Raw genomic sequence first — 55,315 nt, forward strand, 5'->3', positions numbered from 1 at the left:
CCATCGTGGGGATGGCGCTGCTGCTGGTCGCCGCGACCGTCGTCGCGGCGGCGGGCGTCACCTTCCTGCTGGTGGGCGGGATCACCGTCGCCGCGGCCGTGGCGCTGGGCAGCGCGGTGGCGCCGCCCGACCCGGTCGCCGCCGAGGCCGTGGCGGGCCCGCTGGGGCTGCCCCGCCGCCTGGTGACCATCCTGCAGACCGAGGGCCTGTGCAACGACGCCACCGCGCTGGTGATCTACGCGGTGGCCGTCTCGGCGATCACCGGCGGCCACTACTCGATGTGGGACGGCGCCCTGCTGTTCGTGTGGGAGGTGGCGGCCGCGCTGGCGATGGGACTCGGTCTCGGCTGGGCCGCGACCTGGGTGCAGCGGCACATGGCCACCACCGACGCCCGCAACGCGCTGACGCTCGTCTTCCCCTTCGCGGTCTACCTGCTCGCCGACCTGGTCCACTCCTCGGGCGTGCTGGCCGTCCTGGTCGGCAGCCTCTACCTCGGCCAGACCACCGACGACGAGTCGGGCGTCAGCGACCGGCTCACCGGGTCGGCGTTCTGGGAGACGATCGAGCTGCTGATCACCGGGCTGGCCTTCGGCCTGATCGGTCTCGAGCTGCGCGACGTGCTGCCGCCGCTCGCCGAGTTCCCGACCTACGCCTGGCACGCGGCCGTGGTCTGCGCCGTGGTGATCGTGCTGCGGCTGGTGTGGATGCTGGTCGTCGGCGTCTGGCTGCGCCGCCGCCACGACGAACTGGACGGGATGCCCGAGAGCTGGAAGGAGGACTTCGTGATCTCCTACTGCGGGATGCGCGGGCTCGCCACCCTGGCCCTGGCCCTCGCGCTGCCGCTGTCCACCCCGGCCCGCGACGAGCTGCTGTTCATCGCCTTCGCCGTCATCCTGGTGACCATGGTCTTCCCCGGCCTGACGCTCCCGTGGGTCGTCCGGGTGCTGGGCGTCAGGGACGAGGACGACGCCGAGGAGCAGGAGATCCGCGACCTGGCCTTCAGGGCGTCCAGGGCCTCCCTGCGCAGGCTGCGCGAGCTGGACGCCGAGGAGGACCTGCCGTCCGAGGTCGTCCAGAAGCTGCGGCTGGCCCAGCGGCTGCTGGTCAGCCAGCTCTGCGACACCGTGCCCGACGACATGGCCGAGGACTACGACCAGCGCAGGAGCCACTCCGAGACCCGCGACAGGGTCGAGGCCGAGATGCTCGCGGCGTCCCGGCGGGAGGTCCTGCTGGCCCGCGCCGAGCCGGGGGTCGACCCGGAGGCGGCCGACAAGGTGCTGCGCCGCCTCGACCTGCGCAGCGCGCACCTCCTCTGACCGCCGCCGGACGGCCGGTGATCAGGTGACGGCCGGAGCGCTCCGCGGCGCCGTCGCGGCGACGTGCTCGGCGACGGCCAGCTCGGCGGCGGCGCGGGAGGCCGCCGCCGCCTCGGCGTAGGCGGCCAGCGCCGGATCGGTTCCGGCCATGGTCAGCTCGGTGTGGATGAACGACAGCTCCGCGTCGAGCCCGATCAGGCCGAGGACGCCGCGCAGGTAGGGCTCCTGAAAGTCGAGGGCGGCCATCGGGGTCCCGGGGGAGTAGCCGCCGCCCCTCGCGGTGAGCACGACGATCGGCCGCGGGGCGATCCGCCGGCCGATCGTGCGCGCCATCAGCAGCCGGTCGATCCAGGCCTTCAGCACCGACGGGACGGTCAGGTTGTGCATCGGGCAGCCGATGACGACGACGTCGGCCGCCTCGACCTCCGCGATCACCGTCTCGGCCGCCCGTAGCGTCGCGAGCCGCACGGGATCCGCCGTCTCCGGGTCGAAGACCGTGTGGACCATGTCGGCGTAGAGGGCGTCGACGGGCGGGATCGGGTCGAGGGAGAGGTTCCGGTAGGCGTAGGTGCCGTCGGGGTGCAGGTCGCGCCACTGCCGGGCGTAGGCGGCGGACATCGTCCGCGAGATGGAGACGCCGTCGGGACGGGGGCTGGCGTCGAGGTGGAGCAGATGCGGCATGCGGTTCTCCTTCGGAAGCCGGAACCGCAAAGCGTAGCCGGGCGTGTACTCAGGGTGCCGTCATGCGTGCGCGACGGCATCGATCACGAACCGGGCGGGCGTCCCGGCTAGGTTGAACGGGTGCTGACACTCGGGGAGATCACGGAAGCGGCGGAGCGGATCGGCGGACGGGTGCGGCGCACCCCCGTCGTGCGCGCGGGGGACGGGCTGTGGCTGAAGCTGGAGCAGCTCCAGCACACCGGATCCTTCAAGCCGCGCGGGGCGTTCAACCGGATCCTCGCCGCGGGGGAGGGCGCCGCCGCGGGCATCGTCACGGCCTCCGGCGGTAACGCGGGGCTCGGGGCGGCCCACGCCGCGCGGGAGCTCGGGGTGCCGGCCGAGGTGTTCGTGCCGGAGACCGCGCCCGAGGTCAAGGTGCGAGGGCTGAAGGCGCTCGGCGCCGAGGTCCGGCAGGTCGGCAGCATCTACCGGGAGGCCTTCGAGGCCGCGAGCGAGCGGGCCGCGGAGACCGGCAGGCTGTTCTGCCACGCCTACGACCAGCCCGAGGTCTGCGCGGGTCAGGGCACCGTCGGCCTGGAGCTGCTGGAGCAGGTGCCCGAGGTGGACACCGTCCTGCTGGCCGTGGGCGGCGGCGGGCTGCTGGCCGGGGTCGCGGCCGCGCTGGAGGGCAGGGCGCGCGTCGTCGGGGTCGAGCCGGCGGGCGTGCCGACCCTGCACCGGGCGCTGGCCGAGGGACGGCCGGTGGACGTCAGTGTCGAGAGTGTCGCCGCCGACGCCCTCGGGGCGTCCCGGATCGGCGCGATCGCCTTCGACGTCGCGGTGCGGACGGGGGCGGGCTCCGTCCTGGTCGGAGACGAGGCGATCATCGCGGCCCGCCGCCACCTGTGGGACCACTGGCGGCTCGCGGTCGAGCACGGCACGGCCGCCGCGCTGGCCGCGCTGCACACGGGCGCCTACGTGCCCGCACCGGGAGAGAAGGTGGCCGTCGTCATCTGCGGCGCCAACACCGACCCGTCGGATCTCCACGGCTGACGCCTCCCCGGCCGGGGGTCCCGCTCAGCGGAGCATCCCGGAGAGTTCCGCGCGGACCTGCGCACGGGCGTCCGCGGGCGTCACCGCCTCGGGGTAGAGGAGCAGGTGCAGGCAGAGGCCGTCGATGAGGGCGTGCATGCGGCCGGGCGCGGTCGGGTCGTCGATCGGGAACTGGGCGAGGATCGAGGAGATGAAGCCGCGCAGCTCGCCGTTGACGGCCCGGGTCAGCGACGCCAGCTTCGGCTCGAGCCTGGCCCGGGTGACGAAGCTGAACCAGACCTCGGCCTCGGTGCGGCGCGCCTCGTCCAGCGGCAGGAGCTGCTCGAAGTACGCTACGGCCTTCTCCTCGAGGGTCCCTTCGGGTTCCAGCGCCTGGATCCGGGCCGCGATGTGGTCGGTGACCAGGCGCATCGCGGCGGCGATCAGCTCCCGCTGGTCGGGGAAGTAGTGGCGCAGCGCGCCCGAGGACCATCCGGCCTCGGCCGCGACGCTGCGGACGGAGACGGCGTCGACGCCGTCCCGGAAGACCACCCGCCACAGGGCCTGGGCGAGTTCCCGGCGGCGCGTTTCGTGATTGACCAGCTTCGGCACCCGATCGTTATAGCACGACCGTGTTATCTTGTAAATGGCACAAGTGTGTGAAAAAGGGGGCTGAGGACGTGCTGGTGACGGTGATCGCGGCCTGTGAGGTCGCCTTCTGGGTGGTGCTGGGGCTCGGCCTGTTCGCCCGGTACGGGCTGCGCAAGGCCAGGCTGGGCGGGGTTTTGCTGCTCCTCGTGCCGGTCGTCGACCTCGTGCTGCTGGGGGTGACGACGGCCGATCTCAAGAACGGCGGGGAGATCGGGATCGCCCACGGTCTCGCGGCCGTCTATCTCGGCGTGTCGGTCGGCTTCGGCCACCAGATCATCAGGCGCATGGACGCCTGGGCGGCCCACCGGTTCGACGGGGCGCCCCGCCCGGCCCGGCCGCCGAAGTACGGCCGCGAGCGCGCGGCGCACGAGGCCCGCCAGTGGTCGCGCCATCTGCTCGCCTGGGCGGTCGGCTGCGGCCTGCTGGGCCTGGCGATCCTCCACGTCGGCGACGCCGCCAGGACCGAGGTGCTCGGGGGCCTGATCCGGCTGTGGACCCTCGTCCTCGGCATCGACGCCGCCGTCTCCTTCAGTTACACGCTCGCACCGAAGCGGGCGAAGGGTGTGGAACGCTAGGCGGCATGCGCACGACCCTCCCCGGTCTCCTCCTGCTGTCCGCACTCGCCGGATGCGGAGGCCTGGGCACCCCGGCCGGCACCGTCGCCCCGTCCCGCGGCCATGTCACGGAGCCGCCGGCCGCCCTCGAGCTCAGCACCCGGATGGCCAGGCTGGGGGCCGCCGAGGACCTGATCTACCTGATCGATCTGGAGGGCGTCACCCGGACGGCCCAGACCTCCCTGCCGGAGGGCGGCTACCAGGCCGTCTACACCGAGGGCGGCATCGCGTTCACCCTCACGGTGGAGCGCCGCGACCTCACCGCCGACGAGTGCCCGTCGCTGCCCATCCCCGACGCCGGCGGCCCGGTCCGCTGCGTTCCGACCACGACCGGCTTCTACCGGCGCGGGGGCGGCCGGCACGAGATCGTCCTGAGCCGCGACGGCTTCATCGTCCGCCTCGGCGGCCCCCGCACCGTCCCCAGGACCCGGCTGCGCTCCCTCGCCTTCGCCGCTCACCACGCCTCCGCCGAGGAGTTCGACGCCCTTCTCCCGCCGCGCTGACCGGCCGTCAGTGCCTGCGGGCGACGACGACGGCGAACGGCAGCGGGATCGGCGGCTCCGGCCGGGACAGCCGGGTGAATCCGGCCCGCTCCAGCTCGTCCATGACGTCGGCGGGCCCGTCGGGGGTGCCGCCCGCCCTGACGATCCGCCATCGGGTCATCGCGTCGGCGTGCTCGCCCTCCCCGTAGCCGGGGACCTGGACCACCAGCCAGCCGTCCGGCCGCAGCGCCCGCAGCAGCCGGGGGAGCGCGGCGAACAGCACCGCGGGCGCGATCCCGGACGACGGCACCCGGACGGCGTCGAAGGCCTCCTCCTCGGCCAGCAGATCGAGGTCGGAGGCCAGGACGCACACCCTGCCGCCGGTCCCGGAGATCCGCAGCGTCTCCGCCGCCAGCGCCCGCCGCCGCTGCGACGGCTCGATCCCGACCACCCTGACCCGCGGAAAGGCCTCGGCCCACGCCGCGGGGCCCTCGCCCGTCCCGGCCCGGGCGTCCAGCACCGCGGCACCGGGCCGGGACAGCCGCTCGGCCAGCCCCGGGAGCATCGGCAGCACATGCTCCCGCAGCAGCGCGACCCCGCGTCGCGCCTCGGCCAGCCGTTCGGCGGCGGGGGAGGGCGTCACCTCCGCGACGGACCGCACCGCCGCCCGCAGGGCGAGGCGTTCCAGCGCGCCGGGCTCGGCGAGCAGGGCGGCGAACCCCGGTGACGGCCCCCAGCCGCTGTCGAGCCGCTCACACAGCCCGACCGTGCCGAGCAGGCGCCCCGCCTCCGGGCTGAGCACCCCGGTGTCCACGAAGTCCGCCACCGCCGCCAGGGTCCACGCGGCGGTGAAGAACTCGCGGATCCTGGCCGCCGCGTCCTCCGGATTCCGTACCGTCTCTCGCGACATAGAGATCCTCTGCCCGTCCCGAGCCGCCACTTCACGGAACCGCCCCCGCGGTGGTCCCGTCACGACGATCCTCGCCCCGGCGGGCGCCGGGCGCCTGAGTAGAGGGCTACTCAGAATCTCCGAAAAGCGCGGAGAGCTCCTCGCGGCCGGTGACGCCGAGCTTGGCGTAGACGGCGTGCAGATGGTTGTCGACGGTCCGCACCGACAGGGTCAGCCGCTCGGAGATGTCCCGGCTGGAGCTGGGTTCGGCCGCCAGATGCGCGATCTGCAGCTCGCGCCGCGTCAGCTCGGGCGCACGGAGCCGCCGCAGCGCGGGGGAGGCGGCGCCCTGGCAGCGTCCGGCGAGCCGCCAGGCCCGCGCCGCGCAGAAGGCGGCCCGGCGCGACTCGCCCGCGAGACGCCACTCCTCCGCGGCCTGGACCTGCACCTCGGCGGCGTGCAGCAGCATGCCGAGCCGCTCGAAGCCGTCCGCGGCGGCGGCGAGTTCCGCACCGTCGCGGGCGGCGGCGTGCGCGCCGAGGACGGCCGCGAGCTCCCCGTCGTGGCCGGCGGCGAGCCCGGCCAGCCGGTCGTCGCGGACGCCGAGGCGCAGCAGGTCGTGGAAGGCCGACAGCGCGGGCCCCGCCAGGCCGCCTCGGGCGAAGGACTCGGCGGCGGACAGGGCCTCGGCGCGGGCGGCGTCCAGGTCGCCCTCGGCGGCGGACACCCACGGCCGGGCGAGGTCGATGCTCAGGTGCAGCACGTCGACCACGGGCAGCCGGTGCGCCTCGGCGCGGGCCAGCGCCTCGCGGGCCAGGCCGGGCTCGCCCGCGAGGGCCGCGCAGTGCGCGAGCTCGGCCAGCGCCACCGGCCCCGCCGACCGGTTGACCGACGGATCCGCGACGGTCGCCCGGCAGACGTCCAGGGCCTCGGTGATCCGGCCGCGCAGCCGCAGCAGCCGGGCCCGGAAGGAGTGGGCGACGATCGCGACCCCCGTCCAGCCGCTCTCGACGCCGATGAGCCCGGTCAGCTCCGCGAGGTCGGCGGCCATGGCGTCCAGGTCGCCGAGGCGGGAACGGGCCGCGATCCGGGTGATCAGGAGCTGGGGGAGCTGGGCCGCGGTCGTGTCGCCCCACAGCCGCACCTCGGCCGCGGCGCGCTCGGCCTCCCCGGCCGCCTCCGCGCAGCGGCCCAGCAGGCCGAGCCCCCAGGCCCGGGCGACCAGGGCCCAGGTGGCGGCGTCGGGGTCGGGCAGCGGGTCGGCCAGCACCCGGCCGGCCAGCGCGAGCGCCTCCTCCGCCGACCCGCCGTAGGCCAGGCACCAGGCCCGCCGCGCCCACACCTGCGGCACGTCGGGGGCGAGGTCCCACAGCTCCGCCGAGCCGCCGCCGCTGCTGAACGTGGCGCTCATCGCCCGGAACAGCGCGACGCCCGGCAGGTCGCCGCAGTCGTCGAGGACGGCCGGCACCTCGTCGTAGCGCTCCGCCCAGAACAGGATCTGGGCGAGCAGGAAGGAGGCGGGGGCGCCCCCGCCCGCGGCGATCGCGGCCCTGGCCAGCCGGTCGGCGAGGGTCACGTCATGGCCGCCGAGCGCCAGCGCGGCCGCGCCGATCAGCGGCTCGGGGTCGGGCCGCCGCCCGCTCTCCAGCCGCCAGGTCGCCAGCCGCATCGCCTCGTCCCCGCGGGCGGCGCCCGACCGCTCGACGGCCTCCGCCAGCCGGGTGAAGTGCCGCTGGCGGCGCAGGGTCGGGCAGCGCTCGACCACCGCCTCCCCGTAGAGGGGATGGCCGAGGTAGATCCGTCCGTCGTCGGCGAGCTTGATCAGCCGCCGCGCCTCCAGCTCCTCGACGACCGGCGCCCCCACCATCGAGATCAGCAGGTCGAGATCGAGCGGGCGGCCCAGGGCGATCAGCTCCAGCGCCTCCTCCTCGGCCCGTTCCAGGGTGCCGATCCTGGCCTCGACCAGCTCGGCCAGCCGCGCGGACAGCGGGGGAGGGCCGGTCAGCCGCCACACCCCGGCTCGGCACTGCAGCCGGTCGGCGGCCAGCGCCCCGAGGACGAGCTCGTGCAGGTAGAGGGCGTTGCCCTGGCTGACGGCGTGCAGCCGGGCCAGCGTCGCGTGCTCGACCGGGCCGCCGAGCGCCGCCCTGACGATCTCCGCGGTGTCGGCCGCGGGCAGCATCCCGAGGTCGAACCGGGGCAGCAGGTCGTTCTTCCACAGCGCGACGATCGGCTCGGGCACGCTCCGCCCCGACCTGACCGTCACGACCGCGGGGACCTCGTGCGTGTCGACCAGCCGGTGGACGAGCACCGCCGAGCCGCCGTCGAGGAGGTGGGCGTCGTCCAGCCAGAGCGCGACCCTCTTGCCCGCGGCCCCGGCGAGGACGGCGCCCGTCGCCCAGCCGAGCGGGTTGACGCAGTCCTCCGGCAGCGCGGGCGGCAGCAGATGCGCGAACGCCCCGAACGGCAGGTCCGTGGCGTTGTCGGTGGCCCAGGCGCGCACGACGTGCCAGCGCCTGCGGTCGAGGGTCCGGACGGCCTCGGCCGCCAGCCTGGACTTGCCCACACCGACCGGGCCCGCGAGGACGGCTCCGCGCTGTGCGAGAGCGTCGAGCAGCGCCGACATCTCGGCGCCTCGCCCGGCGAACGGCCACTGAACACCCACTCTGTCCAGCGTAGGGACGTGCCCCGCTCCTCCCGGACCGCGTGTCCGGAGGTGGTCACGGTCCGACGCCGTCCGTTTCGGACGTGCCGTCCGCTACAGAACGGCACGACCGGACCCGGACAACGGGCGCGGGAACTCCCGGGCGCGCTCCCGCCATCTGAAGATCGTCGAATCATTCGAGGAACGGAGTTGATATGAGCGAAATGGCGGTTCTGGCCAGATCCGGCGTCCGTGACGCCCGCGCGCTCCTGGTGGACCATCTGCTGGAGCGCGTCTCCGGCGACGGAGCCGTCAGGGACCGCTGCCGCAGCCGGGTCCTGGAGTCCGCGCTCGCCCTGGTGGCCGTCACCGAGACGGGACTGTTCCCCGAGCACCGCCAGCGGCTGCTCTCCTACCTGCGCGGCCATCCGGCGCCACCGGACGGCTTCGACGGGATGCTGGCCGCCGCGGCGCTGGGCGCGGCCCCCGATCCGGAGCGGGCACTGGCCTGGCTGGACGGGTTCGACCACTTCACCGCGCCGCGCAAGCGCCTGATGTTCACCGGGGTCCTGGCCGTGCTCGGCGCGGTCCCGTTCCCTGCCGTCCCGCCGATCCCCTTCCGCGGCCAGGCCTCCTGGGTCGAGCTGACCCTCTGCGCGCTGGACCTGCTGCACCACGGCGACCGTCCGGGATCGCTCGCCTTCCTGACCGACCGGCTGGAGCACGGGAGCCTCCAGCCGGTGTGGGAGGGGCACGTGCTGGCCCACCTGCTGGCGGTGATCGCGCTCAACCGGGAGGTCCCCGGCCACCGGCTGGCGGCCGAGGGCCTGGCCGCCGTGCTCGCCACCCAGAACGACGACGGCGGCGTGCCCTTCGTGGCGGGAATGGAGGTGTTCTGCACGGTCACCGCGGGGCTCGCCCTGCACGCCGCGCGGACCGTTCCGCTCGACCGCACCTTCGCCATGGGCGACTACCTCGCCGGACGGCAGCGGCCCGGCGGCGGCTGGTCCTACGCCGAGGGCGTCGCCCAGGCCGACGTCGACGACACCTCCTACTGCCTGCAGTTCCTGCGCGCCCTGTCGCCCGAGCGGTACGCCGCCGAGATCGCCGCCGCCGGGAACTACCTGACCGAGATCGCCGGTCCCGACGGCGGGTTCCCGACCTTCCTGCGCGGCCACGACTCCGAACTCGCGATGACCGCGGGCGCGCTCGGCGCCCTCGACCCGGTGGAGCACTCCGGGACGTTCCGGGCGGCCACCGCCCATCTCCTGGCGGCCCAGCGGCCCGACGGCACCTTCGAGTGCGGCTGGAGCCTGGCCGAGACCAACGCCGTCTTCCGCACCCTCGCGGCCCTGGCGCGGATCCCCTGCCCCGGCCCGGCCGTCACCCGGGCGATCACGACCGCGGCGGGCCGCCTGATGAGCACCCAGAACCTCGACGGCGGCTGGGGCCAGCGCCCCGGCGACCCCAGCGATCCCATCAGCACCGCCTACGCCCTGTCCTGCACCCGCCGCTGGCCCGCCTCGCCGACCCACCGGGCGGGTCTCGGCTACCTCCTGGCCCGCCAGAACCCCGACGGCGGCTACACCTCGCGGCCCGACCAGGCGGGGCCGCGCCCGATCCCCTGGGACGTCCCCGTGCTCGCCTCAATCGGCGTCCTCCAGGCACTGGCGCCCTGAACCGGGACCTCGCGGAGTCAGGGTTCCGGCGCGCCGAGGATCGCCGAGGGAGCCGACGGGGAAGGGCGGCGACCGCACGTCTTCACCGGCACGAGGAGGGCGACGAGCGGGACGGTCCGTTACTGAGAAGATGGGGCCATGGGTGAAGAAGTGACGCGGCGGACCGCGCTCGGAATCGTGGGCCTGGCAGGTACGGCGACGCTGGCGGGATGCGGCGGGGACTCCGGCGAAGGCGCCACCGACCTGGCGGGCAAGGAGCTCGCCAAGACGGCCGACGTGCCGGTCGGCGGGGCCAAGCTGAACCGGGCGCTGAAGGTGATCGTCAGCCAGCCGGCGGCGGGCACCTTCAAGGCCTTCACCGCGATCTGCACCCACCAGGGCTGCACCGTCTCCGCGCCCGCCGACGGCCTCGCCGTCTGCCCCTGCCACGGCAGTGAGTTCAAGACCGCCGACGGGTCGGTCACCAAGGGCCCGGCCACCAAGCCGCTCAAGGAGTACCCGGTCCAGGTGAAGGACGGCGCCGTCATCGGCGCCTGATCTTCCCCGGCCCGATCTTCCCCGCGGGAGATCTGAACCCTCCGGCCCGTTCCGTACGTGCTCCTCTGTGTCAGCGCAGGCAGGCACAGAGGAGTCATGTGATGGAGTCCGTACCGGAAGTCGGCAGCACGCAGGAGAAGGGCTCCCGGCGCGAGCTCCTGCTCGGGCTCGGGCTGATCGGGGTCGCCGCGGCGGCCTGCGGCGGAGCGAGCTCGGACGACCCCGGCGGGTACGGAGCCGCCCCGGAGGGCGACACGGACGACCCCGCCGCGAGCTCCGCGAAGCCGGGCGCGAAGAAGCCCGCCGCCGCGGGCGCGGGCGCGCTGGGCAAGGCCGCCGCGATCCCGGTGGGCGGCGGCAAGATCTTCAAGGACCGCAAGATCGTCGTGACCCAGCCCAAGCAGGGGGTCTTCAGGGCGTTCAGCGCCGTCTGCACGCACGCCGGCTGCACGGTCGGCGACGTTCAGGGCGGGACGATCAACTGCCCCTGCCACGGCAGCAAGTTCGCCGTGGCCGACGGCTCCGTCGTGGACGGCCCCGCGGGCAAGGCGCTCCCGGCCAGGAAGATCAGGGTCCAGGGCGGCGAGATCGAGATCATCTCCTGAGTGTCACCCGCGGCCGTTAGGCTGGGCCGCGTGGCAGATCCGGCGACTTACCGACCGGCCCCCGGTTCCATTCCTGAATCGCCGGGGGTCTACAAGTTCCGCGACGAACACGGCCGGGTCATCTACGTCGGCAAGGCCAAGAGCCTCCGGCAGCGGCTGAACTCCTACTTCGCGGACTACGCGACCCTGCATCCGCGCACCCAGACCATGGTCACGACCGCCTGCTCGGTCGAGTGGACCGTCGTGGGCACGGAGGTGGAGGCGCTCCAGCTCGAGTACTCCTGGATCAAGGAGTTCGACCCGCGCTTCAACGTCCGCTACCGCGACGACAAGTCCTACCCCTACCTGGCCGTCACCCTGAACGAGGACTACCCCAGGGTCACGGTCATGCGCGGGGCCAAGCGCAAGGGCGTGCGGTACTTCGGCCCGTACTCCCACGCCTGGGCCATCCGCGAGACCGTCGACCTGCTGCTGCGGGTCTTCCCGGTGCGCACCTGCAGCGCCGGGGTGTTCAAGCGGCACGGCCAGATCGGCCGGCCCTGCCTGCTCGGCTACATCGGCAAGTGCTCCGCGCCGTGCGTCGGCCGGGTCGACGAGGCCGAGCACTACGCCCTCGCCGAGGACTTCTGCGACTTCATGGCGGGCACCACCACCCGCTTCATGAAGCGCCTCGAAGAGGAGATGTTCGCCGCCGCGGAGGTCGAGGAGTTCGAGACCGCGGCCCGCCGCCGCGACGACATGAAGGCGTTGGAACGCGCCCTGGAGAAGCAGGCCGTCGTGCTGGGCGACTCCACCGACTGCGACGTGATCGCCTTCGCCCGCGACCAGCTCGAGGCCGCCGTCCAGGTGTTCTACGTGCGGGGCGGGCGGATCAGGGGCCAGCGCGGCTGGGTCGTCGATCTGGTCGAGGAGCCCTCCACCGGCGACCTCGTCGAGGACTTCCTGCTCCAGGCCTACGGCGAGTCCGACTCCGTGCCGCGCGAGGTGCTGGTGCCCGAGCTGCCGCCCGAGACCCCGGCCATGCAGGAGCTGCTCGGCGAGAAGCGCGGCGCCCAGGTCAGGATCCGGGTCCCGCAGCGCGGCGACAAGAAGGACCTGATGGCGACCGTGGCCCGCAACGCCCACGAGGCGCTCAAGCAGCACAAGACCCGCAGGGCCAGCGACCTCACCGCCCGCAGCAAGGCCCTCCAGGAGATCCAGGACGCCCTCGAGCTCGACCAGGCGCCGCTGCGGATCGAGTGCTTCGACGTGTCGAACCTCCAGGGGACCAACGTCGTGGCCTCCATGGTCGTCTTCGAGGACGGCCTGGCCCGCAAGTCCGAGTACCGCCGGTTCTCGATCAAGACCGTCGAGGGGCAGGACGACGTCCGGTCCATCCACGAGGTCGTCACGCGCAGGTTCAAGCGGTACCTGGCCGAGTCGCAGAAGGCGGGCGACCTCTCGCCCGAGGCGATCGCCACCGACGACGCGGGCGGGGTCCTGTCGTCCTACGGGTTCGGCGACACCGACGAGGGTGCCGCGGACAGCGCCGCCCACCAGCCGCTCGATCCCGAGACCGGCCGGCCGCGCAAGTTCGCCTACCCGCCGAACCTGCTCGTCATCGACGGCGGCCCGCCGCAGGTCGCCGCCGCCCAGCGGGCCCTGGACGAGCTCGGCATCGACGACATCGCCGTCTGCGGCCTCGCCAAGCGGCTGGAGGAGGTGTGGCTGCCCGAGGACGAGGACCCGGTCATCCTGCCCCGCACCAGCGAGGGCCTGTACCTGCTGCAGCGCGTCCGGGACGAGGCGCACCGGTTCGCCATCAACTTCCACCGGGCGAAGCGCTCCAAGACCATGACCGTCAGCGAGCTCGACGACGTGCCGGGACTGGGGCCGGCCCGCAGGACCGCGCTGCTCAAGCACTTCGGATCGGTGCAGCGGCTCAAGGAGGCCTCACCCGAGCAGATCGCCGAGATCCCCGGCATCGGCCTCCGCACCGCGCAGACCATTTTGGCAAGCCTACGGGGGGAAACGACATGACACCTGGCCAGTACATACCCGACATCGTCATCGTCACCGGCATGTCCGGCGCGGGCCGCTCCACCGCCGCCAAGGCGCTGGAGGATCTGGACTGGTTCGTGGTCGACAACCTGCCGCCCGGCCTGCTGGCGACCATGGCCGACCTCGGCGGACGGGTCCAGGACGCCGTCCCGCGGATCGCCGTCGTCGTCGACGTCCGCAGCCGCGGCTTCACTTCCGACCTGCACACCTCGATCGAGGAGCTGGAGTCGCGCGGAGTCCGGCCGCGCGTGGTCTACCTCGAGGCCAGTGACGACGTCCTGGTCCGCCGGTTCGAGAACGTCCGCCGCCCGCACCCGCTCCAGGGCGACAACCGGGTCGTCGACGGCATCGCCCGCGAGCGCGCCCTGCTGCTGGAGATCCGGGCCGAGGCGGACCTGGTCATCGACACCTCCAGCCTCAACGTGCACGAGCTGCGCGCCAAGGTCGTCGGGTTCTTCGGCGACACCAACGGCGAGTCCAGCCTGCGCGCCACGGTCGTCTCCTTCGGCTACAAGTACGGCCTGCCCGTGGACGCCGACCTGGTCGTCGACTGCCGGTTCCTGCCCAACCCGCACTGGATCCCCGAGCTGCGCCCCCAGAACGGCCGCGACGCCCCCGTCCGCGACTACGTGCTGAGCCAGCGCGGGGCCAAGGAGTTCCTCGACGCCTACACCGAGGTCCTGCGGCTGCTGGCCGCCGGATACGAGCGGGAGGGCAAGCACTACGTGACCCTGGCCGTGGGCTGCACCGGCGGCAAGCACCGCAGCGTGGCCATGGCCGAGCAACTGGGCCAGCGGCTGCGCGACGAGGCCATCGACGTCCAGGTCGCCCACCGCGACCTCGGCAGGGAATAGGACGAGGGTGAACGATCCCCGAGTGGTCGCGCTGGGCGGCGGCCACGGTCTTCACGCATCGCTCTCCGCGCTGCGGAGGGTGACGAACCGGCTGACCGCGGTCGTCACCGTGGCCGACGACGGCGGCTCCAGCGGCCGTCTGCGGCGCGAGCTCGGCGTGATCCCGCCGGGCGATCTGCGGATGGCGCTGGCCGCCCTCTGCCGCGACGACCAGTGGGGCCAGACCTGGGCGGAGGTCGTCCAGCACCGGTTCAGGACCGAGGGCGATCTGCACGAGCACGCCGTCGGCAACCTGCTGATCGTCGCGCTGTGGGAGCTGCTGGGCGACGCCGTCGAGGGCCTCGACTGGGTGGGACGCCTGCTCGGAGCGCAGGGCAGGGTCCTGCCGATGTCGACGGTGCCGCTGGACATCGTCGCCGACGTCCAGGGCGCCGATCCGCTCTACCCGCTGGAGGTCACCCAGGTGAAGGGGCAGGTCGCCTGCGCGATGACCCCCGGCAAGGTGCTGGGCGTCTCCCTCGTGCCGCAGGACGCCCCGGCCTCTCCCGAGGCGCTGTCGGCCATCCGCGACGCCGACTACGTGGTCTTCGGCCCCGGATCGTGGTTCACCAGCGTCCTTCCCCATCTGATGATCCCCGAGCTGCAGCGGGCCCTGATCGAGACCAAGGCGACCCGGGTCGTGGCGCTCAACCTGGCGCCGCAGCCGGGGGAGACCGACGACTTCTCCCAGCAGGCCCATCTCGACGTCCTCCAGGCGCACGCCCCTGACCTGCGGATCGATGTCGTCCTGGCCGACTCGGGCGTGGTCGAGGACGCCGACGCCCTCGACAAGGCCGTCCACTCCATGGGCGGCCGCCTCGAGCTGGCGGCGATCGCGGCGACCGACGGATCACCCCGTCATGATCCGGCGTTGCTCGCCCAAGCTTTCGTACAGATCTTCGCTAGTGGCCTCTGATCCCTCAGGGATCAGAGAAACTGGACCAGTTGGTGGACGCGCGGGGTCAGCCGCGCGCTGGCGGGGGAAGAAGAGGTTGCCCATGGCGATGACCGGCGTGGTGAAGGACGAGCTCAGCCGGCTGCCCATCATGAAGCCGTGCTGCCGCAAGGCCGAGGTGTCGACGATCCTGCGTTTCGCGGGCGGCCTGCACCTCGTCAGCGGCCGGATCGTGATCGAGGCGGAGCTCGACACCGGGGCCGCGGCGCGCCGGCTGCGCAAGGACATCGCCGAGGTGTTCGGCCACACGTCCGACGTGATCGTGCTCGCGCCGAGCGGGCTGCGCAAGGGCAACAGGTACGTGGTGCGGGTGATCCGCGACGGAGAGTCGCTGGCCCGGCAGACCGGTTTGATCGACAACAACGGCCGTCCGGTGCGGGGGCTGCCGAGGCACGTCGTCGCGGGGGCGGCCTGCGACGCGGAGTCGGCCTGGCGGGGTGCGTTCCTCGCGCACGGCTCGCTGACCGAGCCCGGCCGGTCGATGTCGCTCGAGGTGACCTGCCCGGGGCCCGAGGCGGCGCTCGCGCTGGTCGGCGCCGCCCGGCGGCTCAAGATCCACGCCAAGGCGCGCGAGGTCCGCGGCGTGGACCGGGTCGTGGTCCGCGACGGTGACGCGATCTCGGCGCTGCTCACCCGGCTCGGCGCCCATGACAGCGTGCTGGCCTGGGAGGAGCGGCGGATGCGCCGCGAGGTCAGGGCCACCGCCAACCGGCTCGCCAACTTCGACGACGCCAACCTGCGCAGGTCGGCCCGTGCCGCGGTCGCGGCCGGGGCCAGGGTCGCGCGGGCGATGGAGATCCTCGGCGAGGACGCCCCCGAGCACCTGATCGCGGCCGGAAGGCTGCGTCTCGAGCACAAGCAGGCATCCCTGGAGGAGCTCGGCCAGCTCGCCGCGCCGCCGCTCACGAAGGACGCGATCGCCGGGCGCATAAGGCGCCTGCTGGCGATGGCCGACAAGCGCGCGTCCGATCTCGGTCTTCCGGGCACCGAGGCGAATCTCACTCCGGACATGCTCGTTCCCTAGTATTCACCCGCCGGCCCCGCAATGTCCTTTGGATCTTGCGGGGCCGTCGCGTGAAAGGGGTCCAGCTCACACTCATGGTCTAGACCAATCCTCTATACCAATTCTGTCTAGACCACTAGAGTGGTGAGAGAAAACCCCTGGTCCGGGGTAGTGCCATCACCCCTCCTTCACCCGTACCAGTGGAGTTGATCATCAGTGGGGTTCGGTAAGGTCCACTAGTGGGCGGGCGAACCCCCGACGTAGACGCGAAGTACGAGGAGAGTCGTGACCATCCGAGTAGGCATCAACGGCTTCGGCCGGATCGGCCGCAACTTCTACCGCGCCGTGAAGGCCAGCGGTGCTGACATCGAGATCGTGGCGGTCAACGACCTGACCGACACCGCGACCCTCGCGCACCTGCTCAAGTACGACAGCATCCTGGGCCGCTTCCCCGAGGAAGTGAAGGCCGGTGCCGGCGAGATCATCGTGGGCGGCAAGGCGATCAAGGTCTACGCCGACCGCGACCCCGCCAATCTGCCGTGGGGCGACCACAGCATCGACATCGTGATCGAGTCGACCGGTTTCTTCACCGACGCGACCAAGGCCAAGGTCCACGCCGACAACGGCGCCAAGAAGGTCATCATCTCCGCTCCGGCGAAGAACGAGGACATCACCATCGTCATGGGCGCCAATGACGACAAGTACGACCCGGCCGCCCACACGGTGATCTCCAACGCCTCCTGCACCACCAACTGCCTGGCCCCGCTGGCCAAGGTGCTGAACGACACCTTCGGCATCGAGCGCGGTCTCATGACCACGATCCACGCCTACACCCAGGACCAGAACCTCCAGGACGCGCCGCACAGCGACCTGCGCCGTGCCCGCGCCGCCGCGCTGAACATCGTGCCGACCGGCACCGGTGCGGCCAAGGCCATCGGCCTGGTCGTCCCCGAGGTCAACGGCAAGCTCGACGGCTACGCGCTGCGCGTCCCGATCCCCACCGGCTCGGCCACCGACCTGACCGTCACCCTCGCCCGCGAGACCACGGTCGAAGAGGTCAACGCCGCGTTCAAGGCCGCCGCCGAGGGCCCCCTCAAGGGCTACCTGACCTACACCGAGGACCCGATCGTCTCCTCGGACATCGTCACGGACCCGTCCTCCTGCATCTTCGACTCGGGCCTGACCAAGGTCATCGGCGACCAGGTCAAGGTCGTCGGCTGGTACGACAACGAGTGGGGCTACTCCAACCGCCTCGTCGACCTCGTGAAGCTCGTCGGCTCCTCGCTCTAAGGCACGTTCCGGCCCCTTCGCTCGTCGTAGCGGAGGGGCCGTTTCAGCATGATCCCCCCTCCGCCGCTTTGACCCGTAAGGACTGAGGATGAAGACCGTCGACGATCTCGACGTCCGTGGCAAGAAGGTGCTGGTCCGCTCGGACCTCAATGTTCCGCTCAAGGACGGTGCGATCACCGACGACGGTCGGATCCGTGCCGCGCTGCCGACCATCAGGGGCCTGCTGGAGGCCGGTGCGGCGGTCATCGTGTGCTCGCACCTCGGGCGTCCCAAGGGGGAGGTCGTGCCGGGCCTTTCGCTGAAGCCCGTGGCCGCGCGCCTGGGTGAGCTGCTGGAGGGCACCGAGGTCGTCCTCGCGGGCGACGTCGTCGGGGACGATGCGGTGCGCAGGGCCGGAGAGCTCGAGCCCGGACGGGTCCTGGTGCTGGAGAACCTGCGGTTCGAGGCCGCCGAGACCGCCAAGGACGACGCCGAGCGCGGCGCGTTCGCCGGGAAGCTCGCCGGGCTGGCCGACCTCTACGTCGGCGACGGCTTCGGCGCGGTGCACCGCAAGCACGCCTCGGTCTACGACGTGCCGCAGCGCCTCCCGCACGCCGCCGGCGGTCTGATCGCCACCGAGGTCGATGTCCTGAAGAAGCTCACCACCGACGTGGCCAGGCCCTACGCCGTGGTCCTGGGCGGATCGAAGGTCTCCGACAAGCTCGGCGTGATCGACAACCTGCTCGAGACCGCCGACCGGATCCTCATCGGCGGCGGCATGGTCTTCACCTTCCTCAAGGCCCAGGGCCACGAGGTCGGCAAGTCCCTGCTCGAGGAGGACCAGATCCCCGTCGTCCTCGACTACCTGGACAGGGCCGAGAAGCGCGGCGTCGAGTTCGTCCTGCCGACCGACATCGTCGCCGCCGCGGCCTTCGCCGCCGACGCCGACCACGACGTGGTCAAGGCCGACGCGATCCCCGCCGACCGGCTCGGCCTGGACATCGGCCCCGACTCCGGCGCGCTGTTCGCCCATAAGCTCGCCGACGCCAAGACCATCTTCTGGAACGGCCCGATGGGCGTGTTCGAGATGCGGCCCTACGCCGGCGGCACCCGCGCCGTCGCCCAGGGCCTGATCGACTCCGACGCCTTCACGGTCGTCGGCGGCGGGGACTCGGCCGCGGCCGTCCGGACCCTCGGGTTCGACGAGGGCGCGTTCTCCCACATCAGCACCGGCGGCGGTGCCAGCCTTGAGTACCTCGAAGGAAAGACCCTGCCCGGACTCGAAGCGCTGGAGGACTGAACCATGGCCCGCAAACCCCTCATGGCCGGCAACTGGAAGATGAACAACAACCACTTCGAGGCGATCGCGCTCGTCCAGAAGCTGGGATTCGCGCTGAAGGACGCCGACTTCGAAGCGGTCGAGATCGCGGTGCTGCCGCCGTTCACCGACATCCGCTCGGTCCAGACGCTCTGCGACGCCGACAAACTCAAGATCAAGTACGGCTCCCAGGACGTCTCCCGGCACTCCGCCGGCGCCTACACCGGCGAGATCTCCGGAGCGATGCTGGCCAAGCTCGGCTGCACCTACGCCACGGTGGGCCACTCCGAGCGCCGCGAGTACCACAACGAGACCGACGAGCTCGTCAACGCCAAGGCCAAGGCCGCCCTGGCCAGCGAGATCACCCCGATCATCTGCGTCGGCGAGGGACTCGAGGTCCGCAAGAGCGGCGAGCACGTCGCCCACACCCTCGCCCAGGTCGACGGGGCGCTGGCCGGGCTGACGACCGAGCAGGCCAGGACCGTCGTCATCGCCTACGAGCCCGTCTGGGCGATCGGCACCGGCGAGGTCGCGACCCCCGCCGACGCGCAGGAGGTCTGCGGGGCGATCCGCGAACGCCTGGCGAAGCTGTACGACACCGACGTCGCCGATGCGGTCCGCGTGCTGTACGGGGGGTCCATGAAGTCGGGTAACGTGGCCGGGATCATGGCTCAGCCGGACGTGGACGGCGGACTGGTGGGAGGAGCGGCTCTGGACGCGGTGGAATTCGTCAAGATCTGCCGATACCGGGATCATTCGGTGGTGAGTTGATCCAAACCTTGCCCGTTGTCATGTAGGTTCTGCTGAACCACGGGCTGGTTCGTCGTACCCTTGACGGCAGCAGGTAAACCTTTACGCCTGCTCGCCGTCCTACTATTCAGAAGAACCCCGCCGGACCCGGCGGGGACGGCTCTCAGAAGGCGCAGACTGCTGTGATTCTTGCAACCTCCATCGTGCTGATCATTACGAGCCTCCTCATGGTCCTGCTCGTGCTGCTGCACAAGGGCAAGGGCGGAGGCCTGTCGGACATGTTCGGCGGCGGCATCTCCTCCTCCCTCGGCGGTTCCTCGGTGGTCGAGCGCAACCTGGACCGCCTGACGATCGGCACCGGCAGCATCTGGTTCGTCGCGATCGTGGTCCTGGGCATCCTCTTCAAGTCGCAGGCCTGAGCCCCCTAGATCCCCCTTCGTTCCACCGACGCGCCAGGGCATGTTGTTCCTGGTGCGGATGATTCTTCAAGGAGTAGTCCGTGGCTAGTGGCAGTGCCATTCGCGGCAGCAGGGTCGGCGCCGGCCCGATGGGCGAGGCGGAGCGCGGCGAGGCCGCCCCCCGCGTCATCGTCAGCTTCTACTGCGCCAACAAGCACGAGACCCGTCCCAGCTTCGCCAGCGACTGCCAGGTCCCCGAGACCTGGGACTGCCCGCGATGCGGTCTGCCCGCGGGCACCGACTCGCTCAACCCCCCGGCCGCTCCGAAGAACGAGCCGTACAAGACCCACCTCGCGTACGTGAAGGAGCGCCGCTCCGACGCCGACGGCCAGGCCATACTGGACGAGGCGCTCGGCAAGCTCCGCGAGAAGCGCCGCCTGGTGCAGGCCGCCATGGCCTCCGCCGCCCGCGGCTAGCGATCTTTTCCAAGGCCCGGTCCCCTGCCCGAGGGGACCGGGCCTTCGGCGTTCCGCGCGGCCCGCGTTCTGTCAGTGCCCTTGGGTAGCGTTCAGGACATGGCGATCACACCAGTGACAGTGACGATGGACTCGCTCGAACCGCGCGAGCTGGCCCGGTGGTGGGCCGAGGCGACCGGCGGCGAGATCACCGCCGACTACGAATTCTTCCTGCTCGTCTCCGGCGGGCCGATCGCGCTGGGCTTCCAGAAGGTCGAGGATCCGACCCCCGGAAAGAACCGGTGGCACGTGGACTTCAAGGCCGACGACCGGAAGAAGGAGGTCGCCCGGCTCGTCGGCCTCGGTGCCGAGGTCGTGGCGGACCACGAGGTCCCCGGCCTGGTCTGGACCGTCCTCACCGACCCCGAGGGCAACCAGTTCTGCGTCTCGGGAGACGACCACTGACCGGCTGAGATCATCTGGGGGACAATGGGGAGATCCGGATGATCGAGGGTCCGGGCTCGGGGTAGGGGTGATCCATGGCTGAAGTTGAAGAAGTCGACGTCGTCGTCGTAGGAATGGGTCCCGGCGGCGAGGACGTCGCGGGGCGGCTCGCCGAGGCGGGGCTGAAGGTCGTCGGGGTCGAGTCCCGGCTGGTCGGCGGGGAGTGCCCGTACTTCGGGTGTGTGCCGTCCAAGATGATGATCCGCGCCTCCGACCTGCTGGCCGAGGGCCGGCGGATCGGCGATCTGGCGGGGTCGGCGGAGGTGGCCCCCGACTGGTCGAAGGTCGCCGGCCGGATCCGGGACGAGGCCACCGACGACTGGGACGACAAGGTCGCCGCCGACCGGTTCACGGGCAAGGGCGGGATCCTCGTGCGCGGCTACGGCAGCCTCACGGGCGAACGCGAGGTGACGGTCGGCGACAGGGTGTTCCGGGCCCGGCGCGGCGTCGTGCTGAACCCGGGCACGGCACCGGCCGTCCCGCCCATCGAGGGCTTGCGGAACGTTCCTTACTGGACCAATCGCGACATCGTGAAGGCCACCGAGATCCCGGACTCCCTGATCGTCCTGGGCGGCGGTGCCATCGGCCTCGAGCTGGCCCAGGTGTTCCGCCGGTTCGGCGCCGAGGTCACCGTGGTCGAGGCCGCCGACAGGCTGCTGGCGCTGGAGGAGCCCGAGGCGGGCGAGCTGGTGCGCGAGACCTTCGAAGCCGAGGGCATCAAGGTCCGCACCGGGGTCAAGGTCGGCTTCGTCGGCCACGAGAGCGGGGGAGGGCCCGAGGGCACCATCACCGTCCACGCGGGCGACGAGGTGCTGAGGGCGTCGCGGCTGCTGGTCGCGGCGGGGCGTTTCACCGATCTGGAGGCACTGGGCGTCGCCTCGGCCGGGCTCGACCCCTCCGCCAGGACCATCCCGGTGGACGAGCGGATGCGCGCCGCCGAGGGACTCTGGGCCGTCGGCGACGTCACCGGCAAGGGCGCCTTCACCCACATCTCGATGTACCAGGCCGCGATCGTGGTCAAGGACATCCTCGGACAGGACGGACCGCCGGCCGACTACCGGGCCCTGCCCCGGGTGACCTTCACCGACCCCGAGATCGGGGCGGTCGGCCTCACCGAGCGGCAGGCCAGGGAGAAGGGCCTCAAGGTCCGGACGGGCATCACCAGGCTCGGAGACTCCACCCGGGGCTGGATCCACCAGGCCGAGGGGTTCATCAAGGTCGTCGAGGCCGACGGCGTCCTCGTCGGCGCGACCTCCGCCGGGCCCACCGGCGGAGAGGTCCTCAGCGCCCTCGTCGTGGCCGTCCACGCCCAGGTGCCGGTGAAGACCCTGGAGAGCATGATCTACGCCTATCCGACCTTCCACCGGGCGATCTCCGAGGCGCTGCGCGCCCTGGACTGACCGGCGGGCCGATCCGGAGGACGGGCCGGGCTCCATCGCAGGGTGGAGACCGGTTCGTCTCCCCGGCCGAAGTGATCACGGCTCCGCGGAACCTACCGTGGAGGCATGATCAGTCACCCGGCCGCCCCGGACCGCTACCTCCTGGAGCACGAGGGACGGCACTACGAGATCGAGTCGTCGTCCCTCGGCCTCATCGGGGACCGCGCCGTCCTGTTCGCCGACGGCGAGCGGGTCGCCGAGGCCAAGGGCGAGCTGGACGCCGCCAAGCTCGAGCACGACGGCATCAAGATCAAGGTCCGCTGGAACCTCCGGCACGAGATCAAGGAGATCAGGGCCGAGGCGGGCGAGGAACCGCTGAGGTTCGTCCCGCCCCCCGGCACGCTGCTGGCCAGGCGGGACCGCTGGGAGCGCGAGCGGCCGGTGCTGTTCGCCGCCCGCCACGTCGCGGGGGCCGCCGGCCAGATCGCCCTGGGCGTGCTGGGCATCGGGGCGATCATCAAGCTGATCCTCCAGCCGCTGCTGGAGCGCATCCCCCGCCCGGCCATCGACCTCCCCGACTGGCACCTGCCGAGGATCGACCTGCCGGACATCCCCGTCCCGTCCTTCGACCTGCCCGACTGGGCCCTGCCGGGCTGGCTCTCGGCGATCCTGCACACCGCCAAGTTCTGGGGCCCCATCGTGGTGGCGATCTTCGTCGCGCTCAACGAGATCGACAAGAACCAGAAGAAGCACGCCCGGAAGAAGGTCGATCTGGTGAAGCGGGAGAATGATCAGGGTGACCCGCCTGCTGACCCGAAGTGACCTGCTGGCCGTCCTCGACCCGGCGGCCTGCCTGAAGGCGCTGGCGGACGGCTTCCGCGCCGCCCCCGCCGCCGGGAGCCGCCACCGCGCGGACCTGCCGTTCCCCGGCACGGCGATGGTCCTGATGCCCGGTCTGCTCCCCGGGATCGAGGCCTACACGGTGAAGGTCAACGCGAAGTTCCCCGGCGCCGTCCCGGCCCTGAGGGGCGTGATCTGCCTGTACAGCGGCGTCGACGGGGAACTGCTGGCGCTGCTCGACTCCGCGACCCTCACCGCCTGGCGGACCGGGCTGTCCGCGGCCCTGGCCACGCACCGCCTGTCTCGCGAGGGCGGCACGGTCGGGGTGATCGGGGCGGGCGCCCAGGCCGAGCTGGTGATCACGGGTCTGGCCCGGTTGCGGACCTGGCCCGGGCTGGTCGTCCAGGACGCCGATCCGGCCCGTGCGGTGTCCTTCGCCGCCCGCCACGGGGGCAGGACCGCCGCGACCCCGGGGGAGGTCGCCGAGGCCGCCGACCTGGTCATCCTGGCCACGTGGTCCAGGCAGCCGCTGCTGGGCCTCGAGAACGCCCGTCCGGGCCTGCACTTCACGAGCCTGGGCGCGGACGAGCCGGGTAAGGCCGAGCTCGCCGACGACCTGCTGAGAGCCGCGGAGGTGATCGTCGACGATGCCGGGCTGTCCCGGGCCTCGGGCGTCCTGCGCGCGCTCCCCGATTTGCCGGTGCGGGAGTTCCGGGAGGTGATGGACGGACCTGCGCCCGCGGGCCCGCTGTCGGTCTACGCGCCGGTCGGCCTGCCGTGGCAGGACCTGTGCCTGGCCTGGCTCGCCCGCACCGAGGCGCTCAGGACCGGAGCGGGGACCGAGCTCGACCTCCTGGCCTGAGCCCGGCCTCCCGGCCGAGCGCGGCGCGGCGGCTCAGCTGTCGCGGTAGAGGGCCAGGACCTCGGCGACGCACGCCGGTCGGCGCTGCCCCTCGATCTCGATGCTGACCTTCATGGTGCCGAGCTTGCCTGCGGGGGAGTTCTTGAGGTCGAGCAGGACGGCCGTCGCGCGGACCTTCGACCCGACCGTCACCGGGGTGTGGAAGCGGACCTTGTTCAGGCCGAAGTTGACGACCATGGTCAGCTTCTCGATCGTGAAGATCTGGACGACGTGCGCGGTGACCAGGCTGAGCGTCAGGTAGCCGTGGGCGATCGTGCCGCCGAAGGGGCTCTCGGTCGCGGCCCGCTCGGGGTCGACGTGGATCCACTGGTGGTCGCCGGTCGCCTCGGCGAACTGGTTCACCTGCTCCTGGGTGATCTCCTGCCATTCGCTGTGGCCGAGGTTCTCCCCGGTGGCGGCGGCGAACTCGCCCAGGTCGGCGAAGGTGCGCATGAGCTCTCCCAACATCAGCTTCCAAGGTCACGGACATCATTCCGCACCCCGCACCCCGGGGCGAACGGAAGACGCCCGCTTCTGGTAGGCAGAGAGCATGGTGAAGATCGAGAGCAAGGACGCCTTCACGGCCGGCACGGTCCCGCTCGCGGGGCACGGCGGAGACGAGATCGAGGCCTATCTGGCGAGGCCTCTCGCGCCCGAGCCGCACGGCTCGGTCGTGGTGATCCATCACATGCCCGGCTACGACGACGCGACCAAGGAGATGGTCCGCACCTTCGCGGCGCACGGCTATGCCGCGATCATGCCGAACCTGCACTGGCGGGACGCCCCCGGCGCCGCGCCCGACGACGCGGCCGCGGCCTCCCGCGCCGCCGGCGGAGTCCCCGACGCCCGGCTGCTCGGCGACGTCGCGGGGGCCGCGGCCCATCTGCGCGGACTGCCGAACTCCAACGGCAGGGTCGGCTCGATCGGCCACTGCTCCGGCGGGCGCCAGAGCTTCCTGGCCGCCTGCTCCCTCGATCTCGACGCGGCCGTCGACTGCTACGGGGCCTTCGTCGTCGGCGAGCCGCCGGAGAACTTCCCGCTGGCGGTGTCCTCGCTGGTGCACCTGATCCCCGACCTGCGCTGTCCCGTCCTCGGCCTGTTCGGAGCGGAGGACAAGTACCCCTCTCCCGAGGAGGTCGGCGAGCTGGAGCGCGAGCTCGAGCGGCACGGCAAGGCACACGAGTTCCACATCTACCCCGAGGCCGCCCACGCCTTCTTCGCCGTGGACCGGCCCAGCTACCGCCCGGCCGCCGCCATGGACGGCTGGCGGCGCGTCTTCGCCTTCTTCGACGAGCACCTGAGGCCCTGAATGTGCACTTATGTCACAGAGTTCGCGACGATGGACGGCAGCGCCAAGGGCGCGACCGGATGGTTCCCCTGCACCAGGGCGGCCGTCTACGTCGACCACCCCTTCCACGCCCGGCACGAGCACACGGTCAACATCGACTTCACCAACCCCGAGCTGGGGCCGTCCGCGCGGGTCGCGGTCGAGCTGACGGAGGAGTCGGCGCTGGCGCTGATCGAGGCGATCAGGACCGCGCTGGCGGCGGCCCCGCCCGGCCTGGCGAGCGGGGGACCGCTCAGCTGATCCAGACCGGGTTGGCCAGCGCGACGAGCCGGGAGAACGTGGTGGCCGCCGGTTCGGGGAGGCGGGCCTCGGCCCGCACGAACAGCTCCGCCGGATCGGCGGCGCGCCAGGTGACGGCGGCGCGGCCGGAGGAGGGGACGTGCCGGGCCGCGACCGTTCCGCGGGCGGTGTGCAGGGTGAGGATCGTGCCGGGCGCGCCCTCGATCTCGGCGGTCACCTCGGCCGGGGCCGTCAGGGTGTCGCCCGGGAGGACGCTCCGGTAGGTGAGGGAGACGGCCGCGGACTCGGCCAGGTAGCAGCGGCCCCGCTTGAGGGCGGCGATGACGGCCCGGGCGGACAGGGCGTCGGCGTGGTAGGCGGTCTGGGGGAGCCCGACGAGGTCGGAGCGCTTGTGGGAGTCGCTGTTGCCGATGGCCGTCACCCGGCGGCCCGAGCGCAGCAGGCTGTCCCACACCTCGACCGCGAAATGGTCGTCCACGGTCCATGGACCGTTCCATACCTCGATGGCGTCGACCTGGCCGAACCCGAACCGCCAGGCCGCCCCCGGGACGGGCAGCGTCGGATGGGCCGCCACGACCGCCCCGCCGCGCATCCGGACCTCCCCCGCGAGCGCGGCGAACCGGCCGTCGCCCGGCCGGTGCCGCCAGTCGACGCACAGGTCGGGCGGCAGCCCGACGGCCAGCCAGTGGCCGTGCCGGGTCGTCACCTCCTCACCGGGCAGCACGAGGAGCCCGGGCGGAGCCGACGCCCCCCACACCCGGTTGGCCGCGTTGGTGTTGTGCTCGGAGGAGCCGAGGAAGTCCAGCCCCCGGGCGCGGGCGGCGGCGGCCAGCTCGCCCGGCGTGCGCTCGCCGTCGGAGTGCACGGTGTGGACGTGCAGGTCGCCCCGGTACCAGCCGGGACCGCGGCCGGGAACCTCGGCCGGGGCCGGGCAGGACTCGAACGGCCGCCCGGACGGCCCCGTCCCGAGTTCGACCAGGATCTCCCACGCCATGCCCGCCGCGGCGAACACGACGGGGCCGAGCGCGACGGCCCAGGTCCCGGGCGGGATCGGCCCCGCGAGATACCCCGGTGTGGCGTCGGAGGCCGAGACGGTGAAGGTGTCGCGGGCCCCTCCCGACCAGCCGCGGAACTCCCCGCCGGGGCCGATGAGCCCGAGGTCCAGCACGTTCGGGGCCGGTGACTCCGGTGTCGAGAACCGCTCGTAGGCGCGGCTGACGGTGATCCGGGAGACGCCCTCGGGCACCTCGAAGCGGACGAGGTCCCACTGCTCCGTGCCCGCTTCGGCCCGCCCGGTGAACCTGACCACGCCTCAACGATATGCGGCCGGGCGGCGATGCGTCAGGAGGGAACGCGCCGGGTGAAGGTGCCGTGGAATCCGAACGGCAGATGGTGCTCCAGATGGGCGGTGGCGAGGGTGGACAGGTCGCGGGCGTCCAGGATGACCAGGCGGGATCGGTGGGATGCGGCGTCGTAGGTCACGACGAGCAGCCAGCCGTCGTCCTCGGCGGCGTCGGGGGAGCGGGGCACGAAGATCGGCTCTCCGACGAGGTCGGCCAGCCGGGGGGCGAGGGTTCGGCCCGTCCGGTGGTCGATCTTGACGATCTGGTCGTAGAGGCCCGAGTCGCCGGCGCTCAGGTAGCTGTAGCGGTGCTCCAGGGTGGAGCGCCGCCAGTCGTACTGCGGCAGCTCGCACGGGATCGAGGTGATCTCCTCGGCGATGACCTTGGAGCCGGTGATGCGGTAGCGCATCAGCCGGTTGGGCCGGGGCTCGTGGAAGGTGTCCCGGAAGTTCTGGATGTCCCGCATCAGGCGGTCGAAGTCGGGGTACTCGATCAGCTCGACCACGGTGTCGTCGCCGTCGGTGTACGCGTTGGTGATGTGGGTGCAGATCAGCGCGTCGTGTTCGACGATCCGGGCCTTCCCGCCCTCGCGCGGGACGAGCACGAAGCGGGTGGGCAGCTCGGGCCGGTAGTCGAGGGCGTCCACGAAACTGCCCCCGCGCATGATCTTCCCCAGCCGCGGCAGCATCGGCGACAGCACGAAGACCAGGTGCCGGGAGGTCAGCGCGAAGTCGTGGTTCCAGCCGATCTTCTTGAACCGCAGGCTCGCGAGCTGCGTGAGCTCGCCGCCGGGGGAGACCTTGTAGCAGTTGAGGCCCGGCGTCGGGAAGAAGCGGGTGCCGAAGTTGAACAGCTCGCCGGTCTCGGGGCACCAGCGCGGATGCGCCGACCAGGCGCCGAGGCCCTTCAGCCGGCCGTCGAAGTCGTGCTCCCCGAACGTGTCGAGGGAGTCGGGGTCCAGGCGGTAGGGCCGTCCGCCCTCCCACAGGGCGTGCAGGTCGCCCGCGTGGAAGCTCATGTTGGTGTTGGCCGTGTTGGCGGGCGGCAGCGGGTACCGCTGGCCGGGCACGGGGGAGCCGACGCCGGGACGTCTCATCGTCCGGGCCCGGTAGTTGGGGGTGTTCACGTAGCGGTTCCGGAACGTGATCCCGCCGTCGGCGATCGTGAAGCGGGAGACCATGCCGTCGCCGTCGAAGAGGCAGTCGAGGGGGGTGCTCCCGACCTGCCACTTGCCGGGGCCGACCCGGTACAGGGTGCCGCGCAGCTCCTCGGGGACGGTGCCCTCGATCTCGCGGACGGCGTAGTCGTGTTCTTCCAGAAGGGGCTCGAATGCACCGAACATGCCCCCACTCTCAATTCTGAGGACGTCTGTCGTCAAGATGGTGGGGCAGACTGCTTCCGATGGGTACCAGGGCCTACCGGGGCCGTTCCCCGGAAGAACGCACCACCGAACGGCGCGAGCGGCTGCTCGCCGCGGGGCTCGACCTGTGGGGCGAGCTCGGCTGGTCGGGCGTCACGGTGCGCGGGGTGTGCGCACGGGCCGGGCTGACCGACCGCTACTTCTACGAGTCCTACGCCGACAGGGACGCCCTGCTCCTGGCCGTGTTCGACCAGGTCAGGGACGGGCTCGCGGCCGTCATGCTGGCCGTCCCGTGGCGGGGCGAGCCGCGCCAGATCATGCACGCGATGCTCACCGCGCTCCTCACCGCCCTGCGCGACGACCCGCGCAAAGCGACCGTGGCCTTCACCGATCCCGCGGGCAGCCCGGCGCTGGAGTCCCGGCGGCACGACGCCCTGATCGACCTGGCCGACACCCTGGCGGTGCAGGTCGCCGCCGCCACCGCGCAGCAGACCCGGGTCGAGGCCCTCTACTGCGTCGGCGGTGTCGGCGCCCTCATCTCCACCTGGCTGGCCGGCCGCCTCGACTCCACGGCCGAGGCCCTGGCCGACCGCTGCACCGAACTGATCGCCCGAAGCTTCGCCGTTCCTTAGGCCCCGGCGCGCAGGGCGGTGGTGAACCAGGTGTAGACGCCCGACTGCGCCGGAATGGGCTCCTCGCCGTTGAGGATCGCCATGAGCTGCCAGTAGCGCTCGACCCTGGCGTCGTTGAACAGGTCGATCCGGTCGGCGCGCTCGTGCCGTTCCGCGCGGGTCATGTCCGGGCGGAGGGCCCGCAGCAGGATCCGCTGGCCCTCCTCGGAGGCGGGGTCGATCCCCCTGGCGTGGGCGGGCGCGGCGTGCTCGTGGATCAGGCCGAACTCGCGGGTCCACTCCTCGGCCCGCGGGTCCTCGCCGGTCCCGGCGACGGCCATCTCCCGGACCCTGGCACGGAACGCGGCGTCGCTGACCAGCCCGGCCAGCTCCACCCAGGCCTCGACCTGAGCCGAGGTCGGCTCCGCCGGCAGTTCCGACTTCATCTTCCGCATCGCGGCGGCGATGTGCGGGGCCGTCTCGGTCCCGGCGAACGCCTCGTCGACGAAATCGTCGATGATCTGCTGCCGCTCGGCGGCGGACAGCAGGCTGAGGTCGTGCATGAGTCTGGTCTCCTTCTCGTCGCTTCCATGGGCGACGACCCAGCGCAGCACCGCCCGGCGCAGCTCCAGGATGCGGATCTCCGCGTCCAGGGCGCGCACGTGCTCCCCGGCCACCTCGGCCAGGGTGCTGCGCTCGTCCACGATCTTCCGGACCGTCTCCAGGTCGAGGCCGAGGCCCCGCAGGGTGCGGATGAGGTCCAGCCGGGCCGCCGAGGCGGCGTCGAACAGGCGGTAGCCGCCGTCGGTCCGCTCGACCGGCGGGAGCAGGCCGAGATCGGACCAGAACCGGATGGTCTTCACCGGCACCCCGGTGCTCCGGGCCAGCCGGCCGATCGTGAACAGGTCGTCCATGGAAGAAGCCTCGGGTCTCCAGCGGAGGGAGAGTCAAATCAGGTGGGAGACCTCGTTGAACATGACCTGCCTGCCGTCGACCCAGCGGGAGATCGAGCAGTTGGCCACGGGAAGCTTCTCGATCTCCATGATCTCCGCCTCGGACAGGCCCTCGACGATGTAGCGGATCAGGATGATCACCGCGTCGTGGGCGGAGATCAGGATGCGGGAGTCGCGGGGCAGGTCGGACAGGACGGCCCGCAGCCGCAGCGCCATGTCGGCCCACGACTCGCCGCCGGGCGGCCGGTAGTAGAACTTCCCGACCGACTCCTTCAGGTCGTACTCGTGCGGGAAGCGGGCCTTCACGCCCGCCGGGGTCAGCCGGTAGAGGGCGCCCATGTCGCGGTCGCGCAGCCGCTCGTCGATCCTGATGCCCGGGTGCCCGGTGGCGGTCCTGACGGTCTCGAGCGCCCGCAGGTAGGGAGAGGAGAGCACCAGGTCGGGCGGGTGCTGGGCGGCCAGCCAGCGGCCGAGGAGCTGCGCCTGCCGCACCCCGCGCTGGGAGAGGGGGATGTCGGGATCCCGTTCCGGGATGTCCATGATCTCGGCGCCGGAGCGCATCGCGAGCTCCCGGGCCACGTTGCCGGTGCTCTCGCCGTGCCGGATCAGGGTGAGGTCCATAAAGATCGTTCTACCCTTCTCGGCTACACTTCGACCGCAACAGCGACTGGCGCAGTCAAGGTGGAGAACCACCGGGGAGCGAACCAGCCTGGCACCGCGCGCCTGGGTGCCGCGGCGAGGCTCCCGAAAGGCGTGCGCCATGCACCAGCCGACCATTCCCACCCTGACCGCGGCGGATCCCGAGCTGGCCGCTCTGGTCGAGGGCGAGGCGAAGCGGCAGCACGACAAGATCCGGCTGATCGCGTCCGAGAACTACGTGTCGCGGGCGGTCCTCGAGGCCACCGGCACCGTCCTCACCAACAAGTACTCCGAGGGCTATCCCGGCCGCCGCTACTACGAGGGCCAGCAGTTCGTCGATCCGATCGAGACCCTGGCGATCGAGCGGGCCAAGGCGCTGTTCGGCGCCGACCACGCCAACGTCCAGCCGTACTCCGGCTCCCCGGCCAACCTGGCGGCCTACCTGGCCTTCCTGCGGCCCGGCGAGACCGTGATGGGCATGTCCCTGCCGATGGGCGGCCATCTCACGCACGGCTGGCCGGTCTCGGCGACCGGCAAGTGGTTCTCCGCGGTCCGCTACGGCGTCCGCGCCGACACCGGCCGGGTGGACCTGGACGAGGTCCGCGACCTCGCCCGCAAGGAGCGTCCCAAGGTGATCTTCTGCGGTGGCACCGCGGTGCCCCGGACGATCGACTTCCCGGCCTTCGCCGAGATCGCCCGGGAGGTCGACGCCGTCCTGGTCGCCGACATCGCCCACATCGCGGGCCTGATCGCGGGCGGCGCCCACCCGTCCCCGGTGGGCCACGCGGACGTGATGACCACGACGACCCACAAGACCCTCCGCGGCCCCCGCGGCGCCATGATCATGACCACGGCCGAGCACGCCTCCGCGATCGACAAGGCCGTCTTCCCCGGCCTCCAGGGCGGCCCGCACAACCACACGACGGCCGCCATCGCCGTCGCGCTCAAGGAGGCCTCGACCGAGGCCTTCGCCGCCTACGCCCACCAGATCGTCGCGAACGCGAAGGCCCTCGCGGAGGCGCTCACCGCCCGCGGCTTCGACCTGGTCTCCGGCGGCACCGACAACCACCTGATCCTCATCGACCTGACCGGCAAGAAGGTCGCCGGCAAGCCCGCCGCGCAGGCCCTCGACCGGGCGGGCATCGAGCTGAACTACAACACCGTCCCGTTCGACCCGCGCAAGCCGTTCGACCCCTCGGGCCTGCGCCTCGGTACCGCCGCCATCACCACCCGCGGCCTCACCGAGACGCACATGCCGCAGCTCGCCGCCTGGATCGACGAGGCCGTCGCCGCCGCGGACGCCCCCGAGCGGCTGGACCGGATCGCCGCCGACATCGCCGCCCTCCTGGACGGCTTCCCGATGCCGGGCTACACCGCCTGACGCCGGAGGGCCGGGACGCACGAGGCGTCCCGGCCCTTCGCGATCTCTCAGCGGGTGGCGGCCTCGATGTTCTGCTGCGACCGCCGGACGTCGGCGCCGCCCTCCTCGAGGGCGACGGCCATCTTGTCGAACGCGGACTTGGCCTCCGACCACGCCGCCCGGAAGCGGTCGGCGCCCGGCCCCCACCAGATCTCGGTGCTGCCGACGGTCCGCCCGTTCAGGTCCTTGATCAGCGCGTCCAGGTTCTTGGAGTGCTTCTGGAAGAGCCGCGCCAGCTCCTCCATCTGCGCGATGTTCCCGCCACGACGGTCAGCGCCCATTGCCCGTACATCCCTTCGTCCGCGAACTTCTCTCCGACGACGGTAGCCCGCCCCGCACCCTTCGTGACACCCGTTCCGCGACCCCGGCCGATCTGAGTAGGAGTACTCATGCCCGGCGCCGCTCCACAGAGGAACGTGGAAGTAACGCTCCGTTGATCGACGGGGATGGTGACGATGACGGGGGAGACGGGGAGTGACCACAGCGACACCGGAGCAGGCCGAGGCGGCACGCGTCCTGCACCGCATCACCGCGCTGGCCGGCGAGCACGGCACGGCTCTGACGCGGTGTTTCCGCCTCCTGGGCGAGGGCGCCCTCGCGGGCCCCGCCGCGAACGCCCTCCACGCCCGGCTGGCCGACGCCCAGCGCGAGATCCGCTCCGCCTTCTCCCGCGCCTTCGACGAGGCCGACGCCCTGGCCCGCCAGGCCGTCCCCGCCCCGGCCGTCCCCCGCCCGGCCGTCCCGTACCCGCCCCCGGCGTCCCCCGCCCCGCCCGGCGTGGGCTCCGCGATCCCGAGCGCCCTCTCCGCCCTGACCACCGAGCTGTCACGGGCGGGCGGCTCCCTGGAGGCGGCCTCCCGCGCCCTGTCCTCCTGGCTGTCCGCCCTGCGCCTGCCGGTGTCCCCGGCCCGCCGCCTGTCCGAGGCGGCGGCCGGCGTCCGCGCCGAACGCGCCGACCTGACCCGCCGCCTGGAACTCCTCACCCGCCCCGACCCCGACCCGGCCGCCACCCTGGGCCGCCTCCTGTCCGCCGGCCTCATGATGACGGCCCTGCGCACCACGGACCCGGCCCTCTACCGGCGCCTGACCACCGCCGGCGTCGACCCCGCCGACATCCCCCGCACCGGCCCCGCCGACACGGCCCTGTGGTGGAAACACCTCACCCGCACCCAGCGCACCCTCTTCACCACCGCCTTCCCCGCCCTCATCGGCTGGTCCGACGGCCTCCCCGCCGCCGCCCGCGACAAGGCCAACCGCCTCACCCTCACCACCCGCCTCAAAACCCTCGAGCAAACCCCCACCCCCACCCCCTTCGAACCCGCGACCTGGCCCGCCTGACGAGGCTGCGCGACCAGATCAGGTCGGTCGAGAGCGACACAGGAGAGAAGGTCTTCCTCCTGGGCCTCGACTCCACAGGAAGCGGTCCCTGGGACGGCTACGAGAAGAAGCCGCTGTTCGGCGGGCACCTTCCGAAGGTGCTCGTGGACGGCACCGCAGGCCCGGACGGACGGGTGGTGCTCGCCATCGGCGACCCTGACAAGGCTGAGCACACCGGGGTCTACGTCCCCGGGACGACCGCCGAGCTGGACAAGGTCGGCGGCGACATCGAGCGAGTCGTCAACCTCTGGACTCGCGCAGGGAGGCATTCGGCAGGGCCGGTCTCGACCATCGTGTGGATCGGTTACGACGCACCGGACGCGATCGTCGCGGACGCACCCAGGAACTTCTACGCCGAGGAGGGGGCTCCCAGGTTGCGGGGCTTCGTCGACGGCCTGCGGGTGGCGCACGGAGCGGGGCAGGGAAGCCTGGCCGCCTTCGGCCACAGCTACGGGAGCGTCGTCGTGGGAGAGGCCGCCAAGGGCGGTGGCCTCCACGTCGATGACATCGTCGTAGCAGGCAGTCCCGGCATGCACGTGGCGCGTGCGGGCGACCTGGGCATCGGCTCCGATCATGTCTGGGCGCAGGCGGCGAACGGAGACCCCGTACCCGAACTGGGCCGTCCTGGACACGGCCGTTCTCTGGCGGAGTCGTGGCTCGGGGGGTCGAAGCGCGTTCCCTCTGATCCCGAGTTCGGCGGCAGGATCCTCAGCACGGACACCCACGGACACAGCGACTACTGGAACCCTGACACGAAGAGCCTCGACAACCAGGCGAGAGTGCTCACGCAGACCTACGCTGACGCCGACGAGACCAATGATCCAGAGATTCTGCCTCGCCTGAAGTACTTCAAGAACTGACGGAGCCGCGATGAAGGTCCGCATGAGGTCCCTGGTCGCCGCCGCGCTGCTGACAGCGCTGACGGCTTGCTCGAGTGAGGAAGAAAGGCCCGCGGTGACGACGAACAGGGATCTGCCCCTCGCCTACCCGAAGGACGTCGCGACCCTTCTGAGCCGGTTCGGCAGCGACGTGCTTCTCGGTCTGGGGGCCGGGCTCAGGTTCAAGAACGAGAACGTCCGGCCGAGCCCCTGCGGCGACGGAGCCTCGGTCAAACAAGTCCCGGGGCGCAACGCGGGCCTGGACTCCTGGTGGGTGGACCACAGCCCTTACTCCGAGGCCATCGACACGTACGTCGTGCTGCCCTCGCTCCTGCGGATCGCGCCGGGGCTGGTGCGAGTCCGAGACGCGCTGACGGGATCGGGCTGGAGGGTCGTCGAAGAGCATGCGGGTTCGTCGCTGAGGCTCGCGGCACCACAGGACGGCTACACGGCCACCTTCGAGGCCATCACCTCCGTCCCGGGGAGCCCGCGCATCGGAGTGACGATCTCGTCGCCCTGCCTGCGGCATCCCGACGCGCGGTAGCCGACGGCTTGTCAGCGGCCGGAGAGTCTGTCGGCGAGGGTGGCGAGTTTCGAGGTGCGGGGGTGGTGGTGTTCGCGGGTGTCGGCGTGGCGGTAGAGGGAGTACATGAGGTGGACGCCGAGCCAGCGGAGGGGTTCGGGTTCCCATTGGCGGACGGTCCAGCCGACCCAGGGGAGGGTCGTCAGATCGGTGTCGTGGCGGAGGACGAGGTCGCGGAGGGTGCGGCCGGCGAGGTTGGTGGCGGCGACGCCGTGGCCGGTGTAGCCGCCCGCGTGGCCCAGGCCGGTGACATGGTCCACGGTCGCCGTGGAGCACCAGTCGCGGGGCACGCCCAGGACGCCCGACCAGGCGTGGGCGACCGGGACGTCCGCGGCCGCCGGGAACATTCCCCTGAGCGCCGAGCGGAGGGCCTGGACGGTCCGGTCCTGCGTGCGCCCCCCGTCGTCGATCTTCGAGCCGAACCGGTAGGGCTTGCCCCGGCCGCCGAAGGCGATGCGGCCGTCGGCGGTGCGCTGGGCGTACATGTAGTAGTGGGCCATGTCGCCCAGCAGCTCGGAGCCGCGCCAGCCGATCTCCGCCCAGACCGCGTCGGGCAGCGGCTCGGTGACGATCATCGAGCTGTTCATCGGGAGCCAGTCGCGGTGGGTCGCCGTGAACGCCGCCGTGAACCCCTCGGTGCAGCGGATGACGTAGTCGGCCGAGACCACGCCGTACGGGGTGACGGCCATCGGCTCCGAGGCCGGCGTGCGCGGCCGGAGGTCGGTGACGGGCGTCCCCTCGTAGATCTCGACACCCATCGCCCGGACGGCACCGGCCAGCCCGCGGGCCAGCTTCGCCGGCTGGACCCGGGCGCAGTGCGGCGTCCAGGACGCGCCGATCGCCCCCTCGACATCGATCCGGTCCCGGGGGGAGATCAGCCGGAGGTCCTCCTCGTCCCAGCCCCACGCCCGCTCGGCCTCGACGCTCTCGCGCAGCCGGCGGAGCTGGGCCGGGTTGCGGGCGACCGTCAGCAGGCCGTCCTGGACGAGGTCGGCCTCGAACCCGGCCGCGGCGCTCTCCCGCACGACCTCCGCGACGGTCGCGAACATCTCCTTCTGCATCCGGACGGCGGCCTCGACGCCGTGCCTCTTCGCGTACAGATGGTGGGAGCCGGCGAGCTCACCGACCACCCAGCCGCCGTTGCGTCCCGAGGCCCCGAACCCGGCGAACTCCTTCTCCAGCACCACGATCCGCAGATCCGGCTGGGCCTTCTTCAGGTAGTAGGCCGTCCACAGCCCCGTGTACCCGGCCCCGATCAGGCAGACGTCCGCCTGGAGCGAGCCCGGCAGCGGGGCGCCCGGCTCGGGCAGGCCGATCTCGCGGAACCAGTAGGACACCGAGCCATTCACAAAGGACATGCGCATATATAACACCATTTGCCAACGGAATCCGTAGTCATGACGCATGTCACTCTGCGTGTCGCCTCCCCGAAACCGACCGCTCACTGTTACGAAACAACCTTCAGGAACCGTAGCCGTCATGCGAATCGGGGATGTCATGACACTTCGCCCACTGGGGCCGCACGACCGGGAGGCGGTGACCGCGATGCACGCCCGCTGCTCCGCGGACAGCCGCCGGATGCGCTATTTCAGTGCCGCGCCGGATCTCGCGCCCCGTCTCTTCGACCATTTCCTGGAACGTTCCCGCGGCTACACGGTCGTCGTCGAGGACCTCGACGGCGCGGTGATCGCCATGGCTCATCTGATGTACACCGTGCCGGGCGCGGCGGAGCTGGCCTTCCTGGTCGAGGACGCCTGGCAGGGCCGGGGCCTCGGCCGCGAGCTCGCCGGATGCCTGATCGACCTGGCCGGGGCCGAGGGGCTGACCGAGCTCACGGCGTCGGTCCTGAGCGACAACGTGCGGATGCGCCGGCTGTTCACCGGGCTCGGCGGCACCACCTCCCGCGGGGACGATCCTGCCGTCCTGGAGATCACCATCAGCCTGGGCAGGGTCGCTCTGGCCGCGTGATGGGATGGGGTCGTGGACATCTACGACGACCCCGCCGCCTACGAGCTGTCCTGCGGCTTCAGGGAGGTCCCCGAGGAGGTCGACCGGCTGATCGCCTGGTCGCGGGAGTACGGCAGGGAGCCGGGCACCGTCCTGGAGCTGGCCGCCGGGCCCGCCGAGCACGCCCGCGAGTTCGCCCGGCGCGGGATCGCCGCGACCGCCCTCGACCTCAGCCCGGCCATGTGCGCCTACGCCAAGACGATGGGCCCCGACCTGGCCGTGGTCCAGGCCGACATGACGACCTTCCGGCTCGGCACCCGCTTCGACCTGATCGTCACCATGCTCGACTCCACCGCCCATCTGCACGGCCTCGACCCGATGGTCGCCCACTTCCAGCGGGCCGCCGCCCACCTCGCCGCGGGCGCCGTCTACATCCTCGAGATGAGCCACCCCAAGGACCGCTTCGGCACCGAGCCCTCCACCGGCACCACATGGACGGTCGAGAAGGACGGCCTGCGCGCCGACGTCCGCTGGGGCTCCCTGGACGACGCCCTCGACCCCCTCACCCAGATCGTCGACGACCAGGTCGTGATCACTGTCACCGAGCCCTCGGAGAGGCCCGGCGGCCCCGCCCGCACCCGTGTCGTTGAGGGCGTCGTCCCCTACCGCTTCTGGACCGCGACCGAGCTGGAGGCGGCCGTCCGGCTGTCCGGGACGCTGGAGATCGTCGCCCAGTACGGTGACTTCGGCGACCTGCCCCCGTCCGCGCCCGAGGCCTGGCGCCTGATCACCGTTCTGAGGAAGCCCGCATGAAGCTCACCCCCGAAGAGGAAGCCCGCTTCGTCCGCGAGATGATCCCCATGGTCAGCGAGACGGTCCGGGCCGGCAGGCGCTTCCGGATCAGCGCCGACACCCCCGACCTCGTCCGCATGTTCCAGGCCGTCACCAGTGGTGTCTCCGACGTCCTCGGCCACCCCGTCCGCGGCTACGGCAACGGCCGCGAGTTCTTCATCGAGAACGCGTAACCCGGCGGCGCCGCGGGCACACGGCGAACGGCCCCCGTCCCGGAAGGGTCGAGGGCCGTGCGCGGCGGAATCCTCCAGCCGGAAGTCCTACAGCCGGAAGTCCTACAGGCGGGAGGCCGCCGGGCGGTCGAGCAGGAACAGCGTCCGCTCGCGTCCGAGGGCCGTGGCGACGGGGGCCTCGGCGGCGGGGGCGCCGGTGATCCCGAGCCGTACCGCCTCGGCCTTGCCCTCGCCCGCCGCGACCACCCAGACCTCGCGGGCGGAACGGACGGCCGGGACGGTGAGGGAGATCCGGGTCGGCGGGGGCTTCGGCGAACCGTGGACCGCGACGACCGTCAGCTTCTCCTCGTGCACCGCGGGCAGGCCGGGGAACAGCGAGTTGATGTGGGCGTCGGGGCCCATGCCGAGCAGCATCACGTCGAACGCGGGCACCTCGCCCTCGCCCGCGGCGTCCCGCAGCTCGCCGGCGTACCGCGCCGCGGCCGCCTCGACGTCGTCGCCGTCGGGCCCGTCGGGACCGCGCATCACGTGGACCCGCGCCGGATCGACCGGGACATGATCCAGCAGCGCCGAACGCGCGCCGGTCTCGTTCCGCTCGGGGTCGCCCTCCGGCAGGAAGCGCTCGTCGCCCCACCAGAACTCCACGGCGGCCCAGTCCACGGCCGTGCGGGCAGGGGAGGCCGCCACGGCCGCCAGGACCGCGATGCCGACCGTCCCGCCGGTGAGGACGACCGAGGCGCCGCCCCGCTCGGCCTGCGCGTCGGCGATCCGGGTGATCAGCCGGGCCGCGACGGCGTGCGCCAGCGCGTCGGCGTCCGGATGGACCAGCACGGTGCGGCCGGTCATGCCTCACCCGCCTTCTTGCGGGTCGCCCGCGGCTTCGGCGTCGCCGCCGGAGCGGGCTCCGCGACGGGCTCGGGAGCCGGTTCGGGCTCGAGCACGGGTTCGGGCCGCGCCTGGAGGGCGGCCTGGTCCTTCTCGAACCGCTTGACCGCGTCCTCGTAGACGTCGTCGGGGTCGAGGCGCCGCAGCTCCTCGGCCAGCAGCTCCGCCATCGGCCGGCGCATCAGCGCGACCTGCCGGTCGGGCTGGCCCGGCCGCGACAGGGTCGCCACCCGCCCGTCCGGACGGGTGATCGCGAGGTCGCCGTCGGCGGTGGTCAGCCGGACGGCCGTGATCCCCGGGCCCTCCGAGGTGTCCCGGACGACGGGGACGCCCAGCCGCACCGACAGCCACGCCGCGAGCAGCTCCGCGCTGGGGCTGTCCGGCTCGGCCAGGACGGCGCCGTTGCTGATCGCCGAGGTCTTCTGGTCGAGGGCGGCCGCCAGCAGCGTCCGCCACGGGGTGAGCCGTGACCAGGAGAAGTCGGTGTCGCCCGGCTGGTAGGCGCGGCCGAGCTGGGCGAGGGTGCCGAGCCGGTCGAGACCCGCGTAGGAGTCGGTGATCCGGCGGGCCGCCAGGGCGCCCAGGCCGTCCTCCGAGGGGTCCACGGGCGCCTGTCCCGGCCACCACGTGACGACCGGAGCGTCCGGCACCAGCAGCGGGAGCACGACCGAGTCGGCGTGCTCGGCCAGCGGGCCGTACATGCGCAGCAGGACCGTCTCGCCCGGGCCGGTCTCGCCGATCCGGATCTCGGCGTCGAGCCGCGAGGAGTTGCCGCGGGCGTCCCGCGAGATCACGGTCAGCACACGGCAGGGGTGCTCGCGCGCGGCCTCGGTGGCGGCGCGGAGCGAGTCGTACTGCGCCGACTCGTCGGTCACGATGACGAGCGTCAGCACCATCCCGACGGCCGGGCCGCCCATCTGGTGCCTGGCCTGGGTCAGGGCGTCCTGGATCCGGCGGGTGGTCGTGTCGGTGAGATCGATGTTCATCTCAGATCCTCCGCCAGGCGCGGCCGTCGCGCTTCATCATCCGGTCCGACGACTTGGGTCCGTAGCCGCCCGACTTGTACTGGTCGGGCTGCCCGATGGTGGCCCAGTACTCCTCGATCGGGTCGAGGATCTTCCAGGACAGCTCGACCTCCTCCTGACGTGGGAACAGCGGCGGGTCGCCGATGAGCACGTCGAGGATGAGACGCTCGTAGGCCTCCGGCGAGGACTCGGTGAAGGACTCGCCGTAGGCGAAGTCCATGTTCACGTCCCTGACCTCCATCGAGGGGCCCGGCACCTTGGAGCCGAACCGGACGGTGATGCCCTCGTCGGGCTGCACCCGGAAGACCAGGGCGTTCTGCCCGAGCTCCTCGGTGGCGGTCGCCTCGAACGGCAGGTGCGGTGCCCGCTGGAAGATCATCGCGACCTCGGTGGCGCGGCGCGACAGGCGCTTGCCGGTCCGCAGGTACCACGGGACGCCCGCCCACCGGCGGTTGTCGATCTCCAGCTTGATCGCGGCGTAGGTCTCCGTGGTCGAGTCCGGGGAGATCCCGTCCTCGTCCAGATAGCCCTGGACCTTGACCCCGCCCTGCCATCCGGCGGCGTACTGGCCGCGGGCGCTGGCGAGCGACAGGTCGGACGGCACCCGCACCGAGGAGAGGATCTTGGCCTTCTCGGCCCGGACGGACTCGGCGCTGAAGTCGACCGGCTCCTCCATCGCGGTCAGCGCGAGCAGCTGGAGCAGGTGGTTCTGGATGACGTCGCGGGCGGCGCCGATGCCGTCGTAGTACCCGGCGCGGCCGCCGATGCCGATGTCCTCGGCCATCGTGATCTGCACGTGGTCGACGTAGGACCGGTTCCAGATCGGCTCGTACATCGTGTTGGCGAAGCGCAGCGCCAGGATGTTCTGGACGGTCTCCTTGCCGAGGTAGTGGTCGATCCGGAAGATCGACTCCTCGGGGAAGACCCGGTGCACGACGTTGTTGAGCTCCTGGGCGCTCTTCAGGTCGTGGCCGAACGGCTTCTCGATGACGACGCGGCGCCAGGAGTCGTTGGTACGTTCCGCGAGGCCGCTGCGCTGCAGCTGCTCCACGACGACGTCGAAGAACTTCGGCGGGATCGACAGGTAGAAGGCGTAGTTCCCGCCCGTCCCCCTGGTCTCGTCGAGCTCCTTGACGGCCATCGCGAGGGCGTCGAAGGCGCCGGGATCGTTGAACTCGCCGGGCACGAAGTGCATGCCCTCGGAGAGGTGGTTCCAGACCTCCTCCCGGAACGGGGTCCTGGCGTGCTGCTTGACCGCCTCGTAGGCGACCTGCCGGAAGTCCTGGTTCTCCCAGTCGCGGCGGGCGAACCCGACGAGCGAGAAGCCCGGCGGCAGCAGGCCGCGGTTGGCCAGGTCGTAGATGGCGGGCAGCAGCTTCTTGCGCGACAGGTCGCCCGTCACGCCGAACAGGACCAGAACGCTGGGCCCGGCGACGCGCGGCAGTCTCTTGTCGCGGGGATCCCTCAGCGGATTCCCGTCGATGCCGATCAGTTCAGCGGGCGATGGCATGCCCGTTCCCTTTCGTGCGAGCGCGGTCTTGGAGGGGGTCGACCGGCTGACTGGTGGCCTTCCGGGGCCGTTCCCCTGCTCCCTCGTGAGTAGCAGACGAACGGCTCGGACGTACTTCGTTGATGTGAAAGTTTTGGGACTCTTGGCAGAATCCGGACTTTCCGCTAGGTGCTCACCTCAGGGCGTCCAGGAGCTGCTGGACGCCTGTGGCACGGTCGCGCAGGTGGAGCCTGACCGCCGGACGGCCGCGCGAGCGCAGGGCCCGCAGGTCGCCGAAGGCCTGGGCCAGCTGGAGCGTCCCGAACGTGAACGGCTTGCCCGGGACCGGCAGGTCCTTCTCGACCTCGCCCGTGAGCTGAAGGAACACGCCGTTCTGCGGACCGCCCTTGTGGAACTGGCCGGTCGAGTGCAGGAACCGCGGCCCCCAGCCGAAGGTCACCGGCGCCGCGCCCTGCCGGCGGACGCCGGCCGAACGCTCGGTGATCAGGGCGCGCAGCTCGGCGGCGGGAGCGTCGGAGCCCGTCCGGTCGAGATAGGCCATGACCGCCAGGTAGCCGCGGTCGGGCACCAGGGCGATCAGCTCGTCGAGCGCGTCGGCGAGGTTGTCGGCCTTGACCGCGCCGCCCGCGTGGACCTCGACCGCGCCGTCGACCAGATCGGGCTCGCCCGCCACGATGACCGGCGGACGGCCGTCCTCGGAGCGCAGCATCTCGTTCGCGAGGTCCTTGGCCTCCTGCACGTCGGGCTGGTCGAACGGGTTGATCCCGATGACCCGTCCCGCGACGGCGGTGGCGTACTCCCACAGCAGGAACTGCGCGCCGAGCGGGCCCTTGACCCGCAGGGCGGCGGTGTCGAACTCGCCGAGGACGACACCGCGCACGTCGGGCGCGGGCGCGAAGCCCGGAGCCGCGACGCTCTCGACGACGACCGGCAGGATGCCCTTGCCCTCCTTGCCGGTGGACTCGGCGATGAGCTGCTCGGCCCAGTCGCCGAAACCGACGATGCCCGAGCCGTTGTCGGCGATCAGGAGCTTGTCGCGCCCGCCGACCGCGGCCGACCCCAGCGCCGCGCCGAGCGCGAGACCGGGGTTGTCGTAGGGCTGGCGGAGCGAGGGCGCCAGCGCCGCGGCGTCGTCGAGCAGAGCGGCCACGTCGACCCCGGCCAGCGCGGACGGCACGAGGCCGAACGCGGTGAGCGCCGAGTAGCGCCCGCCGACATCGGGGTCGGCGAGCACGACGTGGTACCCCGCCTGGCGGGCCGAGGCCTCCAGCGGGGAGCCCGGGTCGGTCACGACCACGAAGCGGTGCTTCAGCGCGTCGCCGGTGATCCCGGCCTCGCGGAAGGCCTGCTCGTAGGCGCGGCGGTGGCAGTCGGTCTCGATCGTGCCGCCGGACTTGGAGGCGACGACCACCACGGTCCGCTCGATCCGGTCGGCGACGGCCCGGCCGATCTGGTGCGGATCGGTCGTGTCGAGGATCGTCAGCTCGGCCCCGGCCGTCCTGGTGATCACCTCGGGCGCGAGCGAGGAGCCGCCCATGCCCGCGAGCACGATGTGGTCGAGCCCCTCGGCCTTGTACTCCGCGGCGAGCTGCTGGAGCGGCTCCAGCAGGTTCCGCGAGGTCTCGGCCAGGTCAAGCCAGCCCAGCCGCCGCGAGGCCTCGGACAGCGCGTCCGGGCCCCACAGCTGGGCGCTCTTGCTGGTCAGCGCGCCGGGGACGCCGTCGGAGACGAGCCGTTCGAGAACGGCCTCCGTCTCCTCCACGGCGTCCCCGCGCGTGGTGACCGAGACACCCGCGGCAGTGACCACGGAAGTCACGCCTTGGCCTCCAGAGCCTTCTTCAGGATGTCCAGAAGCTGGTTCCAGGAGACCTCGAACTTCTCGACGCCCTCGTCCTCGAGCACCTTGACGACGTCGTCGTAGTCGACGCCCGCGTCCTTGAGCTCGGCGAAGAAGGCGTGCGCCGCCGGGTAGGTGCCCTTGATCGCGTCGCCGTGGAGCGGGCCGTGGTCGGCCGTGGCGTTGAGCGTGGCCTCGGGCATCGTGTTGACGGTGTTCGGGGCGACGAGCTCGGTGACATAGAGGGTGTCCGGCAGGGACGGGTCCTTCACGCCGGTCGAGGCCCACAGCGGGCGCTGGGCGCGGCCGCCGGCATCGGCGAGCGGCTTCCAGCGGTCCGAGGCGAACTTCTGCTCGTACAGCTCGTAGGCGAGCTGGGCGTTGGCGACGCCCGCCTTCCCCTTGAGCTCCGGCTTGCCGAGCTTCTCGAGACGCTTGTCGATCTCGGTGTCCACGCGGGACACGAAGAAGGACGCCACCGAGTGGATCTTCGACAGGTCGTGGCCGTTGGCCCTGGCCTGCTCGAGACCGGCCATGAAGGCGTCGATGACCTGGCCGTAGCGCTCGAGCGAGAAGATCAGCGTGACGTTGACGCTGATGCCCTCGGCGAGGGTCGCGGTGATCGAGGGCAGGCCCTCGACCGTCGCGGGGATCTTGATGAGCAGGTTCGGCCGGTCGATGAGCCAGGACAGGGCCTTGGCCTCGCCCGTGGTCGCCTCGGTGTTCCGGGCCAGGCGCGGGTCGACCTCGATCGACACCCGGCCGTCGACGCCGTCGGTCCGGTCGAAGACCGGCTTGAGGACGTCGCAGGCCCAGCGGATGTCGTAGGCCGGGATCAGCCGGGACGCCTCGTCCACGCTCACACCGCGGACGGCGTACTCGTGGAGCTGCTCGTCATAGGCGTCGCCCTTGCTGAGGGCCGACGCGAAGATCGAAGGATTGGAGGTGACGCCCACGACGTTCTTCTCGCGGACGAGCTGCTCCAGGTTGCCCGTGCGCAGCCGCTCCCGGCTGACGTCGTCGAGCCAGATCGACACGCCCTCGTCGGAGAGCGCCTTCAGGTTGTCAGACATGCTTAGTTTCCCGTCGTTTCGCCCTTGCCCGCGAGCCCTGCCTTGGTCAGGCTGGCGCGGGCAGCGGTCACCACCCGGTCGGGCGTGAGACCGAACTGCTGGTAGAGGGTCTTGTAGTCCGCCGAGGCGCCGAAGTGCTCGATGCTGACGGACTCGCCGATGTCGCCGACGTAGCCGCGCCAGCCCAGGCCGATCCCGGCCTCGATCGACACGCGGGCGCGCACGGCCGGCGGCAGGACCTGCTGCTTGTACGACTCGTCCTGCTCGTCGAACCACTCGACGCACGGCATCGACACCACCCGGGTCGGCGTTCCGGCCTCTTCCAGGCTTTCACGCGCGGCGACGGCGATCTCGACTTCGGAGCCGGTAGCGATGAGGATCACTTCGGGCTGGCCGTTGGAGGCGTCGGCGAGGGTGTAGCCGCCCTTGGCGGTGCCCTCCGCGGAGGCGAACACCGACCGGTCGAAGGTCGGGACCTTCTGCCGCGTCAGCGCCAGACCGGCGGGCCGGTCCTTGTTCTCCAGGATCCGGCGCCACGCGACCGCGGTCTCGTTGGCGTCGGCCGGGCGCACGACGTCGAGGCCGGGGATCGCGCGCAGCGCCCACAGGTGCTCGATCGGCTGGTGCGTCGGGCCGTCCTCGCCCAGGCCGATGGAGTCGTGGGTCCACACGAAGGTGGACGGGATCCTCATCAGCGCGGCGAGCCGGACGGCGGGCCGCATGTAGTCGGAGAACACCAGGAAGGTGCCGCCGTAGGGACGGGTGCCGCCGTGCAGGGCGATGCCGTTGAGGATCGCGCCCATGGCGTGCTCGCGGATGCCGAAGTGCAGCGTGCGGCCGTACCGGTTGCCGGGGAAGGCCTTGGTCGCGAACTCTTCGGGGATGAAGGAGGGCTCGCCCTCGATCGTGGTGTTGTTGGACTCGGCCAGGTCGGCCGAGCCGCCCCACAGCTCCGGCAGCACCGGGCCGATGGCGGCGAGCACCGCGCCGGACGCGGCGCGGGTGGCGACGTCCTTGCCGGCCGGGAACTCGGGGAGCTTGTCGGTCCAGCCGGCGGGCAGGAGACGGGCGTTGATCCGCTCGAACTCCGCGGCGCGGTCGGCGTTGGCGGCCTTCCAGGCGTCGAACTTCTCGGTCCAGGCGGCGTGGTCGGCGCGGCCCCGCTGGACGACCTCGCGGGCGTGGGCGAGCACGTCGTCGGCGACGAAGAAGTCGATCTCGGGGTCGAAGCCGAGGACCTTCTTGGTCGCGGCGACCTCGTCCTTGCCCAGGGCGGAGCCGTGGATCTTGCCGGTGTTCTTCTTGTTCGGCGCGGGCCAGCCGATGATGGTCCGCAGCGAGATGATCGAGGGGCGGCTCGTCTCGGACTTGGCCGCCGACAGGGCCGCGGCGAGGGCCTTGACGTCCTCGACGTACTCGCCGGTCTTGGTCCAGTCGACCCGGTGGACGTCCCAGCCGTAGGCCTCGTACCGGGCGAGGACGTCCTCGGACATCGCGATCGCCGTGTCGTCCTCGATGGAGATCTTGTTGTCGTCGTAGACGACGACGAGGTTGCCCAGGCGCTGGTGGCCCGCGATCGAGGCGGCCTCGTGGTTGATGCCCTCCTGGAGGTCGCCGTCGGAGGCGAACACCCAGATGGTGTGGTCGAAGGGCGACTTCCCGGCGGCGGCGTCGGGGTCGAACAGGCCGCGCTCGCGGCGGGCCGCCATCGCCATGCCGACACCGTTGGCGAAGCCCTGGCCCAGCGGGCCGGTCGTCGTCTCGACGCCGTTGGTGTGGCCGTGTTCGGGGTGGGCCGGGGTGAGGGAGTCCCAGGTGCGCAGCGCCTTGATGTCATCCAGGGTCAGGCCGTAGCCCGAGAGGTAGAGCTGGATGTAGAGGGTCAGGCTGGAGTGCCCGCAGGAGAGCACGAAGCGGTCGCGGCCGGCCCAGTTGGAGTCGCTCGGGTCGTGCCTGAGGAACTTCTGGAACAGCAGGTAGGCGGCGGGAGCCAGGCTCATCGCCGTGCCCGGGTGCCCGGAGCCCACCTTCTCGACGGCGTCCATCGCGAGGCCGCGGACGGTGTCCACGGCCTTGGAGTCCAGCTCGGACCAGTCAAGGTTGAAGTCGTTGGTAGTCACCGGAACGCTCAGGTCCTTCCAAGGGTTTTGATCAGTAGGAACGAGCCTACTCATTATGGCGCCTGGAGGGATTGGTCTAAACCACTTGGGTCTTCCCATGTCCCCCCGAACACCAGGGGCATGCCCGATCATTTCCCTGCTAACCCTGGCCGCGAGCCACGCGGATGGGGGAGAAGAGAGGTGAAACACCGCACCCGGTGGTGGACCCTGCCCAGGTCGGGACTACAGTGATGGCGCGGTCGCACGGGGCGGTCGCAGATCCCTATGCAGAAGGCTTCCCTGTTGTGACGGTGCTCAGTAACAGGCTCGGTGGCACGCCCGGAATCGAGCTCGAGGCAGGCTTGTCCGGACCGGACACCCCCGCCGAAGTGCTCCTTGACGGGCCTGCGGTCTCCGTCGGCGCGAAGATCCGCGCCTACGTGGCGTTGACCAAGCCGAGGGTCATCGAACTTCTGCTGATCACCACGCTACCCGTGATGTTCCTGGCGGCCAAGGGGCTGCCCAGCCTGAGGCTGGTGCTGTTCACGCTGGCCTGGGGCACGATGTCGGCCGGCAGCGCCAACGCCGTCAACTGCTTCATCGACCGCGACATCGACGCCAAGATGCGCAGGACCCGCCGCCGCCCGCTGGCCCGCCACCAGGTGAGCCCGACGGCCGCCCTGGTCTTCGGCGTGGCGCTGGGCGTGATCTCCACCGCCGGGTTCCTGGCCACGGTCAACGCCCTCGCCGCCGCGCTGAGCGTCACGGCGATCCTGTACTACGTCTTCGTCTACTCGCTGCTGCTCAAGCGCCGCACGAAGCAGAACGTGGTCTGGGGCGGCATCGCGGGCTGCATGCCCGTCCTGATCGGCTGGGCCGCCGTGACCGGTTCCCTGGCCCTGGCCCCGTTCGTGCTGTTCGGCGTGGTGTTCCTGTGGACGCCGCCGCACACCTGGACCCTGGCCATGCGCTACCGCGAGGACTACGCCATCGCGGGCGTCCCCATGCTTCCGGTGGTCGCCACGGAGAAGCGCGTGGCGATCGAGAGCCTGGTCTACACCTGGGCGACCGTCCTGTGCTCGCTGGCGCTGTGGCCGGTGGCCGGGCTGACCGCGGTCTACGGCGGCGTCGCCGTGGTCCTCGGCGCGATCATCCTGTTCGAGGGGCACCGGCTGCTCGGCCGGGTCAACCGGGGCCTGACCGGCGCGCTGCTGCGGCCGATGCGGTTCTTCCACCTCTCCAACACCTACCTGGCGCTGCTGTTCACCGCCGTGGCGATCGACCCCCTCCTCAAGTTCTGACACAGCCGGAAATTCTGACCGGATCACCCACCTGTTGTCGGGCCCGGGCTAACGCAGCGAGTACCGGTCGACTACGCTCGCGGACATGGCGACCCTTGATCCGCAGGCGATCCTCGACGGACGCTCGCCGGGCCGTCCCTCGGTCATGCTGATCATCGGAATGGTCGTCTCGAGCCTCTGCGCGATGATCGCCCTCGGCCTCTACGCGGTGTTCGGCGGGACGGGTTTCGTGGTCGGACTCGGACTGGCGATCCTGCCGGTCCCCATGCTCGTCGCGGTCGTCCTGGCGCTGGACCGGCTGGAGCCCGAGCCGCCCAAGGACCTGATCTTCGCCTTCCTGTGGGGGGCGGGCGTGGCCGTCCTGGGCGCACTGATCCTCAACACCCTCGGCTACCGCTACGTGACCATGCCGCTGTTCGGCGACACCGACGGGCGCTTCTGGACCGCCGCCGTCGGCGCCCCGATCATCGAGGAGTCGCTCAAGGGCGCCGTGCTGTTCGTGCTGCTGTGGTTCCGCCGCAACGAGATCGACGGCATCACCGACGGCATCGTCTACGCCGCGATGGTCGCCCTCGGCTTCGCGATGATGGAGAACATCTCCTACTACATGCAGGCCCTGGACGGGCCCGGCGGAGTGAAGTCGCTGGAGTCGGTGTTCGTGCTGCGCGGGCTGATCTCCCCGTTCGGGCACCCGCTGTTCACCGCCATGACGGGCCTGGGCGTCGCCTATGCGGCCAACCACAGGACCGGGCGGACCGCCGCCCTGATCCTCGGGCTCCTCGGCGCCATGCTGCTGCACGGGATGTGGAACGCCTCAACGGCCTTCGGCGTGAAGGGCCTGCTGGTCGTCTACCTGATCGACTTCGGGATCCTGCTCGTCCTGCTCGTCCTGATCTTCAACGAGCGGCGTGCGCTGGTCCGCGAGATCGGCCAGTACCTCCCGCTCTACCAGGGGACGGGCCTGGTCTCCCCGCAGGACATCCAGATGCTGGCCACGATGCCGCAGCGCCGGGTCGCCCGCCGGTGGGCCAGGACCGTCGGCGGCCGGTTCTCCGCCCGCGCCATGAGCGACTACCAGCTGGCCGCGACCGAACTGGTCCTGCTGCACCAGCGGATGGACGCCGGCGTCATCGACCAGGGCTTCTTCGCCTCCCGCCAGGCCGAACTGATGAACCTCATGTACTGGACCCGCCAGGCCTTCCTCAGCCAGCCGGGCGACCCCGGAGCCGCCCCCTGGGGCCCCTCGGGCTTCGCACCGCCCCCGCCCCACCGCTAGAGGGTCTTACGACATGCCGAAGGGCCCGCCCCGGCGGCGGCCGTCCGGCCGGGGCGGGCCCTCGTGGTCGGGCTACGGCTGGGTGAAGACGTACGTCGCGCTGACGGTGACGTTGGAGAAGCAGAACAGGCCCGTGCCGCTGACGGGACGGTCGGTGAAGGTGACGGTGGCCGGGGGCATGGCGCCGGTGGCGGGGCCGGACAGGCTGCCGGCGTAGGTGCAGCCGAGCGCGCTCATCTTGAAGTTGCTGATCGTGGCGTTGCCGCCGGAGAAGCTGCCGCTCCAGGGGAAGCCGGTCGGCGTCACGGTGACGCCGCAGCCCGTGGCGGAGGCGGCGGTGACGGTGAAGGTGCCGGCGGTCGTCATGGTGCCGGACAGCACCGAGCCGGTGCAGGTGGCGACGGGGCTGCCGCTGACCTTCACGACCAGCGCGCTGGTGGTCGCGTGGTAGGGGCCGTTGGTCCACGCCAGGGCGGGGGACGCCGTCACGGCGACGGCGGCGGTGGAGGCGGCGGCTATCGCGGCCAGTTTGACGATGCGGTGCATGGGACCTCTGTTCGGGCATGGGGGCGCGACAGACGCCCCCCGTGGGTGGAGGTGGTCCCCGGTCCCTGACGGGATTCAGCCCCTGTCGGGTGGGCGGAATCCCGTCAACCGGGAACTGAAACGCGTTCTAGGTGAACGTAGATTCTCGTTCGTTGCACGGTCAATGATCCGGCCGAGACTTCCATGGCCGGATTGTGACGCCGTTCACACCACTGAAATCTGCCGTGCTCAGGGGTCACTTCAGCCCCGGCGGCAACCGCTTCCCGCTTCACATCCGGTCATGAACACCTGGCGGTCCGGACACTGTGACAAGAGATCAGGATCGAATAGGAACCTGTTACACAGACGCTACCGGGCAGTAGCGGCGGCCTCGGGCCGCGTCCGCTCGCTGAACAGGACGTGCAGGGTGGCGATCCACATCAGGGCGCTGCCGAGCATGTGGACGCCCACGAAGTTGGTCTGGACGGCCGTCAGGGTGTCGTGCCCCGGGTTCTCGCTGACATAGGCGAACAGGAAGTACTGGGCGTAGCCGATCAGGCCCTGGAGCAGCACGGCCGCGAGCAGGAGCCGTCCGGCGCGGCGGATGCGGGCGTCGGCGCCGGTCCGGTGGAGCACGATGATCAGCACGACGGTGAGCGCGACCACCGCCCACGCGAGCAGGGCGTGGATCTTGGCGACGTGGTCGATCGAGAAGCCGAAGCGGCGCGCCTGGTCGTCGCCCGCGTGCGGCCCGCTGCCGGTCACGATCGTCCCGGCGGCCAGCAGGGTGACCACGACGCCCACCAGGGTCAGGGTCAGCCGCCGGATCCGCGGCCCGGTCAGCCGCCGGACGGGACCGTCGCCCTCGCCGGTCCGCACGTACAGCCAGAACGCCAGGAAGATCATCAGGGTGGACAGCATGTAGTGCGCGGCGACGGTCGCCGGGTTGAGCTTGGTGAGCACGGTCACCCCGCCCCAGACGGCCTGGGCGACCACGCCGAGCGGCTGGAGCATCGCGAGCCGGACCAGGTCGCGGCGGCGGGGGCTCATCCGGCGGGCGGCCACGAACACCGCGACGCCGACGGCCAGCACCAGGAAGGTCAGGGTCCTGTTGGTGAACTCGATCGCCATGTTGACGGCGGAGTGCTCGGGATTGTGCGTGGGAACGAGGCTGTCGCCGGTGCACTGCGGCCAGGTCGGGCAGCCGAGCCCCGACTTGGTGAGCCGGACGGCCCCGCCGCTGAAGATGATCCCGGCGTTCACGATGACGCCCAGCAGGGCCAGGAACCGCATCGAACCCGCGGTGGGGTTCCACACGGCGCCGACCGTCCTGCTCAGGAGGTTCTTCTTCGGGGATTCGAGGATCGTCGCAGCCACGGAAGTCATCGTAGGACGGGGTTCGCGGTGTCCCGACCCGGGTCAGGCTTTCGTGGTGCGCGTCGCTCCGAGGCAGGCCGCGATCACCGCGCAGATGGCCAGCCACTGGAGCGCGGACAGCACCTCGCCGAGCAGGACGACCCCCACCAGGGCGGCCACCGCGGGCTCCAGGGCCATCAGGATCCCGAAGACGCGCGGCGGGATCCGCCGCAGTGCCTCGAGCTCCAGCGTGTAGGGCACGACCGACGACAGCAGCCCGACCAGCACGCCGATCATCAGCACGTGCGGGGTGAGGACGCTCCAGCCGCCGTCCGCCGCCACCGCGCCGACCCCCAGCGGCAGCACCGCGAAGGTGCCGACGATGCTGGCCAGCGCGAGCCCGGTGGTGCCGGGGATGCGCTTGCCCGTCGCCGCGCTGGCCACGATGTAGGCCGCCCAGCCCGCTCCCGCCAGCATCGCCCACAGGACGCCCTGGACGGTGACGTCTCCGCCGCCCCGCGCCAGCAGCAGGACGCCGAGGAGGGCGAGGGCCGCCCAGACCAGGTCGAGCGCCCGCCGGGAGGAGACCACGGCGACCAGCAGGGGGCCGAGGAACTCGATCGTGACCGCGACGCCCAGCGGGATCTGCTGGATCGACTGGTAGATCGAGAAGTTCATGAGGGCCAGGGACAGCCCGAGCGCCGCCGCCCAGGCCAGATCGGTCCTGGAGTGGTTCTCCCGCAGCCCGCGCAGGCCCTTCCTGGCCATCACGCCGACGACCACGGCGGAGGTCGCCAGCCGCAGCACCACGAGCGCCGAGGGCGGGAGCGTCCCGAAGAGGTTCTTGGCGAACCCGGCGCCGATCTGCACCGACAGGATCCCCAGCAGGACCAGAAGGGAGGGGGGCGCCGATCCGAGGCCGACCCTCCGCACGCCGCCGGACGACACCGCCACACCACACCCCCGAGAAACGGACCCTCCCGGCGAAACGACGTGAACGGCCGGAACACTCCCGTCGAGTCTAGGTTCTGTCCGGCGCGCTACTCCCAGCGGAAGAAGCGGGCGGCGAGAGCCAGGCCGGCGACCGCCCAGGCGGTGAGGATCAGCAGCTCCTGGCCGGGCAGGGCCTGGCCGTGCTGCAGGACGGCGCGCAGGCCGCCGGTGAGCGCGGAGATCGGCAGGTACTCCAGGACCGATCGCAGGCCCTCGGGGAACTTGGTGAGCGGGAAGACGACGCCGCCGAGCACCAGCAGGAGCAGGTAGACGAGGTTGGCGGCGGCCAGGGTGGCCTCGGCGCGCAGGGTCCCGGCCATCAGCAGGCCGAACCCGCTGAACGCGGCGGTGCCGAGCAGCACGAGCAGCAGGACGGCCGCCGGGTTCCCCGACGGCGACCAGCCCAGCAGCAGGGCCACCACGGAGATCACGACGACCTGGAGCAGCTCGACCAGCACCACGGTGAGGGTCTTGGCGAGGATCAGCCCGCCGCGCGGCAGGGGAGTGGCGCCGAGCCGCTTGAGCACCCCGTACCTGCGCTCGAAACCGGTGCCGATCGCCTGCCCGGTGAAGGCCGTCGACATGATCGCCAGCGCGATGACGCCGGGGGCGAGGAAGTCGACGCGCTCCCCGGGGCCGAGGTCGAGCAGCGAGGTGGTGCTGAACAGCACCAGCAGCAGGACCGGGATGATCAGGGTGAGCAGGAGCTGCTCGCCGTTGCGGAGGACGGCCTTCAGCTCGTAGGCGGTCTGCGCCGCGACCATCCTCGGCAGCGGCGCGGCCTGCGGCCGGGGGGTGAGGTCGAGGGTCGTCATCGCAGCTCCCGGCCGGTCAGTTCGAGGAAGACGTCTTCGAGGGTGCGGCGCTCGATCCGCAGGTCCTCGGCGAGGACGCCGTGGGAGGCGCACCAGGCCGTGACCGTGGCGAGGAGCTCGGGGCGCACGTCGCCCTCGATCAGGTAGTGGCCGTTGGGCGACTCCTTGGCGGCGCTGCCCGCGGGGAGCGCCGCCAGCAGCTCGTCCAGGCCGAGGCCGGTGCGGGCGCGGAAGCGCAGCTGCCGTTCGGCGCCCGTCAGCTCGGCCGGGGTGCCCTGGGCGACGACCCTGCCGTGGTCGATGATCACGACGTTGTCGGCGAGCTTCTCGGCCTCGTCCATGAAGTGGGTGGTCAGCAGCACGCTCACCCCGGCGGCCTTCAGGTCGGTGACCAGGTCCCAGGTGGCGTGCCTGGCCTGCGGGTCGAGTCCGGCGGTGGGCTCGTCGAGGAAGACCAGCTCGGGACGGCCGACCAGGGCGGCGGCCAGCGACAGGCGCTGCTGCTGCCCGCCCGACAGCCGCCGGTAGGGGGTCTTCGCGTGCTCGGTGAGGCCGAGCCGCCCCATGAGGGCGGCGGGGTCGAGCGGGTCGGCGTGGAAGGCGGCCATCAGGGTCAGGAACTCCCTGGCCGAGGCCGTCCCCGGGACGCCGCCGGTCTGCGGCATGACCCCGATCCGCGGCTTGAGCTCCCGGTCGTCGGGGGCGAGCCCGAGGACCCTGACCGTGCCGCCGTCGTAGGGCCGGAACCCCTCGCAGATCTCGATCGTGCTGGTCTTCCCCGCCCCGTTCGGGCCCAGCAGCGCCGTGACCTCACCTCGGGCCGCGGTCAGGGAGAGGCCGTCGACGGCCGTCGCCGCGCCGTAGCGCTTGACCAGGCCGGTGAGCTCGAGTGCGGGGGGCGCTGCCATGCGCCCGAGTCTAGATCCAGCGGGGCGCCGTTCTTTCCGGGGGAGAGGGTAAAGAATGAACCGGGAGCGGCGATGTGGCTGCGGTGGGTGATCGGGTTCTGGGAACGTGCCCTGCCATGGGCGCAGAACTCAGGCGGCTGCGGGTGCGCATCCGATCCGTCAAATCCACCGCGAAGATCACACGGGCGCAGGAGATGATCGCCGCCTCGAAGATCTCGAAGGCGCAGGCGCGGCAGGCGGCCTCGGAGCCCTACGCGCGGCACATCACCCGCGCGGTGACCGCGCTGATCAGCCACCACGTGTCGGAGCGGCATCCCCTGCTGGACCGGAAGACGGACGCCTCGCGCGTCGCGATCCTGCTCGTCACCAGCGACCGGGGCTTCTGCGGCGGCTACAACGCCAACATCCTGCGGCACGGCCAGCAGCTCGCCAGGGCGCTGCGCGACCAGGGCCGGGAGCCGGTCTTCTACGTGACCGGACGGCGCGGGGTGGACAACTACCTCTTCAACGACCGCCCGATGGCCGGGCAGTGGTCGGGCCAGTCGGGGGAGCCGGGCTACGGGCAGGCGGCGGAGATCGGTGAGGCGCTGATGCGGGCGTTCCTGGCGGAGACCGCGGAGGGCGGGGTCGGCGAGGTCCACGTGGTCTACACGCGGTTCCAGTCCATGCTGAGCCAGGAGCTGACCGTCCGGCGGATCCTGCCGCTGGAGATCGAGGACGTCGAGGTGCCGCCGGAGGGCGAGCCGGTCTCCACCTTCGATTTCGAGCCGTCGTCGGGCGAGGTCCTGGACGATCTGATGGGCCAGTACATCCGGGGCCGGATCTGGAACATGCTGCTGGAGGCGGCGGCCTCGGAGCACGCCGCCCGGCGCCGGGCCATGATGTCGGCCACCGACAACGCCAACGATCTGGTGACCAAGCTGACCCGGCAGGCGAACGAGGCCCGCCAGGCCGAGGTCACCAACGAACTCAACGAGATCGTCGGCGGCGCCAACGCCCTGGCTGACTCCGTCAAGACCGACTGACCTGCGGCGGGGCACCCCAACCGGTTTGGAAAATCCGGCAAAGTCCCTGTAAAACGTCCATACCGCTCGAACGGGTGGTACTTAACCGGACGTTTGGGGGAACGGATGGCACAGGAGCGGGTGCCCGGGCTGGAACGGGACGGCGCCGTCCTGTCCGCGGCGGAACAGGCCGCGGTCACGGCGATCGCCCGGCGGATGTCGGACGACGATCCGGCCTACGCCCGCCGGCTCAGCCATCTCGGCGGATACGAGATCAATCCGCTGGGCCTCCCCTCCAAGTGGGCCGCCTTCCCCGTCGCCGTCGTCGGCGCACTCCTGGCCCTCGGCGTCCTGTTCGCCGCGGTGGTCATGGACAGCGGCGCCGCCGAGCGCGCCAAGGGCACCGACGGCGTGGTTCATCACCTTCCCAAATAGTCTTTTGGCCTTCTTGACGACACGGTAAAAGTTCCCACCAAGGCCCCATCACCTCCAGATCCGCTGAAGTTTCGCGTGATCAACCGCAGGGCACGCATCCCCTCAGCCGGAATGTTCCCGGCGCAGGGCTCTGTGTAGTCGGGGGGGCAACATGGGGGAGCCGCAGGCATCGGCCGCCAAAGCGACCGAGAAGGCGTTCCAGGATATTTCGCCGGGCGATACCGGCCCGAGCGGGAAGCTCGGGCTCGGCGCGGCCGTCGCTCTCGTCATCGGCAACATCGTCGGGACGGGCATCTTCCTCCTGCCGGCGTCGCTGGCCGCCATCGGCACCGTGAGCATCCTCGTGCTCGTGCTCGTGGCGATCGGGGCCATCGCCCTCGCGATCGTGTTCGGCAAGCTCGGCGGGCGCGTGCCCGCGGGCGGCGGGCCCTACGCCTATGCCCGAGAGGCCTTCGGCGAGTTCGCGGGATTCTGGGTCTCCTGGTCCTTCTGGCTGACGGCCTGGCTCGGCAACGCCGGCATCGCGTTCGCCTGGGTCGGCTACGTGAACTACTTCCTGAAGTGGGACAGCACCGGTGGCAAGATCGCCATCGGGCTCGTCGGCCTGTGGATCCCGGCTCTGATCAACCTGACCGGTGTCAAGAACATCGGGCTGTTCCAGCTCGTCACGACGGTCCTGAAGTTCGTTCCGCTGATCTTCGTCGGCATCGTTGGCATGTTCTTCATCAACTCCGG

57 protein-coding genes and 1 riboswitch (2 of these 58 cut by a window edge) are annotated in these 55,315 nt (G+C 71.7%); of the genes, 35 read left to right on the top strand and 22 right to left on the bottom strand.

The window, feature by feature from the left end; all coding sequences use genetic code 11:
• Positions 1-1,316 carry the 3' portion of a cation:proton antiporter gene (locus ABD785_RS31405; protein ID WP_344835552.1) on the top strand. The gene continues 256 nt to the left of window position 1, outside the view, so 1,316 of the gene's 1,572 nt are visible here — the last part of the coding sequence; its start codon lies beyond the left edge, outside the window; it ends in the stop codon at positions 1,314-1,316.
• A gap of 21 nt (positions 1,317-1,337) precedes the next feature.
• Here ABD785_RS31405 and ABD785_RS31410 read toward each other — a convergent pair whose 3' ends face one another.
• Positions 1,338-1,997 carry an FMN-dependent NADH-azoreductase gene (locus tag ABD785_RS31410; RefSeq protein ID WP_344835553.1) on the bottom strand — a complete coding sequence of 220 codons (660 nt, stop codon included), beginning with the start codon at positions 1,995-1,997 and terminating at the stop codon, positions 1,338-1,340.
• A gap of 120 nt (positions 1,998-2,117) precedes the next feature.
• On the opposite strand from ABD785_RS31410, the gene ABD785_RS31415 reads away from it, so the two are divergent.
• Positions 2,118-3,029: a threonine/serine dehydratase gene (locus ABD785_RS31415; protein WP_344835555.1), complete on the top strand. Its 912-nt coding sequence runs from the start codon at positions 2,118-2,120 to the stop codon at positions 3,027-3,029.
• Between the two features lie 24 nt (positions 3,030-3,053).
• Here ABD785_RS31415 and ABD785_RS31420 read toward each other — a convergent pair whose 3' ends face one another.
• On the bottom strand, positions 3,054-3,620 hold the full coding sequence (locus ABD785_RS31420) for a TetR/AcrR family transcriptional regulator (protein WP_344835557.1): 567 nt from the start codon (positions 3,618-3,620) through the stop codon (positions 3,054-3,056).
• 74 nt (positions 3,621-3,694) lie between these two features.
• Here ABD785_RS31420 and ABD785_RS31425 point away from each other — a divergent pair, with 74 nt between their 5' ends.
• Both ABD785_RS31425 and ABD785_RS31430 read left to right on the top strand, forming a co-directional pair.
• Positions 3,695-4,234 (top strand): hypothetical protein, encoded by a 540-nt coding sequence (locus ABD785_RS31425; RefSeq protein WP_344835559.1) that lies wholly within the window; start codon positions 3,695-3,697, stop codon positions 4,232-4,234.
• Between the two features lie 5 nt (positions 4,235-4,239).
• Positions 4,240-4,776 carry a hypothetical protein gene (locus tag ABD785_RS31430; protein ID WP_344835561.1) on the top strand — a complete coding sequence of 179 codons (537 nt, stop codon included), beginning with the start codon at positions 4,240-4,242 and terminating at the stop codon, positions 4,774-4,776.
• A 7-nt stretch (positions 4,777-4,783) separates the two neighbouring features.
• Here ABD785_RS31430 and ABD785_RS31435 read toward each other — a convergent pair whose 3' ends face one another.
• Both ABD785_RS31435 and ABD785_RS31440 read right to left on the bottom strand, forming a co-directional pair.
• Complete coding sequence (locus ABD785_RS31435) at positions 4,784-5,665, bottom strand: SAM-dependent methyltransferase (protein ID WP_344835562.1); 882 nt, start codon at positions 5,663-5,665, stop codon at positions 4,784-4,786.
• Positions 5,666-5,771: 106 nt separating this feature from the next.
• Entirely contained in the window at positions 5,772-8,309 is a 2,538-nt protein-coding gene (locus ABD785_RS31440) for an AAA family ATPase (protein WP_344835564.1), read from the bottom strand.
• A 194-nt stretch (positions 8,310-8,503) separates the two neighbouring features.
• On the opposite strand from ABD785_RS31440, the gene ABD785_RS31445 reads away from it, so the two are divergent.
• The 16 genes from ABD785_RS31445 (at position 8,504) to ABD785_RS31520 (ending at position 23,775) form a co-directional block, all read left to right on the top strand.
• Positions 8,504-9,967 carry a prenyltransferase/squalene oxidase repeat-containing protein gene (locus ABD785_RS31445; protein WP_344835565.1) on the top strand — a complete coding sequence of 488 codons (1,464 nt, stop codon included), beginning with the start codon at positions 8,504-8,506 and terminating at the stop codon, positions 9,965-9,967.
• A gap of 138 nt (positions 9,968-10,105) precedes the next feature.
• The gene (locus tag ABD785_RS31450; RefSeq protein ID WP_344835567.1) at positions 10,106-10,504 is read left to right on the top strand and encodes a Rieske (2Fe-2S) protein; all 399 of its coding nucleotides are present in this window, start codon (positions 10,106-10,108) and stop codon (positions 10,502-10,504) included.
• A gap of 101 nt (positions 10,505-10,605) precedes the next feature.
• The gene (locus ABD785_RS31455; protein ID WP_344835569.1) at positions 10,606-11,109 is read left to right on the top strand and encodes a Rieske (2Fe-2S) protein; all 504 of its coding nucleotides are present in this window, start codon (positions 10,606-10,608) and stop codon (positions 11,107-11,109) included.
• Between the two features lie 30 nt (positions 11,110-11,139).
• Positions 11,140-13,128, top strand: coding sequence for an excinuclease ABC subunit UvrC (uvrC, locus tag ABD785_RS31460; protein WP_344835572.1), 1,989 nt, complete (start codon positions 11,140-11,142; stop codon positions 13,126-13,128).
• A complete protein-coding gene (gene rapZ, locus ABD785_RS31465) occupies positions 13,125-14,003 on the top strand; it encodes an RNase adapter RapZ (RefSeq protein ID WP_344835574.1) in 879 nt (292 codons plus the stop codon). Before uvrC ends, rapZ begins: the two co-directional genes overlap by 4 nt.
• 7 nt (positions 14,004-14,010) lie before the next feature.
• Positions 14,011-14,958: a gluconeogenesis factor YvcK family protein gene (locus tag ABD785_RS31470; protein WP_344835575.1), complete on the top strand. Its 948-nt coding sequence runs from the start codon at positions 14,011-14,013 to the stop codon at positions 14,956-14,958.
• A gap of 82 nt (positions 14,959-15,040) precedes the next feature.
• Complete coding sequence (gene whiA / locus ABD785_RS31475) at positions 15,041-16,021, top strand: DNA-binding protein WhiA (protein ID WP_344835576.1); 981 nt, start codon at positions 15,041-15,043, stop codon at positions 16,019-16,021.
• 264 nt (positions 16,022-16,285) lie between these two features.
• Entirely contained in the window at positions 16,286-17,290 is a 1,005-nt protein-coding gene (gene gap / locus ABD785_RS31480) for a type I glyceraldehyde-3-phosphate dehydrogenase (protein WP_344835577.1), read from the top strand.
• Positions 17,291-17,378: 88 nt separating this feature from the next.
• A complete protein-coding gene (locus tag ABD785_RS31485; protein ID WP_344835579.1) occupies positions 17,379-18,569 on the top strand; it encodes a phosphoglycerate kinase in 1,191 nt (396 codons plus the stop codon).
• A 3-nt stretch (positions 18,570-18,572) separates the two neighbouring features.
• On the top strand, positions 18,573-19,358 hold the full coding sequence (tpiA, locus tag ABD785_RS31490; RefSeq protein ID WP_344835581.1) for a triose-phosphate isomerase: 786 nt from the start codon (positions 18,573-18,575) through the stop codon (positions 19,356-19,358).
• A gap of 161 nt (positions 19,359-19,519) precedes the next feature.
• Positions 19,520-19,756 carry a preprotein translocase subunit SecG gene (gene secG, locus ABD785_RS31495; protein ID WP_344835582.1) on the top strand — a complete coding sequence of 79 codons (237 nt, stop codon included), beginning with the start codon at positions 19,520-19,522 and terminating at the stop codon, positions 19,754-19,756.
• A gap of 80 nt (positions 19,757-19,836) precedes the next feature.
• A complete protein-coding gene (locus ABD785_RS31500) occupies positions 19,837-20,211 on the top strand; it encodes an RNA polymerase-binding protein RbpA (RefSeq protein WP_344835584.1) in 375 nt (124 codons plus the stop codon).
• A 99-nt stretch (positions 20,212-20,310) separates the two neighbouring features.
• Positions 20,311-20,655, top strand: a complete 345-nt coding sequence (locus ABD785_RS31505; RefSeq protein WP_344835587.1) for a VOC family protein — start codon at positions 20,311-20,313, stop codon at positions 20,653-20,655.
• Positions 20,656-20,729: 74 nt separating this feature from the next.
• A complete protein-coding gene (locus ABD785_RS31510) occupies positions 20,730-22,094 on the top strand; it encodes a dihydrolipoyl dehydrogenase family protein (RefSeq protein WP_344835590.1) in 1,365 nt (454 codons plus the stop codon).
• Between the two features lie 105 nt (positions 22,095-22,199).
• Positions 22,200-22,895 carry a hypothetical protein gene (locus tag ABD785_RS31515; RefSeq protein ID WP_344835592.1) on the top strand — a complete coding sequence of 232 codons (696 nt, stop codon included), beginning with the start codon at positions 22,200-22,202 and terminating at the stop codon, positions 22,893-22,895.
• Complete coding sequence (locus ABD785_RS31520) at positions 22,861-23,775, top strand: ornithine cyclodeaminase family protein (RefSeq protein ID WP_344835595.1); 915 nt, start codon at positions 22,861-22,863, stop codon at positions 23,773-23,775. The genes ABD785_RS31515 and ABD785_RS31520 overlap by 35 nt, the downstream gene beginning before the upstream one ends.
• A 33-nt stretch (positions 23,776-23,808) precedes the next feature.
• Here ABD785_RS31520 and ABD785_RS31525 read toward each other — a convergent pair whose 3' ends face one another.
• Positions 23,809-24,282, bottom strand: a complete 474-nt coding sequence (locus ABD785_RS31525) for a MaoC family dehydratase (protein WP_344835597.1) — start codon at positions 24,280-24,282, stop codon at positions 23,809-23,811.
• An 82-nt stretch (positions 24,283-24,364) separates the two neighbouring features.
• Between ABD785_RS31525 and ABD785_RS31530 the strand changes: the two genes are divergently transcribed.
• Both ABD785_RS31530 and ABD785_RS31535 read left to right on the top strand, forming a co-directional pair.
• The gene (locus tag ABD785_RS31530; RefSeq protein WP_344835599.1) at positions 24,365-25,123 is read left to right on the top strand and encodes a dienelactone hydrolase family protein; all 759 of its coding nucleotides are present in this window, start codon (positions 24,365-24,367) and stop codon (positions 25,121-25,123) included.
• On the top strand, positions 25,124-25,402 hold the full coding sequence (locus ABD785_RS31535; protein WP_344835601.1) for a DUF6295 family protein: 279 nt from the start codon (positions 25,124-25,126) through the stop codon (positions 25,400-25,402).
• On the opposite strand, the gene ABD785_RS31540 is transcribed toward ABD785_RS31535, so the two are convergent.
• Positions 25,395-26,711 carry a CehA/McbA family metallohydrolase gene (locus ABD785_RS31540; protein ID WP_344835603.1) on the bottom strand — a complete coding sequence of 439 codons (1,317 nt, stop codon included), beginning with the start codon at positions 26,709-26,711 and terminating at the stop codon, positions 25,395-25,397. The genes ABD785_RS31535 and ABD785_RS31540 overlap by 8 nt on opposite strands.
• Before the next feature lie 32 nt (positions 26,712-26,743).
• Positions 26,744-28,087: a carotenoid oxygenase family protein gene (locus ABD785_RS31545; RefSeq protein ID WP_344835605.1), complete on the bottom strand. Its 1,344-nt coding sequence runs from the start codon at positions 28,085-28,087 to the stop codon at positions 26,744-26,746.
• Positions 28,088-28,146: 59 nt separating this feature from the next.
• Between ABD785_RS31545 and ABD785_RS31550 the strand changes: the two genes are divergently transcribed.
• Positions 28,147-28,737 (top strand): TetR/AcrR family transcriptional regulator, encoded by a 591-nt coding sequence (locus tag ABD785_RS31550; RefSeq protein WP_344835607.1) that lies wholly within the window; start codon positions 28,147-28,149, stop codon positions 28,735-28,737.
• On the opposite strand, the gene ABD785_RS31555 is transcribed toward ABD785_RS31550, so the two are convergent.
• Positions 28,734-29,630, bottom strand: coding sequence for a helix-turn-helix domain-containing protein (locus ABD785_RS31555; protein WP_344835609.1), 897 nt, complete (start codon positions 29,628-29,630; stop codon positions 28,734-28,736). The two genes, ABD785_RS31550 and ABD785_RS31555, sit on opposite strands and share 4 nt — an antisense overlap.
• Positions 29,631-29,663: 33 nt before the next feature.
• Complete coding sequence (locus ABD785_RS31560) at positions 29,664-30,290, bottom strand: histidine phosphatase family protein (protein WP_344835611.1); 627 nt, start codon at positions 30,288-30,290, stop codon at positions 29,664-29,666.
• A 32-nt stretch (positions 30,291-30,322) separates the two neighbouring features.
• A riboswitch (ZMP/ZTP riboswitch) is annotated at positions 30,323-30,405 on the top strand.
• 24 nt (positions 30,406-30,429) lie between these two features.
• Between ABD785_RS31560 and ABD785_RS31565 the strand changes: the two genes are divergently transcribed.
• Positions 30,430-31,689, top strand: a complete 1,260-nt coding sequence (locus ABD785_RS31565) for a serine hydroxymethyltransferase (RefSeq protein WP_344835613.1) — start codon at positions 30,430-30,432, stop codon at positions 31,687-31,689.
• 47 nt (positions 31,690-31,736) lie between these two features.
• Here the strand turns inward: ABD785_RS31565 and ABD785_RS31570 are convergent, their stop codons facing one another.
• On the bottom strand, positions 31,737-32,009 hold the full coding sequence (locus tag ABD785_RS31570) for a WXG100 family type VII secretion target (RefSeq protein ID WP_344835615.1): 273 nt from the start codon (positions 32,007-32,009) through the stop codon (positions 31,737-31,739).
• Between the two features lie 193 nt (positions 32,010-32,202).
• Between ABD785_RS31570 and ABD785_RS31575 the strand changes: the two genes are divergently transcribed.
• The 3 genes from ABD785_RS31575 to ABD785_RS31585 all read left to right on the top strand — a co-directional run bounded on the left by ABD785_RS31575 (position 32,203) and on the right by ABD785_RS31585 (position 34,527).
• Positions 32,203-33,066, top strand: coding sequence for a hypothetical protein (locus tag ABD785_RS31575; RefSeq protein WP_344835617.1), 864 nt, complete (start codon positions 32,203-32,205; stop codon positions 33,064-33,066).
• Positions 33,067-33,203: 137 nt separating this feature from the next.
• Positions 33,204-33,965, top strand: coding sequence for an alpha/beta hydrolase (locus tag ABD785_RS31580; protein WP_344835619.1), 762 nt, complete (start codon positions 33,204-33,206; stop codon positions 33,963-33,965).
• Positions 33,966-33,975: 10 nt separating this feature from the next.
• Complete coding sequence (locus tag ABD785_RS31585) at positions 33,976-34,527, top strand: hypothetical protein (protein ID WP_344835621.1); 552 nt, start codon at positions 33,976-33,978, stop codon at positions 34,525-34,527.
• A gap of 11 nt (positions 34,528-34,538) precedes the next feature.
• Here the strand turns inward: ABD785_RS31585 and ABD785_RS31590 are convergent, their stop codons facing one another.
• Positions 34,539-35,930, bottom strand: a complete 1,392-nt coding sequence (locus tag ABD785_RS31590) for an NAD(P)/FAD-dependent oxidoreductase (protein ID WP_344835623.1) — start codon at positions 35,928-35,930, stop codon at positions 34,539-34,541.
• 133 nt (positions 35,931-36,063) lie between these two features.
• On the opposite strand from ABD785_RS31590, the gene ABD785_RS31595 reads away from it, so the two are divergent.
• Genes ABD785_RS31595 through ABD785_RS31605 form a run of 3 tightly spaced genes read left to right on the top strand, consistent with a single transcriptional unit; the run spans position 36,064 to position 37,538 of the window.
• Positions 36,064-36,534, top strand: coding sequence for a GNAT family N-acetyltransferase (locus tag ABD785_RS31595; RefSeq protein WP_344835624.1), 471 nt, complete (start codon positions 36,064-36,066; stop codon positions 36,532-36,534).
• Between the two features lie 12 nt (positions 36,535-36,546).
• Positions 36,547-37,326 carry a class I SAM-dependent methyltransferase gene (locus tag ABD785_RS31600; protein WP_344835626.1) on the top strand — a complete coding sequence of 260 codons (780 nt, stop codon included), beginning with the start codon at positions 36,547-36,549 and terminating at the stop codon, positions 37,324-37,326.
• Positions 37,323-37,538, top strand: coding sequence for a hypothetical protein (locus ABD785_RS31605; protein WP_344835628.1), 216 nt, complete (start codon positions 37,323-37,325; stop codon positions 37,536-37,538). The genes ABD785_RS31600 and ABD785_RS31605 overlap by 4 nt, the downstream gene beginning before the upstream one ends.
• Before the next feature lie 102 nt (positions 37,539-37,640).
• On the opposite strand, the gene pgl is transcribed toward ABD785_RS31605, so the two are convergent.
• The 6 genes from pgl to tkt form a co-directional block, all read right to left on the bottom strand.
• The gene (pgl, locus tag ABD785_RS31610) at positions 37,641-38,384 is read right to left on the bottom strand and encodes a 6-phosphogluconolactonase (RefSeq protein WP_344835630.1); all 744 of its coding nucleotides are present in this window, start codon (positions 38,382-38,384) and stop codon (positions 37,641-37,643) included.
• Entirely contained in the window at positions 38,381-39,409 is a 1,029-nt protein-coding gene (locus ABD785_RS31615) for a glucose-6-phosphate dehydrogenase assembly protein OpcA (protein ID WP_344835632.1), read from the bottom strand. Before ABD785_RS31615 ends, pgl begins: the two co-directional genes overlap by 4 nt.
• Position 39,410: 1 nt before the next feature.
• Entirely contained in the window at positions 39,411-40,958 is a 1,548-nt protein-coding gene (gene zwf, locus ABD785_RS31620; protein ID WP_344835633.1) for a glucose-6-phosphate dehydrogenase, read from the bottom strand.
• A 172-nt stretch (positions 40,959-41,130) separates the two neighbouring features.
• Entirely contained in the window at positions 41,131-42,774 is a 1,644-nt protein-coding gene (locus ABD785_RS31625) for a glucose-6-phosphate isomerase (protein WP_344835634.1), read from the bottom strand.
• Complete coding sequence (tal, locus tag ABD785_RS31630; RefSeq protein WP_344835636.1) at positions 42,771-43,868, bottom strand: transaldolase; 1,098 nt, start codon at positions 43,866-43,868, stop codon at positions 42,771-42,773. The genes ABD785_RS31625 and tal overlap by 4 nt, the downstream gene beginning before the upstream one ends.
• Before the next feature lie 2 nt (positions 43,869-43,870).
• Positions 43,871-45,913, bottom strand: a complete 2,043-nt coding sequence (tkt, locus tag ABD785_RS31635) for a transketolase (protein ID WP_425547843.1) — start codon at positions 45,911-45,913, stop codon at positions 43,871-43,873.
• Positions 45,914-46,356: 443 nt separating this feature from the next.
• On the opposite strand from tkt, the gene ABD785_RS31640 reads away from it, so the two are divergent.
• Both ABD785_RS31640 and ABD785_RS31645 read left to right on the top strand, forming a co-directional pair.
• Positions 46,357-47,268, top strand: coding sequence for a heme o synthase (locus ABD785_RS31640; protein ID WP_344835639.1), 912 nt, complete (start codon positions 46,357-46,359; stop codon positions 47,266-47,268).
• 85 nt (positions 47,269-47,353) lie between these two features.
• Positions 47,354-48,544, top strand: coding sequence for a PrsW family intramembrane metalloprotease (locus ABD785_RS31645; protein WP_344835641.1), 1,191 nt, complete (start codon positions 47,354-47,356; stop codon positions 48,542-48,544).
• Between the two features lie 72 nt (positions 48,545-48,616).
• Here ABD785_RS31645 and ABD785_RS31650 read toward each other — a convergent pair whose 3' ends face one another.
• From ABD785_RS31650 to ABD785_RS31670, 5 genes are all read right to left on the bottom strand, one after another.
• Positions 48,617-49,090, bottom strand: coding sequence for a hypothetical protein (locus tag ABD785_RS31650; RefSeq protein ID WP_344835643.1), 474 nt, complete (start codon positions 49,088-49,090; stop codon positions 48,617-48,619).
• A 348-nt stretch (positions 49,091-49,438) separates the two neighbouring features.
• Positions 49,439-50,455, bottom strand: coding sequence for a COX15/CtaA family protein (locus ABD785_RS31655; RefSeq protein ID WP_425547842.1), 1,017 nt, complete (start codon positions 50,453-50,455; stop codon positions 49,439-49,441).
• Between the two features lie 33 nt (positions 50,456-50,488).
• Positions 50,489-51,373: an EamA family transporter gene (locus ABD785_RS31660; RefSeq protein WP_344835645.1), complete on the bottom strand. Its 885-nt coding sequence runs from the start codon at positions 51,371-51,373 to the stop codon at positions 50,489-50,491.
• 92 nt (positions 51,374-51,465) lie between these two features.
• Positions 51,466-52,233, bottom strand: a complete 768-nt coding sequence (locus ABD785_RS31665; RefSeq protein WP_344835646.1) for an ABC transporter permease — start codon at positions 52,231-52,233, stop codon at positions 51,466-51,468.
• Positions 52,230-53,141: an ABC transporter ATP-binding protein gene (locus ABD785_RS31670; protein ID WP_344835648.1), complete on the bottom strand. Its 912-nt coding sequence runs from the start codon at positions 53,139-53,141 to the stop codon at positions 52,230-52,232. Before ABD785_RS31670 ends, ABD785_RS31665 begins: the two co-directional genes overlap by 4 nt.
• Before the next feature lie 116 nt (positions 53,142-53,257).
• Here ABD785_RS31670 and ABD785_RS31675 point away from each other — a divergent pair, with 116 nt between their 5' ends.
• From ABD785_RS31675 to ABD785_RS31685, 3 genes are all read left to right on the top strand, one after another.
• On the top strand, positions 53,258-54,166 hold the full coding sequence (locus ABD785_RS31675) for a F0F1 ATP synthase subunit gamma (RefSeq protein ID WP_344835650.1): 909 nt from the start codon (positions 53,258-53,260) through the stop codon (positions 54,164-54,166).
• Positions 54,167-54,271: 105 nt separating this feature from the next.
• Positions 54,272-54,580 carry a hypothetical protein gene (locus tag ABD785_RS31680; protein WP_344835652.1) on the top strand — a complete coding sequence of 103 codons (309 nt, stop codon included), beginning with the start codon at positions 54,272-54,274 and terminating at the stop codon, positions 54,578-54,580.
• A 151-nt stretch (positions 54,581-54,731) separates the two neighbouring features.
• Positions 54,732-55,315, top strand: partial view of an amino acid permease gene (locus tag ABD785_RS31685; protein ID WP_344835654.1) — the 5' portion only. The gene runs 832 nt beyond the window's last position; only the first 584 of its 1,416 coding nucleotides appear in the window; the start codon lies at positions 54,732-54,734; the stop codon falls past the right edge of the window.

This window comes from Actinocorallia longicatena (assembly GCF_039534125.1).
Lineage (GTDB): Bacteria > Actinomycetota > Actinomycetes > Streptosporangiales > Streptosporangiaceae > Actinocorallia > Actinocorallia longicatena.

Bases quoted from the DNA above. Each gene is read 5' to 3' on its own strand.
- ABD785_RS31410 (WP_344835553.1), bottom strand. From the start codon at position 1,997: ATGCCGCATCTGCTCCACCTCGACGCCAGCCCCCGTCCCGACGGCGTC.
- ABD785_RS31430 (WP_344835561.1), top strand. From the start codon at position 4,240: ATGCGCACGACCCTCCCCGGTCTCCTCCTGCTGTCCGCACTCGCCGGA.
- ABD785_RS31435 (WP_344835562.1), bottom strand. From the start codon at position 5,665: ATGTCGCGAGAGACGGTACGGAATCCGGAGGACGCGGCGGCCAGGATC.
- ABD785_RS31445 (WP_344835565.1), top strand. From the start codon at position 8,504: ATGAGCGAAATGGCGGTTCTGGCCAGATCCGGCGTCCGTGACGCCCGC.
- ABD785_RS31450 (WP_344835567.1), top strand. From the start codon at position 10,106: ATGGGTGAAGAAGTGACGCGGCGGACCGCGCTCGGAATCGTGGGCCTG.
- ABD785_RS31455 (WP_344835569.1), top strand. From the start codon at position 10,606: ATGGAGTCCGTACCGGAAGTCGGCAGCACGCAGGAGAAGGGCTCCCGG.
- rapZ (WP_344835574.1), top strand. From the start codon at position 13,125: ATGACACCTGGCCAGTACATACCCGACATCGTCATCGTCACCGGCATG.
- whiA (WP_344835576.1), top strand. From the start codon at position 15,041: ATGGCGATGACCGGCGTGGTGAAGGACGAGCTCAGCCGGCTGCCCATC.
- ABD785_RS31485 (WP_344835579.1), top strand. From the start codon at position 17,379: ATGAAGACCGTCGACGATCTCGACGTCCGTGGCAAGAAGGTGCTGGTC.
- tpiA (WP_344835581.1), top strand. From the start codon at position 18,573: ATGGCCCGCAAACCCCTCATGGCCGGCAACTGGAAGATGAACAACAAC.
- ABD785_RS31505 (WP_344835587.1), top strand. From the start codon at position 20,311: ATGGCGATCACACCAGTGACAGTGACGATGGACTCGCTCGAACCGCGC.
- ABD785_RS31510 (WP_344835590.1), top strand. From the start codon at position 20,730: ATGGCTGAAGTTGAAGAAGTCGACGTCGTCGTCGTAGGAATGGGTCCC.
- ABD785_RS31515 (WP_344835592.1), top strand. From the start codon at position 22,200: ATGATCAGTCACCCGGCCGCCCCGGACCGCTACCTCCTGGAGCACGAG.
- ABD785_RS31520 (WP_344835595.1), top strand. From the start codon at position 22,861: ATGATCAGGGTGACCCGCCTGCTGACCCGAAGTGACCTGCTGGCCGTC.
- ABD785_RS31525 (WP_344835597.1), bottom strand. From the start codon at position 24,282: ATGTTGGGAGAGCTCATGCGCACCTTCGCCGACCTGGGCGAGTTCGCC.
- ABD785_RS31530 (WP_344835599.1), top strand. From the start codon at position 24,365: ATGGTGAAGATCGAGAGCAAGGACGCCTTCACGGCCGGCACGGTCCCG.
- ABD785_RS31535 (WP_344835601.1), top strand. From the start codon at position 25,124: ATGTGCACTTATGTCACAGAGTTCGCGACGATGGACGGCAGCGCCAAG.
- ABD785_RS31545 (WP_344835605.1), bottom strand. From the start codon at position 28,087: ATGTTCGGTGCATTCGAGCCCCTTCTGGAAGAACACGACTACGCCGTC.
- ABD785_RS31550 (WP_344835607.1), top strand. From the start codon at position 28,147: ATGGGTACCAGGGCCTACCGGGGCCGTTCCCCGGAAGAACGCACCACC.
- ABD785_RS31555 (WP_344835609.1), bottom strand. From the start codon at position 29,630: ATGGACGACCTGTTCACGATCGGCCGGCTGGCCCGGAGCACCGGGGTG.
- ABD785_RS31560 (WP_344835611.1), bottom strand. From the start codon at position 30,290: ATGGACCTCACCCTGATCCGGCACGGCGAGAGCACCGGCAACGTGGCC.
- ABD785_RS31565 (WP_344835613.1), top strand. From the start codon at position 30,430: ATGCACCAGCCGACCATTCCCACCCTGACCGCGGCGGATCCCGAGCTG.
- ABD785_RS31570 (WP_344835615.1), bottom strand. From the start codon at position 32,009: ATGGGCGCTGACCGTCGTGGCGGGAACATCGCGCAGATGGAGGAGCTG.
- ABD785_RS31585 (WP_344835621.1), top strand. From the start codon at position 33,976: ATGAAGGTCCGCATGAGGTCCCTGGTCGCCGCCGCGCTGCTGACAGCG.
- ABD785_RS31590 (WP_344835623.1), bottom strand. From the start codon at position 35,930: ATGCGCATGTCCTTTGTGAATGGCTCGGTGTCCTACTGGTTCCGCGAG.
- ABD785_RS31595 (WP_344835624.1), top strand. From the start codon at position 36,064: ATGACACTTCGCCCACTGGGGCCGCACGACCGGGAGGCGGTGACCGCG.
- ABD785_RS31605 (WP_344835628.1), top strand. From the start codon at position 37,323: ATGAAGCTCACCCCCGAAGAGGAAGCCCGCTTCGTCCGCGAGATGATC.
- pgl (WP_344835630.1), bottom strand. From the start codon at position 38,384: ATGACCGGCCGCACCGTGCTGGTCCATCCGGACGCCGACGCGCTGGCG.
- ABD785_RS31615 (WP_344835632.1), bottom strand. From the start codon at position 39,409: ATGAACATCGATCTCACCGACACGACCACCCGCCGGATCCAGGACGCC.
- zwf (WP_344835633.1), bottom strand. From the start codon at position 40,958: ATGCCATCGCCCGCTGAACTGATCGGCATCGACGGGAATCCGCTGAGG.
- tal (WP_344835636.1), bottom strand. From the start codon at position 43,868: ATGTCTGACAACCTGAAGGCGCTCTCCGACGAGGGCGTGTCGATCTGG.
- tkt (WP_425547843.1), bottom strand. From the start codon at position 45,913: ATGGACGCCGTCGAGAAGGTGGGCTCCGGGCACCCGGGCACGGCGATG.
- ABD785_RS31645 (WP_344835641.1), top strand. From the start codon at position 47,354: ATGGCGACCCTTGATCCGCAGGCGATCCTCGACGGACGCTCGCCGGGC.
- ABD785_RS31650 (WP_344835643.1), bottom strand. From the start codon at position 49,090: ATGCACCGCATCGTCAAACTGGCCGCGATAGCCGCCGCCTCCACCGCC.
- ABD785_RS31655 (WP_425547842.1), bottom strand. From the start codon at position 50,455: ATGACTTCCGTGGCTGCGACGATCCTCGAATCCCCGAAGAAGAACCTC.
- ABD785_RS31665 (WP_344835646.1), bottom strand. From the start codon at position 52,233: ATGACGACCCTCGACCTCACCCCCCGGCCGCAGGCCGCGCCGCTGCCG.
- ABD785_RS31670 (WP_344835648.1), bottom strand. From the start codon at position 53,141: ATGGCAGCGCCCCCCGCACTCGAGCTCACCGGCCTGGTCAAGCGCTAC.
- ABD785_RS31675 (WP_344835650.1), top strand. From the start codon at position 53,258: ATGGGCGCAGAACTCAGGCGGCTGCGGGTGCGCATCCGATCCGTCAAA.
- ABD785_RS31680 (WP_344835652.1), top strand. From the start codon at position 54,272: ATGGCACAGGAGCGGGTGCCCGGGCTGGAACGGGACGGCGCCGTCCTG.